The sequence below is a fragment of the Magnetococcales bacterium genome (assembly GCA_015231175.1).
In the GTDB taxonomy this organism is placed as follows: Bacteria; Pseudomonadota; Magnetococcia; order Magnetococcales; family DC0425bin3; genus HA3dbin3.
On the sequence record JADGBZ010000007.1, the window covers coordinates 1 to 57,671 of the forward strand.

At 56.1% G+C, this 57,671-nt stretch carries 48 protein-coding genes; 29 read left to right on the top strand and 19 right to left on the bottom strand.

Going from position 1 to position 57,671, the window contains the following annotated elements; all coding sequences use genetic code 11:
- The 7 genes from HQL63_02520 to HQL63_02550 form a co-directional block, all read left to right on the top strand.
- On the top strand, positions 1 to 198 hold a 198-nt coding region (locus HQL63_02520), incomplete at its 5' end, for a hypothetical protein (protein ID MBF0175713.1).
- Between the two features lie 38 nt (positions 199 to 236).
- Positions 237 to 500 carry a hypothetical protein gene (locus HQL63_02525; GenBank protein MBF0175714.1) on the top strand — a complete coding sequence of 88 codons (264 nt, stop codon included), beginning with the start codon at positions 237 to 239 and terminating at the stop codon, positions 498 to 500.
- 141 nt (positions 501 to 641) lie between these two features.
- Positions 642 to 1,097: a hypothetical protein gene (locus tag HQL63_02530; GenBank protein ID MBF0175715.1), complete on the top strand. Its 456-nt coding sequence runs from the start codon at positions 642 to 644 to the stop codon at positions 1,095 to 1,097.
- 3 nt (positions 1,098 to 1,100) lie between these two features.
- Positions 1,101 to 1,778 (top strand): hypothetical protein, encoded by a 678-nt coding sequence (locus tag HQL63_02535; GenBank protein MBF0175716.1) that lies wholly within the window; start codon positions 1,101 to 1,103, stop codon positions 1,776 to 1,778.
- Positions 1,775 to 3,838: a hypothetical protein gene (locus HQL63_02540; GenBank protein MBF0175717.1), complete on the top strand. Its 2,064-nt coding sequence runs from the start codon at positions 1,775 to 1,777 to the stop codon at positions 3,836 to 3,838. The genes HQL63_02535 and HQL63_02540 overlap by 4 nt, the downstream gene beginning before the upstream one ends.
- Positions 3,835 to 5,430 carry a hypothetical protein gene (locus HQL63_02545; GenBank protein MBF0175718.1) on the top strand — a complete coding sequence of 532 codons (1,596 nt, stop codon included), beginning with the start codon at positions 3,835 to 3,837 and terminating at the stop codon, positions 5,428 to 5,430. The genes HQL63_02540 and HQL63_02545 overlap by 4 nt, the downstream gene beginning before the upstream one ends.
- An 8-nt stretch (positions 5,431 to 5,438) precedes the next feature.
- A complete protein-coding gene (locus HQL63_02550) occupies positions 5,439 to 5,636 on the top strand; it encodes a hypothetical protein (protein ID MBF0175719.1) in 198 nt (65 codons plus the stop codon).
- 226 nt (positions 5,637 to 5,862) lie between these two features.
- Here HQL63_02550 and HQL63_02555 read toward each other — a convergent pair whose 3' ends face one another.
- From HQL63_02555 to HQL63_02565, 3 genes are read right to left on the bottom strand one after another with little or no spacing between them, the layout of a single operon-like run.
- Complete coding sequence (locus HQL63_02555) at positions 5,863 to 6,258, bottom strand: DUF971 domain-containing protein (protein ID MBF0175720.1); 396 nt, start codon at positions 6,256 to 6,258, stop codon at positions 5,863 to 5,865.
- A gap of 25 nt (positions 6,259 to 6,283) precedes the next feature.
- Positions 6,284 to 7,402, bottom strand: a complete 1,119-nt coding sequence (gene nagZ, locus HQL63_02560; protein ID MBF0175721.1) for a beta-N-acetylhexosaminidase — start codon at positions 7,400 to 7,402, stop codon at positions 6,284 to 6,286.
- Positions 7,403 to 7,404: 2 nt separating this feature from the next.
- Positions 7,405 to 9,486 (bottom strand): molybdopterin-dependent oxidoreductase, encoded by a 2,082-nt coding sequence (locus HQL63_02565; protein MBF0175722.1) that lies wholly within the window; start codon positions 9,484 to 9,486, stop codon positions 7,405 to 7,407.
- Positions 9,487 to 9,535: 49 nt separating this feature from the next.
- Between HQL63_02565 and nth the strand changes: the two genes are divergently transcribed.
- The 4 genes from nth (at position 9,536) to HQL63_02585 (ending at position 14,632) form a co-directional block, all read left to right on the top strand.
- On the top strand, positions 9,536 to 10,162 hold the full coding sequence (gene nth, locus HQL63_02570; GenBank protein ID MBF0175723.1) for an endonuclease III: 627 nt from the start codon (positions 9,536 to 9,538) through the stop codon (positions 10,160 to 10,162).
- Positions 10,163 to 10,384: 222 nt separating this feature from the next.
- On the top strand, positions 10,385 to 11,155 hold the full coding sequence (locus HQL63_02575) for a hypothetical protein (protein ID MBF0175724.1): 771 nt from the start codon (positions 10,385 to 10,387) through the stop codon (positions 11,153 to 11,155).
- Between the two features lie 386 nt (positions 11,156 to 11,541).
- Positions 11,542 to 12,948 carry a sel1 repeat family protein gene (locus tag HQL63_02580; GenBank protein MBF0175725.1) on the top strand — a complete coding sequence of 469 codons (1,407 nt, stop codon included), beginning with the start codon at positions 11,542 to 11,544 and terminating at the stop codon, positions 12,946 to 12,948.
- A 301-nt stretch (positions 12,949 to 13,249) separates the two neighbouring features.
- Positions 13,250 to 14,632: a sel1 repeat family protein gene (locus HQL63_02585; GenBank protein MBF0175726.1), complete on the top strand. Its 1,383-nt coding sequence runs from the start codon at positions 13,250 to 13,252 to the stop codon at positions 14,630 to 14,632.
- Positions 14,633 to 14,732: 100 nt separating this feature from the next.
- Here the strand turns inward: HQL63_02585 and HQL63_02590 are convergent, their stop codons facing one another.
- Entirely contained in the window at positions 14,733 to 15,716 is a 984-nt protein-coding gene (locus HQL63_02590; protein MBF0175727.1) for an RluA family pseudouridine synthase, read from the bottom strand.
- A gap of 231 nt (positions 15,717 to 15,947) precedes the next feature.
- Here HQL63_02590 and HQL63_02595 point away from each other — a divergent pair, with 231 nt between their 5' ends.
- The 6 genes from HQL63_02595 (at position 15,948) to HQL63_02620 (ending at position 26,541) form a co-directional block, all read left to right on the top strand.
- Positions 15,948 to 18,320, top strand: coding sequence for a ribonuclease E/G (locus HQL63_02595; GenBank protein MBF0175728.1), 2,373 nt, complete (start codon positions 15,948 to 15,950; stop codon positions 18,318 to 18,320).
- 263 nt (positions 18,321 to 18,583) lie between these two features.
- Positions 18,584 to 19,237: a hypothetical protein gene (locus HQL63_02600; protein MBF0175729.1), complete on the top strand. Its 654-nt coding sequence runs from the start codon at positions 18,584 to 18,586 to the stop codon at positions 19,235 to 19,237.
- 48 nt (positions 19,238 to 19,285) lie between these two features.
- A complete protein-coding gene (locus tag HQL63_02605; protein ID MBF0175730.1) occupies positions 19,286 to 22,147 on the top strand; it encodes a response regulator in 2,862 nt (953 codons plus the stop codon).
- Positions 22,148 to 22,196: 49 nt separating this feature from the next.
- Complete coding sequence (locus HQL63_02610) at positions 22,197 to 23,120, top strand: diguanylate cyclase (protein MBF0175731.1); 924 nt, start codon at positions 22,197 to 22,199, stop codon at positions 23,118 to 23,120.
- Between the two features lie 27 nt (positions 23,121 to 23,147).
- Positions 23,148 to 24,887: a chemotaxis protein CheA gene (locus tag HQL63_02615; GenBank protein ID MBF0175732.1), complete on the top strand. Its 1,740-nt coding sequence runs from the start codon at positions 23,148 to 23,150 to the stop codon at positions 24,885 to 24,887.
- A gap of 70 nt (positions 24,888 to 24,957) precedes the next feature.
- Complete coding sequence (locus HQL63_02620) at positions 24,958 to 26,541, top strand: response regulator (GenBank protein ID MBF0175733.1); 1,584 nt, start codon at positions 24,958 to 24,960, stop codon at positions 26,539 to 26,541.
- On the opposite strand, the gene HQL63_02625 is transcribed toward HQL63_02620, so the two are convergent.
- The gene (locus HQL63_02625) at positions 26,501 to 28,216 is read right to left on the bottom strand and encodes a serine/threonine-protein phosphatase (GenBank protein MBF0175734.1); all 1,716 of its coding nucleotides are present in this window, start codon (positions 28,214 to 28,216) and stop codon (positions 26,501 to 26,503) included. The two genes, HQL63_02620 and HQL63_02625, sit on opposite strands and share 41 nt — an antisense overlap.
- 345 nt (positions 28,217 to 28,561) lie before the next feature.
- On the opposite strand from HQL63_02625, the gene HQL63_02630 reads away from it, so the two are divergent.
- Positions 28,562 to 29,767, top strand: coding sequence for a response regulator (locus HQL63_02630; protein MBF0175735.1), 1,206 nt, complete (start codon positions 28,562 to 28,564; stop codon positions 29,765 to 29,767).
- Positions 29,768 to 30,006: 239 nt separating this feature from the next.
- On the opposite strand, the gene HQL63_02635 is transcribed toward HQL63_02630, so the two are convergent.
- From HQL63_02635 to HQL63_02650, 4 genes are all read right to left on the bottom strand, one after another.
- Positions 30,007 to 32,598: a hypothetical protein gene (locus HQL63_02635; protein ID MBF0175736.1), complete on the bottom strand. Its 2,592-nt coding sequence runs from the start codon at positions 32,596 to 32,598 to the stop codon at positions 30,007 to 30,009.
- Between the two features lie 98 nt (positions 32,599 to 32,696).
- Positions 32,697 to 33,635, bottom strand: coding sequence for an exopolyphosphatase (locus HQL63_02640; GenBank protein MBF0175737.1), 939 nt, complete (start codon positions 33,633 to 33,635; stop codon positions 32,697 to 32,699).
- Positions 33,636 to 33,765: 130 nt separating this feature from the next.
- Positions 33,766 to 34,956, bottom strand: coding sequence for a nickel pincer cofactor biosynthesis protein LarC (gene larC / locus HQL63_02645; protein ID MBF0175738.1), 1,191 nt, complete (start codon positions 34,954 to 34,956; stop codon positions 33,766 to 33,768).
- A gap of 8 nt (positions 34,957 to 34,964) precedes the next feature.
- A complete protein-coding gene (locus tag HQL63_02650) occupies positions 34,965 to 35,363 on the bottom strand; it encodes a hypothetical protein (protein MBF0175739.1) in 399 nt (132 codons plus the stop codon).
- A gap of 449 nt (positions 35,364 to 35,812) precedes the next feature.
- On the opposite strand from HQL63_02650, the gene HQL63_02655 reads away from it, so the two are divergent.
- Together HQL63_02655 and HQL63_02660 are read left to right on the top strand one after the other, a co-directional pair.
- Positions 35,813 to 36,022, top strand: coding sequence for a hypothetical protein (locus tag HQL63_02655; GenBank protein ID MBF0175740.1), 210 nt, complete (start codon positions 35,813 to 35,815; stop codon positions 36,020 to 36,022).
- Positions 36,023 to 36,033: 11 nt separating this feature from the next.
- Entirely contained in the window at positions 36,034 to 36,234 is a 201-nt protein-coding gene (locus HQL63_02660; protein MBF0175741.1) for a hypothetical protein, read from the top strand.
- 96 nt (positions 36,235 to 36,330) lie between these two features.
- Here HQL63_02660 and HQL63_02665 read toward each other — a convergent pair whose 3' ends face one another.
- A complete protein-coding gene (locus HQL63_02665) occupies positions 36,331 to 36,585 on the bottom strand; it encodes a hypothetical protein (GenBank protein ID MBF0175742.1) in 255 nt (84 codons plus the stop codon).
- Here HQL63_02665 and HQL63_02670 point away from each other — a divergent pair.
- The 3 genes from HQL63_02670 to HQL63_02680 all read left to right on the top strand — a co-directional run bounded on the left by HQL63_02670 (position 36,584) and on the right by HQL63_02680 (position 39,387).
- Positions 36,584 to 37,144, top strand: a complete 561-nt coding sequence (locus HQL63_02670; protein MBF0175743.1) for a hypothetical protein — start codon at positions 36,584 to 36,586, stop codon at positions 37,142 to 37,144. The two genes, HQL63_02665 and HQL63_02670, sit on opposite strands and share 2 nt — an antisense overlap.
- 84 nt (positions 37,145 to 37,228) lie before the next feature.
- Positions 37,229 to 37,660 (top strand): dinitrogenase iron-molybdenum cofactor biosynthesis protein, encoded by a 432-nt coding sequence (locus HQL63_02675; protein MBF0175744.1) that lies wholly within the window; start codon positions 37,229 to 37,231, stop codon positions 37,658 to 37,660.
- Positions 37,661 to 37,737: 77 nt separating this feature from the next.
- Complete coding sequence (locus tag HQL63_02680; protein MBF0175745.1) at positions 37,738 to 39,387, top strand: hypothetical protein; 1,650 nt, start codon at positions 37,738 to 37,740, stop codon at positions 39,385 to 39,387.
- On the opposite strand, the gene HQL63_02685 is transcribed toward HQL63_02680, so the two are convergent.
- The 8 genes from HQL63_02685 to HQL63_02720 form a co-directional block, all read right to left on the bottom strand.
- Positions 39,388 to 40,224 carry a TIGR02281 family clan AA aspartic protease gene (locus HQL63_02685; GenBank protein ID MBF0175746.1) on the bottom strand — a complete coding sequence of 279 codons (837 nt, stop codon included), beginning with the start codon at positions 40,222 to 40,224 and terminating at the stop codon, positions 39,388 to 39,390.
- A 42-nt stretch (positions 40,225 to 40,266) separates the two neighbouring features.
- Positions 40,267 to 42,525, bottom strand: coding sequence for an ATP-dependent Clp protease ATP-binding subunit ClpA (gene clpA, locus HQL63_02690; GenBank protein MBF0175747.1), 2,259 nt, complete (start codon positions 42,523 to 42,525; stop codon positions 40,267 to 40,269).
- A 37-nt stretch (positions 42,526 to 42,562) separates the two neighbouring features.
- Positions 42,563 to 42,877: an ATP-dependent Clp protease adapter ClpS gene (gene clpS / locus HQL63_02695; GenBank protein ID MBF0175748.1), complete on the bottom strand. Its 315-nt coding sequence runs from the start codon at positions 42,875 to 42,877 to the stop codon at positions 42,563 to 42,565.
- A gap of 22 nt (positions 42,878 to 42,899) precedes the next feature.
- Positions 42,900 to 44,612 carry a DNA repair protein RecN gene (recN, locus tag HQL63_02700; GenBank protein MBF0175749.1) on the bottom strand — a complete coding sequence of 571 codons (1,713 nt, stop codon included), beginning with the start codon at positions 44,610 to 44,612 and terminating at the stop codon, positions 42,900 to 42,902.
- Between the two features lie 4 nt (positions 44,613 to 44,616).
- A complete protein-coding gene (locus HQL63_02705) occupies positions 44,617 to 45,525 on the bottom strand; it encodes an NAD(+)/NADH kinase (protein ID MBF0175750.1) in 909 nt (302 codons plus the stop codon).
- Entirely contained in the window at positions 45,522 to 46,406 is an 885-nt protein-coding gene (locus HQL63_02710; protein MBF0175751.1) for an ATP-binding protein, read from the bottom strand. The genes HQL63_02705 and HQL63_02710 overlap by 4 nt, the downstream gene beginning before the upstream one ends.
- 5 nt (positions 46,407 to 46,411) lie before the next feature.
- Positions 46,412 to 48,430 (bottom strand): SUMF1/EgtB/PvdO family nonheme iron enzyme, encoded by a 2,019-nt coding sequence (locus HQL63_02715; GenBank protein ID MBF0175752.1) that lies wholly within the window; start codon positions 48,428 to 48,430, stop codon positions 46,412 to 46,414.
- Between the two features lie 120 nt (positions 48,431 to 48,550).
- Positions 48,551 to 49,558 carry a hypothetical protein gene (locus tag HQL63_02720; protein ID MBF0175753.1) on the bottom strand — a complete coding sequence of 336 codons (1,008 nt, stop codon included), beginning with the start codon at positions 49,556 to 49,558 and terminating at the stop codon, positions 48,551 to 48,553.
- Positions 49,559 to 49,853: 295 nt separating this feature from the next.
- Here HQL63_02720 and HQL63_02725 point away from each other — a divergent pair, with 295 nt between their 5' ends.
- The 4 genes from HQL63_02725 (at position 49,854) to HQL63_02740 (ending at position 53,106) form a co-directional block, all read left to right on the top strand.
- Complete coding sequence (locus tag HQL63_02725) at positions 49,854 to 50,294, top strand: hypothetical protein (protein ID MBF0175754.1); 441 nt, start codon at positions 49,854 to 49,856, stop codon at positions 50,292 to 50,294.
- Between the two features lie 69 nt (positions 50,295 to 50,363).
- A complete protein-coding gene (locus HQL63_02730) occupies positions 50,364 to 50,747 on the top strand; it encodes a rhodanese-like domain-containing protein (protein ID MBF0175755.1) in 384 nt (127 codons plus the stop codon).
- Positions 50,747 to 51,487 (top strand): sulfate transporter CysZ, encoded by a 741-nt coding sequence (cysZ, locus tag HQL63_02735; protein MBF0175756.1) that lies wholly within the window; start codon positions 50,747 to 50,749, stop codon positions 51,485 to 51,487. Before HQL63_02730 ends, cysZ begins: the two co-directional genes overlap by 1 nt.
- Before the next feature lie 92 nt (positions 51,488 to 51,579).
- On the top strand, positions 51,580 to 53,106 hold the full coding sequence (locus tag HQL63_02740) for a B12-binding domain-containing radical SAM protein (protein ID MBF0175757.1): 1,527 nt from the start codon (positions 51,580 to 51,582) through the stop codon (positions 53,104 to 53,106).
- A 105-nt stretch (positions 53,107 to 53,211) separates the two neighbouring features.
- On the opposite strand, the gene HQL63_02745 is transcribed toward HQL63_02740, so the two are convergent.
- Positions 53,212 to 54,939 carry a hypothetical protein gene (locus tag HQL63_02745; GenBank protein ID MBF0175758.1) on the bottom strand — a complete coding sequence of 576 codons (1,728 nt, stop codon included), beginning with the start codon at positions 54,937 to 54,939 and terminating at the stop codon, positions 53,212 to 53,214.
- A 234-nt stretch (positions 54,940 to 55,173) separates the two neighbouring features.
- Between HQL63_02745 and HQL63_02750 the strand changes: the two genes are divergently transcribed.
- Both HQL63_02750 and rlmKL read left to right on the top strand, forming a co-directional pair.
- Positions 55,174 to 55,422 carry a DUF2312 domain-containing protein gene (locus HQL63_02750; protein ID MBF0175759.1) on the top strand — a complete coding sequence of 83 codons (249 nt, stop codon included), beginning with the start codon at positions 55,174 to 55,176 and terminating at the stop codon, positions 55,420 to 55,422.
- A gap of 71 nt (positions 55,423 to 55,493) precedes the next feature.
- The gene (gene rlmKL / locus HQL63_02755) at positions 55,494 to 57,635 is read left to right on the top strand and encodes a bifunctional 23S rRNA (guanine(2069)-N(7))-methyltransferase RlmK/23S rRNA (guanine(2445)-N(2))-methyltransferase RlmL (GenBank protein ID MBF0175760.1); all 2,142 of its coding nucleotides are present in this window, start codon (positions 55,494 to 55,496) and stop codon (positions 57,633 to 57,635) included.
- Positions 57,636 to 57,671 lie beyond the last annotated feature (36 nt).

Consider the following 57,671-nt stretch of genomic DNA (forward strand, 5'->3'; position numbering starts at 1 on the left):
AATAACCTGGATTGGCTGGTGGTGGCCATGCAGGGCGCCCTTCCCGGTCCTGACGGCCAAACGATCTGTCCCAGGCCGGCGCCCGACTCCATGTTGTTGTATCTTGCGGATCTGGATGAGCAGGGGGGAAGACCGCAAGATTTGTCCGGACTGCACCGCTATGCCGGGCACCCCCCCTGGGAAGTGGCACCAGCTTGAATGGATCATCGGCAACCTGCGCATGAAAGGAGTCCAACATGAAAAAACCGTCCCTGGCAGCCATCGGGCCGCCGCTGACGACGATCGGAACAGAGGAGTATATGGATCGATTGACCACCTACGATGGAGACAACAATCCAGAATATATCGGTCTGGCACAACCAGGCAGTCTGACCACCGAGTCGGTGTGGCAAATTCGCAAAATCGGTTACACAGGCGGAAATCCGGTTTCGGCTCGCTTTGCCAATGGCAACGCGGAGTTTGACAAAATCTGGGATGATCGAAGCAGCTACAGCTATTGATCCTGTCCGGTCTTGCCCTGCCCGGCAGGATTTCATGCCAGACGGCAAACGACCGAAAATGGTTTTCACCCTCTGACCATGCCATGAGTTTTTTGGTGCAGGGATTCCCTCTGCACCTGTTTCAACAGGGAGAATGTTGTCATGAATATGATAAAAGTTAGTCTTGCGGAGGCCAGTCGGGTGCAGATGCAAGAGTTTGCCCGCGATGTCCTGGGGGTCACCTTGACCAGGAATTTGGGGGCAGATGCGATGCGTGAGCGGATTCGTCAAGCAGGTTATGAGGAGATCGATGTGAAAGAAGAACAAGCGGAAGAAAAAAAAGGCCAAGAATACCAGGAAGATGCAGATACCGTCCGGATTCATCTGCAACGGAGTGACGGCAAGGGAGGAGATCGCCCGGTGCCGGTGGCGGTGAATGGATCGCTGATGCTCATTCCCCGTGGCAAGGCTGTCCGGGTGCCGCGCAAGTTCGTCGAGGCATTGCAGAATGCCAAAACCACCCATTTTGAACAGGATGAACATGGCGAGTTCCATCCCAGGGAGACCCTCTCCTATCCCTTTTCCTTCGCCCCGGTAGCGGCATCGTCCGAGGAGTAAGACATGGCGACTTTTCTGGAAATTTGCCAGAAAGTCCGCCGTGAGGCGGGGGTGTCCGGCAACGGGCCCCCCGCCGTAACCGGGCAGTCTGGCGTTTATGAAAAAATCATTCAGTGGGTCAATGATGCCTGGGTGGAGATCCAGAACGCTCATACCTCCTGGCATTGGATGTGGCAGGAGTTCTCCTTTGACACCGTGGCCGGCGTAGGTTCTTACACCCTGACATCCCTCAACATGGGTGAAATGAGCCGGTTGCGGCTGGACTCTCTGAGCCTGTACCTGAAAGCGACTGGCCCGGTCGGAGAAGGCTCTCTCCCCTATGTCAACCATCGGGTGTGGCGGCGCCAGTTCGGCTCTGGATTGTCGGTTGTCGGAAAACCGGCCCTGTTGTCGTTGACACCGGATCGCCTGATCAAAATCAATCCGATTCCCGACGACATCTATACGGTGCGTGGTGTGTATTACCGTCGGGCACAGCGCATGGCGACCAATGACGATGTGCCCGGTTTGCCAGTGGAATTTCATGACGCGATCGTGCAACTGGCTTTGCTGCTCTACGCGGCCAACGAAGAGGCGCCGGAAATGTATGCCGCCGCCGATATGCGGCTGCGCATCATCATGAGAAATCTGGAACGGCACCAATTGGATACACCAGAACTGGAAGGAGGGTCCATCGCATGACAGTCAAGGTGCATTACTTTCCACTGGGTGGGGGGTTGGATTTGACGACCCCTCCCTTGTCCATCGCACCGGGGCGTTTGTTGACAGGGTGCAATTATGAACCGGGAACAAGCGGGGGATATCGGCGCATCGAAGGGTTTGAACGGTTCGATGGTCGAACAAGTCCCAGTGCCGCGACTTATTGGACTTTGCGTTTTGAACTGGGCAGTGCCGAGGTGATTCAGGGGGAAACGGTCATCGGAGCCACATCGGGCGCAACCGGCAAGGCGCTGGTCGATGGGATCCTGGAACAGGGCCTTTATGCGAACGCCGACGCCAGAGGATTTCTTGTCCTGCTTGATACAAGTGGGACTTTCGCCCCCGGGGAGGCGGTCAAAGTGGGAAATGTAACCCGATGTTTTGCATCCAGTCACCAACTGGAGAGAGGCACAGTCGATGAAGAGGCGGACGCACTCTGGCTCCAACAAGTCAGAAATATTCTCCGGGGGCGAATCCAGGCTCTTCCCGGCTCGGGATGTGTGCGCGGCGTCTGGCTCTACAAAGGAATAGCCTACGCTTTTCGGGATGATGCAGCAGGCGAGCAGTGTGTGATGCATCGCAGCAGCAGCACGGGCTGGCAACCCTGTGACCTGGGCGAGAGACTCGGTTTTCAGGCTGGGGTGTTGCCTTTTGCCGAAAATGAGGCGCTGTTGGGTATGACTTCAGGGGCCAGTGCGACCATCAAACGGATTGTGGTGACAACCGGCCATTGGGAGACCGAAGATGCTGCCGGTCGCTTGATTTTATACAACGTTGTCGGTGATTTTGTGGATGGCGAGGCCATCCATTCCACGCAGGGCGCCGCTACGGCAAGCGGCGTCAATGCGGTGCAAACCCTGTCGGCAGGCGGGCGGTTTGAGTTTGTGAACCACAACTTTTTCGGTCATGTCTCCTCGGTACGCATGTACGGCGTCAACGGGATCGATCCGGGGTTTGAATGGGACGGAGAGGTATTTGTTCCCATCTTGACAGGCATGGCAGAAGATCGCCCAACCCACCTTGCTGCACATACAAAACATCTCTTTTTTTCGTTTTCCGGTGGTTCATTGCAACACTCGGGAACAGGTGAACCCCTGGAGTGGCAAGTAAGCATCGGGGCAGGAGAGATGGCCCTGGGTGACGAAATGACCGGCATGTTACCGGTCGTGGGTGGTGTTTTGACCCTCTTTTGTCGCAATGCGACCTATGCCCTCTATGGGACAAGCTCTGCGGATTGGCGTCTGGATTTGTTGTCTGGAGAGTCCGGCGCCATTCCCTGGACGCTACAGGATATGGGCCGCCCGGTCTACCTCGATGATCGTGGCGTTCGCCAATTGTCGGCAGTTCAAGAGTTTGGCGATTTTCACGCGGGCACGCTCAGTCATGTCATCCAGCCTTGGCTTGCCGCCAAAATGGGACAGGCCCTCTCCTCACTTCGGGTGCGCAGCAAGGATCAATATCGTATTTATTTTTCTGACAACAGCGGGTTGATCTGCACTTTGGTGTCGGGACTCTCACCGACCTTCATGCTTGTCGACTATGGTTTACCCGTGTCATGCACCTGTTCCCAGGAGGAGGTGAGTGGCTCTGAAAAATTGTTATTTGGGTCGGATAACGGCTTCGTCTACCAGTTGGATTCTGGAAAATCCTTTGATGGCCAGGAGGTGGTGGCCTTTTTGCGCTTGCCATTCAACCATCTTGGCCTGCCAGCCCATCGCAAACGCTTTCGCAAAGCTTTCCTGGAAATTGATGCCGGCCCGGAAACAACGATACAAGTTTTGCCTAACTACTCCTATGGCAATCCAGAGATTCCATCGCCCCTGGTGCAGGTGTTTGATGTGCGCGGTGGCGGCGGTGTCTGGGATGAAGCGGAGTGGTCAGAGTTTATCTGGGACAGTCAACAGGTTGGAACAGCCGAAGCCAGAATTGACGGAGTGGGAACCAATATCGGTCTGAGCATTCTTTCGCATGCAACGGAAGAGAGTCCACACCTGATCCATGGCATTACGTACCATTTCAGCCCCAGGGGGATGATTCGATGAGTAATGACTATTTTAATTTCACCAACCGCATGGTGGAACATACGACAGCACGCTGCACGGCATTGAACGAATTGTTCGACCAGATCGAAACTGGACTGGCCAAGTTGCCCGATGTCGATCTCTTGAAAAAAGGTGGTGTCTGTTTTGGCCAGGATACCGGCGAGGCCAACGCCTATGTCGTGACCATTCCGTCGGCGCCTGCCAGCTACGAGGCGGGACAGGAAGTGCAGTTTCAGGCGACCCATGCCAATACCGGAGCCTGCACCATCGATGTCAATGGGTTGGGTGTCAAATCCATTCGGCGCATTGACGGATCGCACCCCCTGGCCCAAGACATTGTGGCCAACAGTCTCATCACCCTGCGCTATGATGCCCTCCAGGGGTGGTTCCAGATCATGAACAATCTGATGGGTGATGTCGTCTCGGCCAACATCTTGATGAATGCGTGCAGCAATTCCGCTGCCGAGGCTGCGGTTTCGGCGAGCCAGGCAGTAAACTCGGCGGTGAACGCTGCCGCATCCGCCTCCGACTCCGCCGATTCAGCCGCCCTGGCCGCCGGTTATGCTTCCCAACTGCATCTACCGCCCTTTCAGGCTGGAGATGCCGGCAAGGCGTTGGTGGTCAATGCTGCCGAAAATGCCTATGTTCACACCTTTCCGGAGTATGGCACCTGGAAAAACAATATCATCAACGGCGGGTTTCGTATCTGGCAAAGAGGAACGTCGTGGAGCGGGTTGATCGCCAGCGGATTTACCGCTGATCGCCACAAGCTCTACATCAGTGGAACATTCAATGCCTCTGCGTCGCAGCAGTCATTTGCCGTTGGCCAAAGTGAAGTGCCGGGGTACCCGATCTACTATCTTCGTATCACCGGCAACTCTGGTTCAGGCACATGTGGCTGGGAGTATAAAATTGAAGATGTACGAACGCTGGCCGAAAAAAGCGTGACGTTTTCCATGTATGTCAAGGGAACGGCAGGTGGAACCTTTACCCTGAGCATGTACCAGGATTTTGGATCGGGGGGTTCCGCCGCTGTCACGGTTGCAACGACGACATCCACGATTTCTTCCAACTGGGTGCGATTGGTTTTGACTGCGGTCTTGCCATCCCTGAGTGGCAAGAGCATCGGAGACGACTCATGTGTTCAATTTCGCTTCGAACAAGCTGGGTGGACGGGAAACCTGGATATCGCCCATACCCAACTTGAGGTCGGCGATGTAGCGACCGAGTTTGCCGCAGGCCCGGTCGATATGGAGCTTGCGCGGTGCAGAAGATATTTCTTCAAATATTTTGGCAACCTGTGGGGTTATGTCAGGGCGACTGGTCCGGGCAATCCGGATTGGGTTCTCAGAAGTTGCTTGAGCATCACCATGCGCGTTCGCAGCCCGGCTGTTTACCTCCCGTCGTCCATCTCATCCTGGGTTCTGGAAAGCGCCGGGGAGGCGTCGGGATATACCATCCGATGGATCGCCCATGATTACACGGATTTGACCATCACCCTCGATGGCGGTCTGGAAGGGCGCACCAGGGGCATGGGAGCATGGCTTGGGGTGACGGAAGATCAACCACTTCTTATCGATGCGGAACTGTGAGGCCATCCATGGACATTGTCTCGATCAAATATGCCGATGCATCGAATGATCGCATCATGATCTCGTGCGCATCCGGCCAGGACTTCTTCACGGCCTGGCCATGCCAGACCTGGCATCGTGCGGCCATCGAGGCTTGGCTTGCCGTGCTGGATGAGCAGGGGCAACCGGTCAACCACATTGCGGCTTATATGCCCGGCAACCCGTGACAGGGTCATTCCCATACCAGATCAAGCGTTTGCTTCGTTGACTGCCTCACTCGCTCCGCAACCATTCACCATCCGGCCACGCATCGGGGTCCAGGGGGCTGTCTCCCTGGCTTTGTCCAGGGCAGCGTCCTGGTGGGGCTCGGGGCGAAGCCCTGACAAAGGCCTCCATATCCGGGCTTTTCTTGCAAGGGTGATGAATCGTTGCCAGCGAGGAAATCCCGTGGCATCACTTGATGGGTTTGATGGCAAACACGCTGGGTTTGCGGCGTTTGTTGGCGCTTTTTAAATCATCCAGATAGGTTTGCCACAGGGCTTCCTTGTTGACTCCGGAATCCCAGAGCATTTCCCAGGAGTAGACGCCAGTATCGTGGTTGTCACTGAAGGCTATTTTGACGGCATAGCGCCCAACAGGGGTGATGGAGGTTATGGTGACATCCTGTTTGCCATCGATGAGCTTCGCCTGGTCCGGGGTATGACCCCGGCAATCCGCGCAAGGACAGACGACGCGCAGATACTCCATGCTCAATTCCATCTGTTCGCCGGTATTCCAGGTGATGCGGACCACGCGATCCTTGGTGATCTGGCGGAGTTCCGTGGGGGTGTGGCGGCTGCCGTAGGTCATGAGAAGGCTCCTGAAGAAAATAAGGTCAGGTCGTTGGCGCGGTGGGGTCGGGTGCGGAGGGGGTCGAGGCCAGATATTCCAGAGTTTGACGCCATTGCCGATACTCTCCGTGAGCCAACAGGGCCGCCATGTCACCCGGCTCGACGCGGCCCGGGGCGAGGATGCGATCGATCCTTTGACTGATCTCCTCCCAGCCGGAAACCGCTTCCCTTTCCTGCAAAACACGTTCGATCCCGGCTGTCACCAGGGTGGCATCTTCCAGACGACCCGTGCAGCACAACACGAGGTCACACCCGGCTCGCAGGGACAACTCCGCACGCCTGTCCAACGATCCCGTCAAAGCGCCCATCTCCAGGGCGTCGGTGACCACCAGACCATGATAGCGCCACTGCCGGCGCAATAAATCCCGCAACAAGGGTGCAGACCAGGTGGCGGGTTGCTCCGGGTCGACTCCCGTGGCCACCAGATGGGCGGTCATGATCAGGGGCAGTTGCGCCAGCAGCGCTTGAAAGGGGCGGAGTTCCCATCGTTCCAGGAGATCTCGCTCCTTGACAACGCAGGGCAGCGACTTGTGAGAATCGGCTCGGGCGGCGCCATGCCCGGGGAAATGTTTGCCCACGGCCAGACCGCCGGCTGCCGTAAAGCCCTTGAGCCAGGCCCCGGCGAGACGTACAACTTGCTGGGGATCCCAGCCAAAGGCGCGTTCGGCAATCACCGGGTTGGCTTGTGCTTCGCGAATATCCAAGACTGGAGCGCAATTGATGCCGATACCCAGGGTGATCATTTCCCGACCGCTCAACCAGCCAGCCTGGCGGGACAACAGCTCCGCCTGAACTGGATCCGATTGTTCCAATTCGGCAAAACGACCAGGGCTCGGATAGGGCGTCAACGGGCGCCTTATCCTCTGGACTCGTCCTCCCTCCTGATCCAACCAAAGGGTTGGTGGTGGTGTAGCCGTTTTGCGGATGGCGCGAATAAGGTTTTGGATCTGGAGAATGTCAACCAGGTTGCGGGCAAATAAAATCACCCCGGACGGGCGGACTGTACGAAGGAACTTTTCCTCTTCCGCATTCAGCTCTGGACCGGAAAGGCTGGTGATGAGAAATTTTCCAGGATGGAGGATGCCGCCTGATGGAAATGTCATGGTCATTGCGTCAAGATGTCAGAGAGTGAGTGCTTTTTGCCTCCCCGATCCAGGGCGCGCACCTCCACACGGTTGTCATGAAAAGCCGCACCGCCATCCGGGGCGACGCGATCACCATGGGTGAGCACATTCAGAGAGATGCCTTCCGGGAATTCCGTTCCATGATAGTTCGATTCGCACAGGCAGAGACCGGGACGGACATCGGTGGTGACTTTGGCGGTCATCGTCAATCCGCCAAGGTCATTGAAGACGGAGATCGGGGCGCCATCCTTGATGGAACGTGGTGTGGCGTCGTCAGGATGAATCCAAAGGAGCGGATGACCGCGCCGCCGTCGCGCTCCTTCGGCTACGGTGAAAGTGGTGTTGAGGACATCGTGTGCCGGTGGTGTCATAAAGTCCAGCGGATAACGTTCGGCCTGATGGGTGCGATCCCGGCTGTTGACGGGCCAGTGGTCCGGGAAGAGGGGCATGGCAGGATCCCGCCACCCTGGGCGAAAATGAAAGCGTTGGTCGGGTTGGGCAAAGCCGTTTCGGAAATGGGCAGCGTCGGGATCCGGGGTAAAATCCAGCCAGGTTTTCACTCCCCAGGTAGCGACGGGCGGAAGTTTCGACTCTTTCAGGAGGGTATCCACGGTTTCGGCAACGGATTGGGTAAAAGGTTGCTCCTGATAGCCGAGACGGATGGCCAGGGCATTGACCAGATCATGGTTGCACCAGGCCTCCTTGAAGGGGGGAAGTATGGGTTTGGCGTGTTGCAGGGTACATTGCCCATAGGATTTATAGAGATCCGCGTGTTCGAGAAAGGTGGTGGCGGGGAGCACGACATCGGCCCAGAGAGCGGTATCGCTCATGACCTGTTCATGGACGACCGTGAAGAGATTTTCCCGGGCCAATCCGGCACGGACACGACGCAAATCCGGGCAGGAGGATGCCGGGTTGGCATTGGCGACGATCAGCACCGCAACGGGCGGGGCCAAAGTGGCGTCGGTGAGAACGGCGCCCAGGCGGCTCATGTCCAGGAGGCGGGCAGGCGTATCACCCATCCAGGCGGTTTGGCGGACGGGTTCGTCATGGATGCGCAGGGATTCGCCGGTGCTGAGCAGAATGCCTCCGCCAGGATGTGCCCAGGCGCCGGTGATGGCGGGCAGACAGGTGATGGCATGGACGTTGACGGCTCCATTGTTGTGGCGGGTCATGCCGTATCCCAGGCGTATGAAGGGGGCTTTGGCGCGACCAAAACGGCGGGCAAAAGAGCGGATCTCTTCGGGAGAGAGGCCGGTTATGGGGGCAGCCCACTTCGGTGTGCGGCTGAGAAAGTGGGCGCGCAGTTCATCATCGAAGTCCGTGAATGTGGCGAGATAGTCCGGGTTGCCGTACCCCTCGTTGAGAAGAACATGGATCATGGCCAGGGCCAGGGCGGCGTCGGTTCCCGGACGTGGGGCGATGTGGAGATCGGCAAGACGTGCGGTGCGGTTGCGGTAGGGGTCGACGACGGCAAGAGTCGCCCCTTTTTGGCGGGCCTCCTTGATGAAGGGCATCAGGTTGATATGGGTAGATACGGCATTGATGCCCCAAAGAATGATGAGATCACTCGCTGCCATTTCATGGGGGTCCGGGCCGATACTTTTGCCGATGCCGGCCATCCATCCTGCCTGTCCAATGGAGGAGCAAATATTTTTTTCCAGCCGGGACCAACCGGCCCGATGGGTCAGCCGATCCCAGGCTGGTCTTTGCACCAGGCCCATGGTGCCGCCATAATAATAGGGAAAGACGCTTTCCGGTCCATATTGGGTCGTTGCCTGCCGCAGTTTTTGCACCACGAGATCCAGGGCCTCATCCCATGTGGCTTTGCGGAACTGGCCAGCTCCTTTGACACCGGTGCGGATCATGGGGTGGCCAATACGGGGGCCCTCCTGGATTTCCCGGTAGCGGCTGACCTTGCCGCAGATCACGCCTCGGGTGAATGGGTGGTCCGGGTTGCCACGAATCGACAGCAGGCGCCCTTTGGCGTCGATTTGGACGCGCAGGGCGCAGGCGCCAGGGCAATCGAGGGGACACGTGCTGGAATGTTTGGTCGAGGGCATGACATTTTCTCTCTCAGGGTCGATGCTTTCCGGGGCAGGCTGACAGCATATGAAAAAATCCGACGTGATGGCAGTTTTTTCCGCATTTCGGGATGCCAATCCTGAACCGCGTGGGGATTTGCTCTTTCGCAACCCCTTTGAACTCCTGGTTGCCGTGGTGCTGTCCGCCCAGGCGACCGATCGGGTGGTAAACCAGGTGACGCCGGCCCTTTTTGCGGCGGCGCCCGATCCGCACGCCATGGTGGTTTTGGGGGAGGAGGGGATTCGGTCTTACATTCACACGGTCGGTTTGTACAACACCAAGGCGAGACATATCCACCTCCTGAGTGGAGAGTTGTTGCGCAGGCATGGGGGAGAGGTTCCGGACCGGCGTGAAGCCTTGGAGGCCTTGCCGGGGGTGGGACGCAAATCGGCCAATGTCGTGCTCAACGTCGTTTTTGGACAGCCGACCCTGGCGGTGGATACGCACGTTTTTCGGGTGGCCAACCGGACAGGTCTGGCGGCAGGCAAGACGCCGTTGCAGGTGGAAGAGTTGTTGCTCGCCAGGGTTCCGCCGCCATTTTTGTTGCATGCGCACCATTGGTTGATTTTGCATGGCCGGCATGTTTGTCAGGCGCGGCGGCCACGTTGTGAGGGGTGTCTGATTCGGCGTTGGTGCGCGCTGGGGAAGGAGTGATCATGGCGGAGCGGGTAGACGATCCATTTCAATAAAAACATCCTTGGATATTTTTTGAAGGGGTGATCGTTGCGGAGCAGGTAGGAGATCTATTTTTATAAAAACATCCTTAGACATTTTTTTGGTTGTTGAAAGCAGCAACCGGAACGGGATCACTCCGTTCCTCATCTGGTACCGGGTCATGTCGACCCGGTCCGAACCATTCAAATGGGAGAAAAAAACATGAAAAGTCGTTATCCTGGTTATGGCGCATCCGGTATGGAGCCGGAACAAACTGTGGACGATCAGACCAAAACCATGGTAGAAGGTGCGTTGGGAAGGATTGCCAATGAGACAACGGATTATCATCGCTACCTCGCGGCGGAGGTGGCGTCCAGGAGATTGCGCCAACAGACCGGGTGGAGGGTCAGCCCGGAATTGCTGGTGGCCCACGCTTTTGGTGAACAACAGCATATTGACCAGCTCCAGGAAGATTTGTACGCTGCCGAACAAAATGGGGAGTGGCGAAGATATGACCGGTTGCAGGACAGAAGGCGGGATGATTCTGTCATCAATCAGAATCTTGGGGGAACCACCCGCGAGGTGTTCGGGGCAGATCCGGATTTTGTTCGGTCTGACCAGCAGTCAGGTGGGGATGCAGCCGAGGGCAACGGTGAGAAGCCCATGGTTATGGCATGGGGTTGGTTGCCAAGAGTTATCGGTGCCGCTGCTGCCGGGGCGGCCTGGTACCTGAGAAAGACCCCGAATCATGCCATTGAAGGGGAAGCGTTGAAAGCCGGGAAAGGTCTTTACGAGGAACTGGAAGATGTCAAGAAAAATCAAGATGATGACGATAGTCTTTTTCTTGGCATGCTGAAAGGACGCCATCCTGGGGATAAGGATGTTCAGAAGGGGGCTGCCGCCCAACAGGAGCTCGTCGACTGTCATAAAAAAAATCATGGTTCTGATGTCGAGGAATGTCTGAGAACAAGTAAGATATGGAACGGAAATTGAGTGTGTGTTTCAGGTTAACAGAGATGTTTCCTGGATACTTGTGATAATCAGAGGTTTATCCTAAAATTACCCAGGAAGGGCGCAACCCTTCCTGGGCATTCCATCCTTGACTTGCGCTTCTTTTGTCCGAGAGGTGGCTGTTGTTCATGTGTCGAACATTGATGAAAATAATCACAGGATTCATGGTTTTATTCATGATGGTGGCGCCTGCCCTGGTTCAGGGACAAGAGCCTGATTCGGTTTATCTGAGAGGAAAGCATGTTCCTTTTGATCAGGCTTTGTTACAGGCGCATAGAGGAGATGCGGAAGCAAAATACAGTGTAGGTTGGTTTTATATAGATAAAAACGATAAAAAAAATGGTATATATTGGATCAGAAGTGCCGCCATGGCTGGTTATGTACCTGCCATGGAGGATCTGCCATTTCAGTTGTTGCATTCGATTTATCCCCGCCACGATACTCTTGTGGAGGTTGAATCTGTTGGATGGGCTCTGAAATCACTTAAGATTAACCCGGATTGCTGGGGTGCCATGGTGGTTATGGCTGGCTATTACCGTTTGGGGTGGGGATTTTCCAGCAACATCAAATTGGCGAAAGAGTGGGAAGATAAAGCGATACGACTGGGGGGTGCGAAAGCTGCCATTCATTTGGCGTTTTTTAATTGGCCAAAAAATGAGGTGGTATATGATCCCCATAGGACATTATATTTTCTGAAAAAAGCGTCGGAAGATAACGATTCGTTAGCTCAGGCGCTTCTTGGCCAGTATTATGCGGGCTCTGATTTATTTAAATTTAATCCCATTCCACTCAATCCTGACCAATCCCGTTATTGGTTGGAAAAGGCGTTTCAAGCGGGTGAAGGAGGGGGAGCGTTTTGGTTGGGTAAGCTCTATTATCATGGGAGCGGGGGGTATCCCCGGGATCTGGTCGAGGCCAAGTCCTGGTTTGAGCGTATACCCCGTCTTTATGCAAGAGCAAAATTTCTCTTGGCAACGCTCTACTGGTCTGGCGTTCCCGGCGCCCCTCCCGATCAGGCAAAAGCCATGGCTTTGTTCCAGCAGGCGGCGGAAGAGAAGAGTGCGCGCGCTCAGTTTGCCATGGGGCAACTGCATCGTGGGGGATATCTGGGCGGCAAGCCTGATATGACCCAGGCTTATCTCTGGTATCGCAAGGCTGCCAGGAACGCATATCCACCAGCAATGACCATGCAGGGTCTCATGAGCCTGAAGGGTGATGGTATTCTGGCCGATCCAAAAGGGGCTGTGTCGCTTTTGCAGGCAGCCGCTGCCGAAGGAGAGGAAAATGCCCTGTATTGGCTTGGCGTCATGTCCCAGGTTGGCTTGGGTGTTGACAAGAGTTTGTCCCGGGCGCGCACCTGGTTTTTGCGTGGCGCCGAGGCTGGGGAGGCGCGATCCATGGTCAAACTATCCCTCGACCTGTTTGCGGGCAAAGGGGGGGCGCAGGAGCTTCCTCTTGCCTACCATTGGGCCAAAAAGGCGGCGCAGAGTGGTTTGCCTCAGGGGCTCTGCTGGGCGGGAACCTTGTTGTATTTTGGTGTTGGCACGCCGCCCGATCCGGAGCAGGCCAGGGTTTGGTTGCGGCAAGGTTCGGCTGCCGGCATGGAGCCGTGTACGCGCGTTTTGACGGCAGCCTCCCCCAAAACGCCAGGAGACACCGGTATTCGGCCACCCCTGGTGGAGGCCGTGGCTGCGGATTTATCTAAGGCCATGGATGGGGAGATGGATCACCCCTATCTCCCCATATCGTCCCATTTGGAGGTGTTGCCAAAATGACCCGAAAGGATGCAAACTTCGAGGTGGGCTGTTGTTTATGTATCGAACATTGATGAAAGTAATCACAGGATTTATGGTTTTGTTTATGATGGTGGCGCCCGCCTTGGTCCAGGGGAGAGAACCTGATTTTGTCATTCTTGGCGAGAAACATGTTCCTTTTGATCAGGCTTTATTGTTGGCGCACGGGGGAGATGTGGAGGCCCAATATCGTATTAGTCTTCTATATTCTACAAATAAAAACAATAACAAAATAAGTTTATATTGGATGAGAAGGGCTGCTATGGCTGGATATGTGCCTGCTATGGAATATCTTGTGTTTTATTTGTTCAGCACGATCTATCCCAATCATGATTTTCTCTTGGAGGTGGAGGTTATAGGTTGGGCACAGAAAACCCTGGCCGTGAAAGCGGATAGTTGGGAGATCATGATGGACATGGCAGTCTTTCATCATCATGGATGGGGTGTGTCAAGAAACGAAAGGTTGGCCAAAATGTGGGAAGAGTCGGCGTTACGGGTTGGCGGTGCTCAAGCTGCGTTCTTTCTGTCAACCTCCCATGCCCGGGATGGTGTCCTGGATCACGATCCTGATAAACTTCTGCATTTACTGACCTATGCGGCAGAAGGTAATTACCTTGTTGCACAGGTGTTTCTCGGAAAATATTTTGCAGGGAAGTTATTCAAGAAGGATCCCATTCCACTCAATCCTGACCAATCCCGTTATTGGTTGGAAAAGGCGTTTCAAGCGGGTGAAGGAGGGGGAGCGTTTTGGTTGGGTAAGCTCTATTATCATGGGAGCGGGGGGTATCCCCGGGATCTGGTCGAGGCCAAGTCCTGGTTTGAGCGTATGCCCCGTCTTTATGCAAGAGCAAAATTTCTCTTGGCAACGCTCTACTGGTCTGGCGTTCCCGGCGCCCCTCCCGATCAGGCAAAAGCCATGGCTTTGTTCCAGCAGGCGGCGGAAGAGAAGAGTGCGCGCGCTCAGTTTGCCATGGGGCAACTGCATCGTGGGGGATATCTGGGCGGCAAGCCTGATATGACCCAGGCTTATCTCTGGTATCGCAAGGCTGCCAGGAACGCATATCCACCAGCAATGACCATGCAGGGTCTCATGAGCCTGAAGGGTGATGGTATTCTGGCCGATCCAAAAGGGGCTGTGTCGCTTTTGCAGGCAGCCGCTGCCGAAGGAGAGGAAAATGCCCTGTATTGGCTTGGCGTCATGTCCCAGGTTGGCTTGGGTGTTGACAAGAGTTTGTCCCGGGCGCGCACCTGGTTTTTGCGTGGCGCCGAGGCTGGGGAGGCGCGATCCATGGTCAAACTATCCCTCGACCTGTTTGCGGGCAAAGGGGGGGCGCAGGAGCTTCCTCTTGCCTACCATTGGGCCAAAAAGGCGGCGCAGAGTGGTTTGCCTCAGGGGCTCTGCTGGGCGGGAACCTTGTTGTATTTTGGTGTTGGCACGCCGCCCGATCCGGAGCAGGCCAGGGTTTGGTTGCGGCAAGGTTCGGCTGCCGGCATGGAGCCGTGTACGCGCGTTTTGACGGCAGCCTCCCCCAAAACGCCAGGAGACACCGGTATTCGGCCACCCCTGGTGGAGGCCGTGGCTGCGGATTTATCCAAGGCCATGGATGGGGAGATGGATCACCCCTATCTCCCCACATCGTCCCATTTGGAGGTGTTGCCAAAATGACCCGAAAGGATGCAAACTTCGGTGATGAATGGTTACATCAAAATGGCCATGCAGGTCAAAGGCGGGCACCACCAGACAACCTGCCTGGCCCGGGAAAACGTCACTTTACCATGCGCAACCGCTCCAACAGGCGTTGCAGGCCCGCATCCAGGGGGGCTTCCACTGTGATGGGTTGGCCGGTGCGAGGATGGGTCAGGGAGATGCGGGAAGAGTGCAAAAACATGCGCTTCAACCCTGTCGAGCGCATGTGCCGGTTGAACTCCCGCTCGCCATACTTGGGATCTCCGGCGATGGGATGGCCCAGCAACTGGAAATGGACACGCAACTGATGAGTCCGTCCGGTATTGGGCTTGGCTTCTACCAGGGAGGCCACACCATAATTGGCCAATGTACGGTACCAGGTATGAGCCGGTTTGCCGTCGGCGCCTCCGGCCACCATCCGCTCTCCCGAACGCACCATGCCCCGTACCAGGGGAATGGCAATTTCTCCCTCGCGGGGTGAGGGGGTTCCCCGTACCAGCAGCAGATAGCGTTTATCCACCTCGCCATCGCGAAAAACCCGGGCCATCTCCCGCACTGTGCAGGCATCCAGGCCAAAGACCAGGCACCCTGATGTGTCCTTGTCGAGACGATGGCAAAGCTCTGGCATGACATCGTGGCGCATCTCCATCATGCGCCGCACCCCATCCACCAGACCATATGGTTGTCCACTTCCCCCATGGACGGGAATTCCCTCCGGCTTGTCCAGCACCAGCAAATGGTCGTCCCGATAACAAATGCGTTCCGCCAGGGTGGCCGACCAGCCATCGCCAGGTTTGCTGCGTTCGCCAACCCCTTCTGGATCATCGACCGCAGCTCGCACCGGCGGAATACGAATTTTTTGCCCCAGGAGCAACCGTTCACCCCCCTTGGCCCGTTTCCCGTCGACACGCACCTGGCCTGTTCGCAACAGGCGCTGCCAGGCCGACATGGGTAACGCCGGAACTTCCCTTTGCAGGAGTCGATCCAACCGCATGCCCACATCGTCCGCCCCCACCACCCGGTGGCGAACCGGGAAACGTATCAGGCCATCGAGATCAGTCAAATTTGCTTCCTTGGCAAAAAGGTCGTAAGATGGGCGCCGTCGTGAGAAGTGACCGGGGGACCGGTGGTCTCTGGGACCGAAGGCGCCGGGCGTTTGAAATTTTGTCGGACATTTTTTTAGTCATGGGAATCAATAACATGCATTTTTGTCTCACCGTCCTGGAGAACCCATGGTATCTCAAGTGGGCGGCGGAGACGCCAAGCAGATTGCACTCGGGAGCAGAATACTTCAATGAACAAGCGCATGCTGGTGGATGCAACCCACCCGGAAGAGATCCGTGTGGGCATCGTCCAGGATCAGCGACTCATCGACCTGGATATCGAAACCTCAACCAAGGAACAAATCAAGGGGAACATCTACCTGGGGCGGGTGACCCGTGTGGAACCCGCCCTCCAGGCCGCCTTTGTCGATTTCAACGGCGGACGTCAGGGATTTCTCTCCGTCAACGACATTCATCCGAAATATTATCCGCCTCCGGAAGGCAAGGAAAAATCGAACAAGGAAAAGGAAATCGATCCGGCGGAGTCCGCCGAAGAGGGTGACGAGCCCGAAAATGGTGAAGAGACCGACGAAGATGTGCCCGTTCGTGTACGACGGGCTGCCAATCGTCGCCGTATCCTGCCTATCCAAAAAATTCTCACCCGAGGTCAATCCCTGTTGCTTCAGGTGGTCAAGGAGGCGCGTGGCAACAAAGGTGCCTCCCTCACGACCAATCTCTCTCTTGCCGGTCGTTACACGGTCCTGTTGCCGGACAACTCCGGGGGAGGTGGGGGCATCTCCCGCAAGATTGTCGACCCGCAGGAGAGGAAACACCTCAAGGAGTTGATGGGCAGCCTGGAAATTCCCTCCGATGTCAGCCTGATCATCCGTACAGCGGGATTGGGTCGCACCAAACGGGAAATCACCCGGGACATGAATTATCTGCTCCGGCTCTGGAAACGCATCCAGGAGAAATCCGCCCAAACCAAACCCCCCTGCGTCATCCACGAGGAGGGGGATCTGATTCTACGCACCATCCGTGATCTCTATACCACCGACATGACCGAAATTTTGATCCACGGTCAGGAGGCCTATCGTCGCGGCAAAGACTTCATGCGTCTGCTCATGCCCCGCTATGTCAAGGTGGTGCAACCCTATCGGGAAAATAAGCCCATTTTTGCCCAATTCCAGGTGGAAAATCAGATCGAGATGATGCACGAGCGCGTCATCCCCCTGAAGGCCGGAGGCTACCTGGTCATCGAATCGACCGAAGCCCTGGTCTCCATCGACATCAACTCTGGGCGGGCCACCCGCGAAAAGGATGTTGAGTCGACCGCCTTCAAAACCAATCTTCAAGCCGCCGATGAAATTGCCCGCCAGCTTCGTCTGCGCGACCTGGGTGGATTGATCGTCATCGATTTCATTGATATGGAGGATAAAAAGCACAACACGGAGGTCGAGAAGCGCATCAAGGATGCCTTCAAACTGGATCGGGCCAAAAGCCAGATCGGGCGGATTTCCCAGTTCGGTTTGCTGGAACTCTCCCGCCAGCGCTTGAAACCGGCCTTCAGTGAATCAAACCGGACTCCGTGTCCACGTTGCCAGGGTTTGGGCACCATCCGTTCCGTCGAATCCATGGCCATCCATGTGATGCGCATGATCGTGGAAGAGGCTGCCACCAACCGCTACGCCAAGCTGACCTATAACGTCCCTCCGGATGTTGCCAACTATCTGTTCAACCACAAACGGGCCCAGATCACCTCCCTGGAAGAGGCCCACCATCTCGCCATTGTCATCCTTTCAGATCAGAATCTGCAAACCCCCAATTTTCGCCGGGAAGTGGTCGAACGCCAAGGGGGAGAACTTGATAACCTGCCACCGTCTGTAAAGGAAAAGGATGTCAAACCGGATGACGAGGACGACATCCTCCAGGATGACGATGACGATGACGATGACGATTTCGACGATGACGACGATGATGATGAAAGGCCTGAAGGTCGCCATACCCAACGTGGTGGTGCCAGCGCCGCTGAAACCGATCCGGGCGAATCACGACCAGAGGAAGCCACACTCTCCGGGTCCAGGCAGGGGGAAAAGAATGGTGACAGAAAAAAACGTCGCCGTCGCAGGCGCCGCAAGACCTCCCCTGTAATGCACGATCCCTCTTCCTCCGCTTCGACCTCCGATGTGGTGGAGGGTTCCTCGCTGGCAAACGCGCCCCCCCCCGAGGGCGCGGAAGAGATGGGTGTTCCAGGTCTCTACCGTTTGACCCAGGAGGGTGCTGCAACAAAGCCCAATGACATCTCCCAGGATTCTCCGACCGACGATGGTGTCTCCTCCGCACCACAGAAACCACGGCGCCGCCGGCGCCGGCGTCGTTCCCCTCCACGCAGTCTCGGAGAGAAACTGTTTCCGCCACGCCACGGGGCGGATGAGACCCCAGACGATGATGTTATCGATGACCGTGACGGCGATCATGATCATCAGAGCCGGATGTCCGAACCGCCTGAGCTGCGCCCGAACAGTATGGATGCAGAGCCAAACCCAGCCTCTGACTCGGCATCTGCGCGTATGAACCAGGAAGATGCGCCCCCCTCGTCCTCTCCCAGTCAGGAGAATAAGTGAACCCAATTCGTCACTATTCAGTACCCTTTTAAGAAAAGCCTGGATATGAAAGTTTTTGTCAGGGCTTTGCCCCGAACCGTGCCAGGACTCCGTCCTGGATCTGTCCGGTCGCCAACCCCCTGGATCCCGATTCGTTACCGGGTGGTGAATGGTGACCCAAATTCTGACAACGGACGGCCATGGTTCGTGGGCAGGGTGTGTCTGTTGTGGCCCGGCCCCATGGGTCGTGCTGGGCCGTCTGCACAGTACGGGGTGTTATGACCATGGAATTGACCGAGTTGGAACAAGATGCCCTGAAAGAGTTTTTGAACATCGGGCTCGGTATGGCAGCCGACTCCCTGAGCCAAATGGTTCATAACGAGATCCTCCTCTCCCTGCCGCAGCTGTCCGTGGTCTCCAAGGAGAGTGCCATCCAGCTGATTGAACATCGCAGGGGGGATCGCCTGGTCGCTATTCGACAAAGTTTTTACGGGGAGTTGTCCGGTACGGCACTGCTGGTCTTTCCGGGAGCAAGAAGTCTGGAGTTGGTTCGTACCCTCCTGGGTGAAAATACTCCGTTGGAGTCCTTGACCGTTTTGGAACAGGAAACGCTCCTCGATATTGGCAATGTGATTCTTAACTCATTTTTGTCCAGCTTTACCCAAATGATCAATCTGGATTTTGAATTTGATCCTGCTGAACTGATCCATGCCGAGTGTGATGCTCTTCTCGATCTTTCGACGCACAAAACGGTTTCTGGTGAGGTGAGAGGGAAGGATATCCAGGATGAACAGGTCTTTTTCTTGATGATGGATTTTAAAACTCATGAGGAGGAGGCAGTTAAAAATTCCCTGCATGGCTATATTGCCATGCTTTTTACACAAAAAGATATGGAGAGATTAAAAAAAGAGTTGGAGAGGATCCTTTCTCAATATTGATCTTCCGTGAATTTTGAACGCATGTGCTGACAACACAAGAACTGTGCCATGGATACTGACCTGGATCTTGATATTTTTCGGCAAATTCTTGAAAAGAGCTCCTATGGTATCATTGTTCTTGATCAGGTCTCCAAAGTTGTATTCTGGAATCGCTGGATGGAAAAAGCGTCACGCATTCCCGCCGCTGGTGTTGTCGGGCAGGTATTTACAGACGTTTTTCCAGATTTGCTCGGTACCCGTATTGCGCGTGGCATTGAAAACGCCCTCTCCCAGGGATTGCCCACCACCCTCTCCCACAAGTTGACCCATCGGCCCTTTCCTCTCTTTCCTCCTGCTGCCGGGCGGGAAGCGGACGAACGCATGAGCCAACACGTTCTGATCAGTGGCATACGCGCCCGGGACCGGACTTTTTATTGTACCATCCAGATCCAGGACATTACCGACACCGTCTCCCGTGAACACATATTGCGTGAACAGACCGGGGAGTTGCGTTTGGCCAAGGAGATGGCACAGAGTGCCAGCCAAGCAAAGGGGGACTTTCTGGCCAATATGAGTCATGAGATTCGCACCCCGATGAACGCCATCATTGGCATGACGCACCTGGCCATGCAAACCGATCTGAATCCCAGGCAACTCGATTACCTGACCAAGATTCAATACTCCTCCCAGTCCCTGCTTGGCATCATCAACGATATTCTCGATTTTTCCAAAATCGAGGCGGGCAAACTGAAGATGGAGTCCGTCGCTTTCCACCTGGATGAGGTTTTGCACAACGTCTCCAACCTGATGACGATCAAAACCGATGAACAGGGGCTGGAATTTTGTTTCCACGTTGCCAAGGATCTTCCTCTGGGTCTGGTGGGCGATCCGCTGCGCCTGGGGCAGGTTTTGGTCAATTTGACCAGCAATGCCGTCAAGTTTACCCGTGCGGGAGAGATCATTCTGTCCGTCGAATTGGAGGCGTTGACCGAGGAGACGGTGACGATTCATTTCAGTGTCAAGGACAGCGGCATTGGCATGACTCCAGAACAGATCGCCGGGTTGTTCCGACCCTTTACCCAGGCTGACAGCTCAACGACCCGAAAATTTGGCGGTACGGGTCTTGGTCTTTCCATCTGCCGGCGCTTGGTTCAGATGATGGGAGGAAACATCTGGGTCGAGAGTCAATCTGGGCTTGGCAGCACCTTCCATTTCAACGCAACGTTTGGACGCGCCAACAAGGATCGCCGCCGGTTTCGTTTGCCCGACGATCGATATGTGGGTTTGCGCGTTTTATTGGCGGATGACAATGCTGCGTCGCGCGAAATTCTGCAACATGCCTTGGAGTCTTTTTCCTTCAAGGTTACCCCTGTGGCTTCTGGTGCCGAGGCCATTGCCGAGTTGGAAAAAGCCCGACATGCCCGGCCCTTTGACATGGTGTTCGTGGATTGGAAAATGCCGGAGATGGATGGCATTCGCACCACGGAGGAGATCTCCAGACTTTTTCCCACCCAACGCATGCCCAAGGTGATCATGGTGACCGCCTACGGTCGGGAGGAGGTGCTGCATGCTGCCAAAAGTGTCCATCTCAATTCAATTTTGATCAAACCCGTCAGCCTCTCCCTGTTGTTCGACACCATTCTGGCCGCTTTGGGGGAAAATGAGCGTGCCATCACCAACCCGCTCCAGACGAGCAGAAATGAGTTGGTACCCCTCCAGTTGTCACCCCTCCAGCAGAAGATGCACCCCTTGCAGGGCGCCAAAATATTGCTGGTTGAGGATAACGAGATCAATCAGCAGGTGGCGGGGGAACTTCTCGACATGGTGGGGTTGCAGGTGCGTATCGCCTCCAACGGGCGGCAAAGCCTCATCGCCCTGGCAGAGGAGTCGTTTGATGCCGTGCTGATGGATATTCAAATGCCGGAGATGGATGGTTATGAAGCCACCCGCAAAATTCGGGAAAATCCAGCCTGGACAACTCTGCCCATCATCGCCATGACGGCCAATGCCCTGGCCGGGGATCGGGAAAAATGCCTGGCCGTGGGTATGAATGAACATATCGCCAAACCCATTGATCCCCGTGTTCTTTACAGTACCCTTACCCGTTGGATCAAGCCTCCGTTGCCAACCGTTGAGCAACCGGTGGTGGCGCAGGCGCCGCGACCTGAACGAACCCAACCGGAACCTGTTGATCACCTGGTATCGCAAGCGACTGAATATAAAGGCATGGAACCGGATGTCACCCTTCAAGCAACTGAATATAAAAATATGGAGCCGGATGTCACTCTTTTGCCGGAATCCATTCCCGGTTTTGATCTTTCTGTTGGGCTGAAATATGTGGGTGGCAACAAGAAACTTTACCGGAAACTATTGCTGGATTTTCGGCGCACCCAATGGGATGCAGCCGAGAAGGTTCATCAGGGCATGACATCGGGAGAGATCCATGAGACGCAGCGCCGGGTCCACACCATCAAAGGTATTGCCGGCACACTGGGGGCTTTGGAGTTGCAGGATGTGGCAAAACATTTGGAAGTTTCCCTGAAGAACCATGACCGCGAACAATCCGCATCCTTGCTCAAGCCTTTCCAAAGTTCCTTGCAAGGTGTCATGCACGCTCTTGCCGTTTTGGACTCTCAGGAAACTCCCGTCGATCCGCCCCATGTTGTGAAAGGATCCAAGGAAGGCCATCATGATGGGCCTCTTGATCGAAATGCTTTGGAGTCTGTCACAACCCTTTGTCAACAATTGGCCGCATGGCTCGATGAGGGTGACGTTCGCGCCAAAAGCACTCTGGAACAACTCAACAAATGCCTTCCCCCGGCCCATAGGCAGGTGGTCGGCCTGGTGGCTGAAAAAATGGGCGATTATGATTTTGACGGTGCCAGGGACGCCTTGGTGCAATGGGCCTCATTCATGAAAATATCCCTCTGAATTGGATGGAATTCATGCATGTTTCTTTTCAGAAGCAGGGGAACTGTCTATGAGTGAAAAACCCGTCATTCTGGTCGTTGACGATGAGAGCTTCAATATTGATGTGTTGTTGAACCTCCTGGGGCAGGAATATACGATAACAATTGCCAAGAATGGCGAACAGGCACTCAAGAGGCTGACAGGCAAAACCATGCCGGACCTGGTTCTTCTTGATATCATGATGCCGGGCATGGATGGTTACGAGGTGTGCCGGTGCATCAAGGAGGGGTTTCGCACCCGGCATGTGCCGGTCATTTTCATCACCGCCTTGAGTGATGTCAGCGAAGAGACCGCAGGGTTCCAGGCCGGGGCTGTGGACTATATTACCAAGCCGTTTTGTCCAGCCGTGGTGACGGCCCGGGTGCGTACACACATCGAGTTGAAACGAAGCCGCGATCTCCTGGAAATCCTGGCCAAGGAAGATGGTTTGACCGGTATTGCCAATCGCAGGCGGTTCAATGAGTTTCTTGAATTTGAATGGAGCCGGGCACAACGTAAACAGACATCCATCTCCCTGACCCTGATGGATGTCGATTTTTTTAAATTGTTCAACGATCATTATGGCCATGCTGTTGGGGATGCCTGCCTGCGGCAGGTGGGGCATGCCCTGCGGCGCTCCATGCATCGGACGGTGGACTTGGTGGCGCGTTATGGCGGAGAAGAGTTTTGCTGTGTTTTGCCCGATACGGAAAGTCCGGGCGCCATGGGCGTGGCCAATCGACTGTTATGTGCCGTTCACGAACTGGCCATCCCGCACCATCACTCCAAGGTCGCTGACCACGTCACCATGAGTCTGGGCGTTGCTTCGCTCGTTCCAGCGGCAGGCCAAGGTTCGGAAATACTCATTCATATGGCCGATCAGGCGCTTTACAAGGCGAAAAATGGGGGAAGAAACCGGGTTGAGCTGGCGCGAACGGAAGATGCAGCTGACTAGAATGGCAAGAAGAGGTGTGTTCTGTCCATGTTTGACGAAGAGACATTAAAAGTCCTGTTGGCGGAATTTCTTGCCGAAAATCGGGAATCCCTGGACCAGATCGAACGCGGCATCCTGGCCCTGGAAATGGATCCGGAAAACATGGAACTCCTGAACACCGTGTTTCGCCATATGCATACAGTCAAAGGCAATTGCCGGATGATGGAGTTTTCCCGGCTGGAAGAGTTGACCCATGCTGCGGAAAATCTTCTTGATCTGTTGCGCGAAAGGAAAATCACTGCGCATCAGGGGAATTGCGGTGTTCTCCTTGGTATCCTCGACACTGTTCGCCATACGTTGGATGGTATTGAAAGGAGCGGCAGTGAGGGCAATCCGGATTTTTCCCGCCCCATTCAAGCCCTGGAACGACTGACCCGGGGAGGTGATTCCGGAAGTACCTCTCTCCTGGTTCCGGATTGTGGGCCGGGCGATTCGAGCGAACCCGCCGACTCTGCCTTGCCTTGTCGGGATGCCGAGCCCGAGCGGGAAAGATCGGGTGGGTCTGGCCTCCAAACCGTTCGGCTCCCCATTGAGAAACTGGATGCCCTGATGAACATGGTGGGGGAGTTGGGGTCTGCATTCAATCAGTTGCGATATGCCCTGCACCACGGGACAACAGCAGGTGACACGGTATTGGAAGGAATGGAAACCAGGATTCACCAGCTTCAGGACGAAGTTCTCAAATACCGTTTGCAACCGATCGATACCATATGGGAACCCTTGCACCGCCTGGTTCGCGACTTGGCCATGGAGACAGGCAAGAAGGCCATCCTCGATATCCAGGGGGGAGAGACGGAAATGGACAGAAATGTCCTTTTGACTCTCAAGGAGTGCATGGGGCATTTGCTGCGCAACGCGATAGACCATGGCATCGAACCTCCCCATGAACGGGAAGTGGCGGGCAAGTCGATTTTGGGACATGTCAGGCTGCATGCGGAACAGAGGCATGGCCAAATTTTTATTGAGGTCTCTGACGATGGCCGGGGTCTTGATGTGGAGAAAATTCGGACCAAAGCCATCGAGTTGGGATTGCTCGATGCAGAGCAGGCCCGACACCACGCCGAGGAAGAGGTGTTCCGCGTCATTTTTGAACCAGGTTTTTCCACGGTCGGGCAGGTGAGCAAAATATCTGGACGTGGCACAGGCATGGATGTCGTCAAAAATGCCATGACCAGGCTGAACGGGACCATTGCCATTTCCAGTCAACTGGGTCGGGGCACGCAGTTTCGTTTCCGGATACCGCAGACCATGGCCATCGTTCCCTCCCTGCTGCTTGGGAGTGGGGATGGACAATATGCTGTTCCTCAAGCCAACATTGTCGAGTTGATCTCCTATTTTGGCGCGGACGTACAACGACACGTCGAGAAGAGATTGCACGGTTTCATGGTCCGGATACGTGATCGTTTGTTTCCCTTGCTTCCTCTTGACCAGATTCTGCATGCTCCTCTCCACGGTAACCACAGCCCACAAACTCCCGCTTTGCAAACCCGGAGCGCATGTCATGTCGTTCTTTTGCGTGCCGAGGGAGGGGAGTTTGCCCTGGCTGTCGAGAAGATTGCCGATCCGATTGCCCTGGTGGTCAAGCCCATGCTGCGCCTGTTTTCCCACCTGACCATTTTATCTGGAACGGCTCTTCTGCCGGATGGTTCGGTGGCGTTTCTGTTGAATGTTGGAGAGTTGTGTCAGCTTCAGTCACACGTCCCACCCCCTGTCACCAGCCGGGGTTGACCCCTTTGCCTGGGTGAAGATCCGGTGGCGTTGAATATCCGAAATATTGTAAGCGGTTTGATGAGCGACGATGCAAAACCAGCCCAACCTCTTGCTGGCAGAGTGTGACCCATCGTTGACACAGTGGTTTGATGAAACCCTGCGCACCGACGGGTATGCGGTGACCCATGCTTGTCATGGTGAGCAGGCTTGGTCACTGTTTTGTACCTCTTCTCCGGATTTACTCCTCCTGGGTGCCGGTATTTCCTTTAAGGAGGGTATGACACTCTGTTCCCGGATCAAGGCGACCGCGCCAAGTCGTTCCATGCCAATCCTTATGATTGTGGATCCCTCTCCGGAGGAGGGGTGGATTGAGCAGGCGATTCAGGCCGGGGTGACGGATTTTATCGCCAAGCCGGTCCATGGGGCCATTTTGCGCCACCGTTTACGCCAGTTGCTTGGCAGATCCCTGGCCATCGAGGAGGCGGTACGGCAGGCCAGGGATATGGCAGACGCAACCATGCGTGCCAAAACCGAATTTTTGGCCACCATGAGCCACGAGATCCGTATCCCCATGAATGGCATTTTGGGTATGACGGAACTCCTCCAGGGGGGAACATTGCACCAGGAGGAGCGGCAACGGGTCGATTTTATAAGACAATCAGCACTGAATCTTCTGACGATCGTCAATGACATGCTGGATTTTACCAGCATGGATGCCGGTAAGTTAACCTTGCAAAACAATCGGTTCGACTTACACAGACTGTTGGGGGATTTGCAGGCGACTTTCCAGGATTCTGCTCGTCAAAAAGGGTTGGAGTTGGGTGCCCGCCTCGGTCCGAACCTTCCTGCCACGCTGGTCCAGGATGCTGACCGGTTGCGACAGATTTTAACCAACCTCCTTTCCAATGCGATCAAATTTACACCGCCGGGAGGAAAAGTTGTTTTGGGAGCAGAACCGACGCGCCGGGAGAAGGAGTCCTTCTGGATCCGGTTCTTGGTGCAGGATACCGGCATTGGTATTCATCCTGACCAATTTTCGAGACTTTTCAAATTGTTCTCTCCGGGAGACGGCCCCACGACAAGCAAATTAGGCGGTGCCGGGCTTGGCTTGATGATTACCAAGCGTCTGATCAAACTGATGGGAGGGTATATTCACGTTGACAGTTCCGTCAACAAGGGCACGCTTTTTACAGTTGATCTGCCCTTCCTGCACCCCGTGTTTTTGGAAGAGCCCGTCGCATGTGCTGCTCAGGGTGAAGGGCACTCCTTTCCACCGCATGTGCGGCTGTTGCTGGTCGACGATGACTCCGTCAATCGTGTCGTTGTGCGTGGCATTTTGAGACGGCACGGTTTTGCGATCGAAGAAGCCGTGAACGGCATGGAGGCCCTGGAAAAGCTGGTTTCCCACACCTATGACCTGGTGCTCATGGATTGTCAAATGCCCCACATGGATGGTTATACGGCCTGTCAGATGTTCAGAGAAAAAGAAAGCGGGCAACAACACAAGCGCCGCACGCCCATCATTGCTCTGACCGCCAACGCCATGCAGGGAGATCGGGAAAAATGCCTGGAAGCCGGCATGGATGACTATCTGGCAAAACCCATCCGGGGTGAGGATTTGAAAAGGCTGCTCAGTCATTGGCTTTTCGGCAATTCTTGCCGAAATTGTTGATTAAAAGCAACGTGTCGGGGTCTGGGGGGCCGGCTCCGTCAAAAACCAATTCAAGCATGGTCAGGTCATCCGTCTGTGGGCCGTTTCTGTGCCGTTTTATTTTTTCCATGACTCCCTGAAAGGGTTGGTCTTCCAGAAGGAGTTCGCCCAGGGCCTGTTGCAGGTTGGCGCTGCCGAACATCTCGCCCTGGGCGTCTTGTGCCTCGCAGAACCCATCAGAAAAAGCATAGACCCTATCCATCGTATTTGTTGTGGTGCTCTGCTCAATCTTGGCCAGTTCATGTTCGGCGAGAATACCCAGAGGAAGATGGTTGGAAGGGTAGGAACGGTAGAACTCTTTCTGGTGGAAATGCAATATCTCGGGAATGCCACAGTTCCAGATCAGGAGGCGCCCTTGATTTGGATCATGGGCCAGGAAAGCGGCAGCCAGGTACAACTGCCTGGGTAGTTTAAGGTGCAACTTGGCGTTGATCTCATTCAGAATGGCAGGTGGAGCGAAATTTTTTCGGGTCATGGTGTAAAAAATATCCGCGACCATGGGCCCTCCCAGGGCTGAGGGGAGGCCATGGCCTGTAAAGTCCCCCAGAAGGTAGTGTCGTGTTCCATCTGGACGGGCGGCATACAGCAAAAAATCCCCGGCAATCCTCTCCAGGGGGACGGACAAAAGCGTTGCACCCGCATGGCTCATTTTGACGGACCGGTTGATTTTTTCCAGCGTATGTTCGACGATTTCCCGTTCATAGGCCAGCTTGTCGCGCTGGTCGCGAACGACTTCCAGAATTTGGACCACTTTTTCCCGACTTTCCGTCAATGCGAGCATGGCCCGGCGGTTGCGCCGATAAAAATCAGTCATGAATCCAAGCATGAACAGGATTGCCACGCCAGAGACGCTCATGGTCAAAAGACGCTGGGAACGGGCCTCTCCTTCTCGGGTCTTGAGGATTGTATGCAGTTTGTCGTGCAGTTGTCTATGACATACAATATTGTTTTCAATTACATAGGTAACTGCCAGAAAAAAATACAGGGGATCTGTCTTGACGGTCTTCTCGGACATCAATGTATTGCTGAAGTCAAGAACAGCCAGTAAGTTGGGCTCCAACTCCCGGTCAAAGCATCCCGACACCGATTGCAGAAAAGGAACCTCTTCCCGGATAAAGCGATGAATCCCTCTTGTTCTTTCCAGATCGCGGTTGACATGCCCCATGACTTCGCCAAACCGAATCTGGTCAGTCGGACCGAACTCCCCGGAAGCAAGTATGATACTCACCACAGCGCGCAGACGGCCCATGGATTCACCCAAATTTGGGTAGTACCTCAGAAAGATTTCCTTTAAATTATAGACCGTCACGTCCACGTCGGTTGACAGCCGAGAACGAAAAGCCAAATTTCTGATGATATCATTGACACGGTTGATCATCTGGGTATGGATATCGAAAAGAAGTTTCGGATCGGATGTGCCATGGTCCGGGCTAAAATCGCGCCGAATGGTCTGTTTCGTATCTTGAAATTCATCTGGAAGAAGAGGGGTGTTGCTGTCCAGTTTATCTTCGAGTTCTTTCCAGTAATGTTTTAAATTATCGCTTGATTCTTTTGTAGATTCCTGTAAATTGATTTGAGAAAGACCACGCACTCTCTGCATAACGACGACAATGTTGTATAACTCATTGATGCTCATGAGCCCGGAAATTTCTTCTGTCGCTAAGATTATTTTCCGACTCTCTTCAGAGATGATGTGGTGAAGCGTGACGATAACCAAAAGTGTTGGTATAAACAAAGCGGTCAAATACCGAACAAGAGATATTTTCTGATTCATTTCTATCTTTATTTTCTGTGCCCGACGTGCTCGAAAAGGTATCCCTGCACCGCCCCCCATTACAGAACCCTGTACACCCACTCCCCCCCCCCCCCGGACTATATTTTTTCCTGAATTCACTGTCAACGAACTGAGTGTCCAGTCAACTCCTGACCCGTAAGATGGATCGGAATCATCATGTTTTTACGATCGAAAGTGATCTTTGGCATGACTGCTTTGCAAGGGGTCGTTCTGGTGGCCTTGTTGTTTGGCCGTGAGGGGTTTCATACATCGGGTGGAGTTTTGAGCATTCTTGTTTTTGCAGGTTTGTTCCCCTTATTCAGTGTGTTCGAGGCATGGCATCTGAGTCAACGCCTGCACCAAAGCCTCCAGAGCATCCATGCGGGATTCCAGGCTTTGGGAGAGGGGCGTCTGGGCTACGAAATATCTTTGCACCAGCATACCCTTTGCAGGGAAACCGTGCAGGCTTTCAATCGGATGAGTCGGCAGTTGCAGGAAAACATCGCCAAGCGGGATGTGGCGGAAGGAGATGCCCTGGCAGGAGAAACCTCTGTCGCCGTCACAACCGTTGATCAGGCCACACCAAAAGGTTCTTCCCTGCCAGCCTCCCTGGAACTGGCGCCCGATCTTTCGTCGGACATGCGGATCCTGTTGGTGGAAGACTCCCCGGAAATGCAGATCTTCACGAGGGAAATATTGACCTCGGCGGGTTTTGTGGTGGGTGTGGCCAACAATGGTCGTGAGGCCTTGGAAGCCTTGGCATGTGCTCCATTTGACCTCGTTCTCATGGATTTGGGCATGCCCGAAATGGATGGCTGGACCGCCGTGCGGCAAATTCGTCAACTCACTTCACGGATGCGGGATGTGCCCATCATCATTTTGACGGGTAACACCTTTCCGGGTGTACGTGAAGCGTGCATGGCCATTGGCGCCCAGGGATATCTCACCAAACCTGTGCAACATGATCTCCTTTTGGGCAGCATCCGGGCCTTATTGGCCAACCCGGGCCGGGTTGTTGGGTCTTACGGCCCGGTTGCTCTTCCTGAGGCAGATTCGGTGATCACCGCTCTGCCTTTGTTGGACGCTGCCGTTCTGCAACAAATGGCACGGGATACGGCGCCAGAGTTGGTGCCGCGCATGGTCAGGATTTTCATCCAGGAGGCGGAAAAACGTCGGGAACGTATCTTGCTCGATGCAACAGGCGGTGACGTGCAGGCTATGCGTTTGGAGATACACGCCTTGAAAAGCAGTGCGGGTACCTTTGGCGCCAAAGCCCTCTACCACGCTTCAACGGAGGCCGACCTCGCCGGCAAGAGTGGCGACATGCCGACACTTTTGCGCTGGGGCCAGGCGTTGCCGAATCTCATCCAACGCACCATCCGTGCCTACCAGATCCATTTTTCGGAGTCGTGATGCCAACGCTGCGTTGCAGATAAAGTCAAGGGTGCTGAATAGTGGCTCAACCGTGTCGATTTGATGTGCAGAAATGTTCCAATGCTCCGGGGACAGCTCAACCATGAAACGGGGTCCAGGGGGCTGGCTCCCTGGCTTTGTCCAGGGCAGCGCCCTGGTGGGGTTCGGGGCGAAGCCCTGATGAAGGCCTTCATCTCCCAGCCTTTCTCAAAAGGGTGCCGAATAGATACGGTCAGCCATCAAACTGAAGAGTCGCTCTGCTCGAAGCGAACGGTGTTGAGCAATTTGGGCTTTGCTGCCACCCTGCTTTCGGAGACCGGATGAAATTTGGGGAAACTGGTGGAATCGTCAACGGAATCCTCTTTTTTGACGCCCATACCCAAATCAGCGGATATGATACGCAGATCCAGGGCATCGTCATCCTCCTTCTCAAGCGAATCTTCATCCGCATTTTGAGGAGAATCCCCTTCCGGGCCGGGTTTATCCATCTGGTAGTGCCCCAGGCCAGCCTCTTCAGACAAGGAACTCAGATCCAGGTCACCATCGTCATCAGACTCTTCGTTCCCTTCACCGTTGGATGCAGGGGTGACTTTGGGTGAGTCAATATCCTCCTTTTCCTGGCCCACCCGAGATTTATTGGATGGTGTGGACCTCAGAGAGCTGAACACGAAAGGGATGCTCTCCAGCGCATTGCCAGAGCCTTCTCCCAATCCCGATTTGAGCACAACCGATTCATCCAGGGATTCGGAGGTCGAAAAGGCGATCGAACCATAGGATGCTGTAACAGAGACGCCAGTTTTATGAGTCCCTAATTCTGTCGTCTCTTGATCAGGGGTCTCTATATCGGAGATCTCTGATTTACCTTTATGTTGAAATTCCGCTGTGGAGACCGTGTCGGCTCCGTCCAGCCTGGGCATGATTGCAAGTATCGTGGCATCTTCACTGTGTCCCGCGACCGACTCATCAATTTGTATGTTCGGCTGATCATCTCCCATGTCCGCTGGTGACACCTCTTGCTGATCCTCTGGCTTGTCGGCCTCTTCCAGATTTCCCATGCGGCGCAGGGCTTCCAGGGCCTGCCGGCCTTCCAGGGTCAAACGGGCAGAGAGAGGGTCAGTCGGCACATCGGGTCCAGAGAGAGATTCCTCGTGCGCTGCGTGGGGAGCAGAGTCCGCGCCATCCGGCTCCATGCGAGGGACGCCCGTGTCCGGGCGGATAGGAGAATCAACATGTTGCGAGGCTGATGTGGCCAAACTCCCGGCAGCCACCGTAGCCACAATCGCTGCGACCGGGGCAGCCGGAACCTCTGAGCCGTCCACGACCGGCTCCTGGCGTTCCTTGTTGCCCCTGGACTCTGCTGACTTACCCTTGGTGTCGTTCTTCCTTTCTGCGGGAACAACAATCTCAAGTATGCTGTCAGGCTCTTCCTGGCTTTTGCGACGTTGGCGAATCCGCCAACCGAGATAGGCCACCATGGCGATGGCCACACCACCCAGACCAGCATCCTTGACCCAATCAGCCAACTCTTCCACGGAGGAGGCTTGTTCCAGAAACCGCTTGGAAAGGGACTGGGACTGATTTTTCAGCACGGCAAGTTGGGTTTCCAAAACTTTGCGTTGCTTTTCGCTCTCCTTGACGCGCTGGTTTGCCTTGGCAAGCTCTGCCTGGATGTTCTCCAGGGCGACGCTCTTTGGCGCACCGCCTGCTGGAGGTGAGCCACCGGTTGACGGCTCCGCAGCAACATCTCCCCGGTTGGCTGATGCGTTGCTGTCCTGTGAAGATCCAGCGGTTTGCAGCTGTTCCATACTTTTCGGTTGGGTGGATGAAACCTTCTTGGGAAGCGAAGCCTTCCTCTGGCTCTCGCGCAACCCGGTCCTCTCTCCGACTGAATGGGGTTGGCCACCTGCCAGATCAGCCTGCTGACTGCTGTGGGATCTGCCCCTGTCACCCCAGGAACCCTTCGTGGCATCCTTTCCTGAAACTAAGTCGGAAGGTCCATCCCGGCCCATCGCTCCAGAGTTGGTGACACCCTCAGGGGTGGATTTCCAGCTGTTCCGGTGGGACTGGACGATCCGCCAGGCCTCGGATGGAGAGACGCGGCTCATGTCGCCCACGGAGGGGAGAGAGAGGGTGACGCCAGTGACCAGGCCGAGGATGTTGTCCTTGTAAAATTTGTCGCGATTGGAGTGCCACAACCCGACCATCACCTGACTTGGGGTCAGGCCACTCCCCTCCCCAACGATCTTGGCGACATCGGCCAAACTTTTTCCTTTGGGTACGGGCCCAAAGGTGGTTTCGCGCGGCAGGGTATGATGCTGGAAAGCGGCCTGGGTCGTGGATGCCGGACCATGCGCAGCCGGGGGCAACTTGACAAAGCGATGGCTGTCGAACTCCCGGGCGCCCTGCTGGAAATCTTTCTGGGTGGGAGATTCGTGTGAAGAGGAGAGCAAAATCGGGTAGTTGCGAACCAAGGCTCCCGTGCCTCGCGAGGCCTTGATCAGGACATTGAAAAAAGGCTCCTGAACGGGGCCATCGCTCTCCAGTAACACAGCGGAATCCGTTGCATCTTTTTGCACCTTGATCCGCAAATTTCCCACCATGCTGGAGCGGAAGAGGTGGACGCGACGATAATCGTTGATCCCCCCCAGGGTGATGTCGCCATCGTCAAAGGTTTCCAGTGGATGCAAAGTCAGTGGGATGCGAGCCAGGAAGGGTTCCCCGATATGGCTCTTGACTTGGATCTCACCCAGGGAGAAAGCGTTGGCTGTCTGTGGCATCCCGAGCAGCAAAGCCAACCCAAGCCACGACTTTCCGAGTAACCGGTACTTCATGATCACCATCCCGCATGCGATTCCCCCGCTCTCACAACGAGAGACAAGGCAGAAATCAGGATAAGCAATTTTTGTACCAATAAAATTTCGTGACTCCGTCAACCATCCTGAGTGATCCGCTCGACCAACTCCCGGAGGGCCTTTTCAGCGTGACTGTTCTCCACCTGGCAGGTACCGGCGTTGCGATGGCCGCCGCCGCCATATTGGAGAGCCAACTCACCGACGTTGGTGTTGGACGTCCGGTTCAGAATGGACTTGCCTATGGCAAAAACCGTATTTTGCTTCTTGACACCCCACAGCACATGGATGGAGATGTTGGTTTCGGGGTACAGGGCATAAATCATGAACCGGTTGCCGGCATAAATGGGATCCTGGTCACGCAGATCCAGGACCACCAGATTTTTATGGACGGTCGAACAGGCCCTCAACTGGGCCTTGAATGTCTCTTCCTGTTGAAAATAGAGATCCACCCGTTCCTTGATGTCGGGCAACTCCATGATCTCGGAGATATCCATGGTACGGCAGTTGTCGATCAACTGCATCATGAGCTGGTAGTTGGAGATGCGGAATTCCCGAAACCGGCCCAGACCCGTCCGGGCGTCCATGAGAAAGTTCATCAAAACCCACCCGGTGGGGTGAAGTATCTCTTCTTTGCTGAACAGGGCAGCGTCGCCTTTGTCCACAGCGGCCATCATTTCTGGAGAGACATTGGGCAGAGCATCCGGGCCTCCATAATACTTGTAGACCACCCGGGCGGCTGAAGGGGCGTGTGGATCGATGACATGATTCTCCGGTTTTTTGTCACCTCGGCGAATGGTCTCGCTGGCGTGGTGATCGAAGGCGATATGCACCCCCTCCACGTAGGGAAGGTTGGTGGTGATATCGTTGCCTGTGATTTCGATCTTGCCGTCTTGCATGTCTTTTGGATGGACAAATTTGATCTCTTCGATCATGTCCAACTCTTTAAGGATGACGGCACACACCAGGCCATCGAAATCGCTACGGGTTACCAGTCGAAATTTTCTTTTCTCGGCCACAGCGGAATCTCCCAGTCGAAAAAACAGGCGCGTTTTCGGTCTTGCCAAGCGATGCCATTCGGGTCAAGAACCCCCAAACACCCCATCCGCCACGCAGGATATCTGGAAAGTCTCCGTGGGAAAAGGGAATTCATTGAACGCCCCCTCCCAGAAAGGGCAGGAGTTTGTCATAGGCCTCGGCCACGGACCACTCCTGGAGGCGGGCAATGTTGGCCAGATCGTCGTACTCAACCCGGCGCACTCCTCCTGCCTCGACCAGACCCAAGGGCCCCCAAGGGGTGGAGACCAGGCGTTTGTTGCGACGCCAAACCCACCTTTGCATGGTTTGTATCCGAACACCAAGGGTGGTGGATTGCTGCAACATCAAGTGCGCCAACGCATCGGCAGCCGCAGGCTGCACCACAACTTCAATGCGTACCGCTGGCCGCCCCTTCTTCATGGTCATGGGAATGAGTCCCACATCCAAGGCGCCGGCTTCAAACAATTTTTCCCACAACATGCCGTACCACTCCGGATTCATGTCATCCACATGGGCCGACAAAACCGCCACCTGTTCCTGAAAGGGATCCATATCCGTTTTGCCGGGTATGGCAGCCGCTGCCGGTACTTCGGCCAAAATGCGCAGGGCATTGGCCCGTTCGGGGAGTTCGCGTTGTCCCAACCCGGTGCCTGTTCGGTCGATTCGGGTCAATCCACCCGCTGCTGCAAGGCTGTGAACCAGGTGGGCCAGAATGGCTGTTCCCGTTGGCGTGGCCGTTTCACCGGTGACATGCTCCGGCTGGAGGGGGATCCGATATTTTTGCACGATCGCCACCACCGCCGGGGCAGGCACCGGCATTACGCCGTGTTGGCAGCGGACACTGCCCGAACCACACTGCAATGGACCGGTGCTCACCCCGGTCACGCCCAGATGTTCAATGGCCCAGGCTGCGCCGCAGATATCCAGAAGGGCATCCATGCCTCCGACTTCGTGAAAATGCACCTCTTCCGGGGGGAGACCGTGAACCGCTCCCTCCGCTTCGGCCAGGATGGTAAAGATGGCCTCGGCCCGTTGCGCTACGGCTGTCGTGAAACCTGCCCCCCGGATCAATGTCAGAATTTCCGCCAAGTGGCGGTGATGATGTTCATCCGGCACCTGAACATCGACCCGTATCCCACGCATTCCCCCGCGTCGCGCCACTTCCGCCGCGAGGGTCCAGGCCGGCAACGCAAGCCCCCGGAGCGCGTGGATCATCGCTTCCCGGTCCACCCCCAGATCCAAACAGGCGCCCAAAAACATGTCGCCGGAGATTCCGGCATCCAATTGCACATGCCATTTCATGGTTTGACTCACTCTTTTTGTTCTTCCCCGATGTGGCGAATGGTCACATCCGGCCAGACCGGGTGGATGGCGGCCAGAATCTCTCGCACGGCGCGGGAAATGTCGTTGTGTTCGGAGAACTCGGCCAAGGCGAGTTCGGCGCGTATGCCGAAGAGGGGCCATTCACCTACATCGTCGAGATAAGCTTTGGCCAGGGCGTAAGCCCAATGGGGGAGATCCTGGGGGTCGTTCAGGTAGGCCGCATAGGGGCGCCGGTCGTTATCTGGACCATCTTCCAGGCTGACCACCCAGCGTGCAGCAGGAGATTCAACGTAGGCGGCGAGCCATTCGGGAGGGTGATCGCGCCCGATGGCCAGCCAGCGCTGATGGCGTTCCTCCCAGGGGGGGAATGTGTGTTCGGTCTCCATGGGGATGGACCTCTTGTCTGTACCGTTCGGTGAGGTGTTTCATCATCATTGTTTTTTGCCGCCCGATGCAGCCCATGTTAACAAAGATCAATTTGTGCTCAAAAGGTATTTCTGACAGCGCTTCCGTCATTGTTGTCCAGCCAAAAATGGCAACATAGGCCATATATGTCCAGATATCCGTAGGGAAGGGTTGGGATCCGTCGGGTTGTATTTTTACTTAAGATATTGAAATTTTTAATTTTTATGTTGCATGTTAACTTTGGCACAATTTGTGGGATAGGGGTGGTACCGGGATGCGCCATGACTGAGGAGACGGGAACAGGCCATGGCGCGACATTCGGGCGGATCAAATGAGTCGAAAAGGGTGACAGAGGAGACTGCCTTGCCAGAGTGGTTGGCCGTCTTGGGGATGCCTGTTTGTGACTGTGCGGTACATTGGAGCATTTGACATGAACTTTCCAGCGATCAATTCGGCTGCGTCATCCGGCGCCGCCAAAGCGGCGACAGGATCCTCCAGTCTGTTGAAGTTTGCCGTACAATCCCATTTGATCAAGGGATTGGGCATGGGAGCCGGGATGAGCCTTGGCGTGGGTGTGTGGGTACTCGGGATTGCCGGGATGGGATACTGGCTCTACCGGAAATATGTACGTCTTTACTGAGGGTGACATTCATGATCGCGCAAAATTCAATGATGGCGGCGAGCAAAGGGGCTGCCGCAAATTCGTCGCTCTCCTTGTCAACCGTTGCGACGGCCCAGTTTATCAAGGAGGCAGGCCTTGGCCTGGGCATGGGGTTGGGGATCGGAGCTTTTCTGGCGGTTGGTTCCGCCATCGTGGGATGGATGATTTGGCGAAAATACTTGCGGGAGTGAAACTTGACAGGTGGGGGCCATCGACTGTCGAGCATCATCGATCATTGCGGAAATGGCCATACGCCGTTTTGGAGAGGTCCAATGAATTCTAGAACTTTAGTTATCGCATATGATGAAGCAGGCTTGTTTGGCGCACTCGGGCGGGGTGTAACATCTCGGCAAGGAGCGGTTGCAGTCGATGCCGCACGAAGAGCCGAAAAAGGAAGAATGACCTTGGCCGGGTTCCATCAGGGGAGAGCTGTCATCATGGTCATGGCCCTCCTCCTGGCGCCATTGGTTATCCTCGGGATCGCAGGTATCCTGGTCTGCGGCGGATGCAGAGCGATTGGCAAGATGGGTGCGTGTCGTCATGAAAACGTCCGTAAACGGTGATGTTAAAAGTTCTTTGGGTACATGCCGATCGGTCACGGTCACATCCATTTCGGAGATCGGTTGGCACGATACGGATATCATTCTGCCGGACATCGAGGCCGCAGGCGGACCGGGGGCCGATCAGTGGGAGGCGTCGTGGCATGCCGACAATGCCGCCGGAAGTGCCAGTCTGATCGAGGTCGGGTCGTTGGATGGTCGGAAGCATAGATTCCTCCTCGATTGTGGCTGGCATGAGGGATACATGCGTTCCCGCTTTGCGGCAGCCGGCGTCGATGGCATGCTGGAACTCTCTATCTATGGCCTGTACGGCGGTCTGCATATCGCCCCCTTTGGCCCGTTGACCCCGCAGCAGGAGGAGGCGATCGTGGATCTGCAACGCTTTGGTTTCCTCAGGATTGTCCCCAACCACTGCACCGGCCTGCCGGCAGTCCGCAAAATGATCGAACTGGGGTATCCTGTCCTGAGGGGCTCGGGCCAGGTCGGTTCTGTTCCCCCTTTGATGGCAGGCCATGGAGACCGGGTAGTTTTTGGGTCATGATCCTGCCAGGAAAAAGTCCAGTACCCTTATGTTTCAATATCTTCTTTACACATGTCATTCATTGCATACAGCAGAGGTGTGTTCATGCGTATCGCCGTTACCAGTCAAAACAAATACTCCATCACCGAACATGCTGGGCAGTGTCGCCGCTTTTGGCTGTTTGATGTGGAAAACAACGTTGTGTCCGGAGAACGCCTGGTGGAGCTGGCCCCCGAGGAGAGTTTTCATAACAATGGAATCATGGGGCCGGACCATCCGCTCTTTGGCATGCACGTCCTGATCACCAGAAGCATGGGGCAAGGTTTGAAGAATCGGTTGGCAGGAATGGGTGTGCAAGGTGTCGTCACGTCCCTGGAAGATCCAAAGTGCGCTGCCATCCTGTTTCTGGAGGGAAAGTTGCCTTCAATATCCGCACCGGACACCCGGTGCAACGGCCATGGTCACGGCCATGGTAACGGGTGTGGACCCGGACCCGGTCTCATGAACAAGCATATTGTTATCGAGCCAAAATCCTGATATGTCCGTTTTTCGGTACCCCCACCGCGCAAGAGCGTGCATGGCCTTCGGTGTGGTGGGGGTCCGGAAAATCGCCCATGGTCCAGATTTTGATGGGTTCGTTGTCGGAAGAGGGTTGGTTGGAGAGAGGCCGCATGATTGATCTCCGGTTAAAGGCTACCTGGGGCCATTGGATGGGTTCGTCACGAGGAGATGGTATTGTTCAAACATTAAAAGTCATCGTCATTGTTGCGTGTATTATCTCTCTCTTTTTTTCATGGCAATATGATCAGGGACTCAACCTGGCGGATGAAGGATTTCTTTGGTACGGCGCCCAACGTGTCCTGCTGGGGGAGGTGCCGCTGCGTGATTTCATGGCCTATGATCCCGGACGCTACTACGGATTGTCCATCCTGATGGGATGGTGGGGGGACAATGGCATCGTGGCCATGCGGGGTGGCGTGGAAATGTTTCGTGCCATGGGGTTGCTGATAGGTTTGCAGGTGCTGGTTGGCACCATCAGGGTACGGAGCACCCGTTTCCTCATCCTCTCCGCCATGACGTTGCTGACGTGGATGTCCATCCACAACTTCAAGGCATTTGATACGACGACATCCCTGGCGCTGGTCGCTGCGTTGACGTTTTTGGTGCGGAAACCGGTGGCGCAACGTTACTTTGTGACCGGCTTGTGTGTGGGCGTGGCGGCTATTTTTGGCCGCAATCACGGTGTGTACGGCGTGGTTGGCGCCATGGTCGCCATGGTCTGGTTGCACCACGGGAAGGAAAATATAGGTTGTTTTGGCAAAGGGGTTATGTATTTTATAACGGGTGTGGTTGTTGGGTGCCTGCCCATGCTGTTCATGGTGTTCTGGGTTCCCGGCTTTGCCAAGGCGCTTTGGGACAGTATATTGTTCATGTTGTCATTCGGGGCCACCAACATTCCTCTTCCCGTTCCATGGCCATGGCTGGTCGATTTTGCCTCGATCTCCACGCTGCAATCCATTCATGGGGTCTTGGTGGGGTTGTTCTTTGTTGGCATGATTCTTTTTAGCATGTTCTCCATCATGTGGGTGTTTTGGCAGAAGAGGAGGGGAGAACGTGTCTCTCCTCTGGTGGCTGCTGCGGCATTTTTGTCACTGCCCTATGCCCACTATGCGTTTTCTCGTGCCGATGTGGTTCATCTCTCCATGGGCATCTTTCCCATGTTGATCGGGTGTCTCGCTTTTTTGGCCCGGAGGCCGGGCCGGGCCAGGTGGCCTCTGATGCTGGTGTTGTGTGTCACCAGCATCGGGACGACCCTTCCCTACTACCAGGGTTGGGGGTGCCTTCTCAACAGCAAGTGCGTGGTTGTGGAGGTTTCCGGCTCCAGACTCAAGGTCTCTGCCCATACGGCATCCACGATTCAGCGGCTTCGCCATCTCGTGGTGCAACAGGCCACGGGGAATCGTTCCTTCGTTGTCGCCCCCTATTGGCCCGGCGCCTACGCCTTGTTCGATCGCCAATCTCCCATGTGGGAGATCTACGCCCTGTTCAAGCGTGATCGGGCGTTCGAGGAGGCCGAAATCAAGCGAATCATGGCAGCCCAACCGGCCTTTATCCTGCTGTCCGAGATGGCCATCGATGGCCAGGAGGCGCTGCGCTTCATGTATACCCACCCTCTGACCTACCAATACATTCAGGAGAATTATGTCTTGGGCGCTTCGTATGGGCAGCTCAGGGTGTATGACCCGAAGGTTGATGGGGGGTAATCAGGATTTATCCACAATCAAAACCCGTCGCTTGTTGTCAATATGCCAGGTTCCCAACTTTTCCAGCACAGCCATACCCAGAAGGGCAGGGGAGTTGGGAGCGGAGATGATGGCGTTGATCTCCCTGACCACCACCAGGCCGATTTGCACCGAATCAAGTTTAAGGGACTTCTCCTGTACCTTGTTGCCATTGGCATGCATGACGGTTACAGTTGGAAGTTTGGCGATGGCTTCGGCATCCATCAGGGTGAGGGCAACCCCTTCAGGGATGGAGAGAGAGGTGGCGCCCGTATCCAGCAAAAATTCGACGGTCTGTTTCCCATTCAGGGTGGCGGAGATGTAATAGGCTTGTCCCCGCTTGGAAAGGGCGATCTCACGCGCCTCGGCGCTGTCAGGCGAACACTTGCTGGAGAGAATGAGGCTGCGCCGTCCATCGGTGGTTTGGTTCCCAAAGCAGGTGTGACGTTTGAGGGTTCGTATTTCGCCCTGCAACGCCACGATCACCGAGTCATCCGTGATTTTTTCGACGCGGGGACCGGAATCCAAAATATCCCCCTCCTGAAAACGGCGACCATTGATCACCGCCACCTTGCGCCCATCCGAAGTCAAAAGAAGCTCCAGGTTCAGACGTTTCCAATCAACGGCGCGTACCGGTGCCACTTGTTCTTCGGTGTTTTCGGTCGCAGGAGGTGCCTCCAGGGGGGGGGGAGAAACGGCAAACGTATCAGGGCGCGTCGGATCAATCAGGCCGACATCGTCAGCCATGCCACTTGGGATGACAAGAAAACCGGACAACAAAAGGGCCATCCAGATTGCGGGAAAAGTCCGGTCGCTCACAGAATCACCAGATTGCCTCAACAAAGGGTACAGGTCAAAAGTTCAGGCACTGAAGTCAAACTCAAGTTTGTTGTCCCCTGCCGTGATTTGTACAGTTCCCCCTTGCCGCAAATGGCCAAAAAGCAGTTCATCGGAGAGGGGCTTGCGGATATGATTTTTGATCAGACGCTCCATGGGACGGGCGCCATGGCTGCGATCAAAACCGTTCTTGGCAAGCCATTGGCGGGCAGCATCGTCCACATGCAAAGTGACGGTACGCTCGGCCAACTGTGCCTCCAATACCAGGAGAAATTTGTCCACCACGCGGAGAATGGCAACCGGTTCCAAATGGGAAAACGGGATGATGGCGTCCAGGCGATTGCGAAACTCCGGTGAAAACATCCTTTTGATCTCCTTGAGATCGTCTCCCTGAGGGCTCTGGGACACAAAGCCCAGGGAAGGCCGGTCGAAGGCCTGGGCGCCGGCATTGGTGGTCATGATCAGGATCACGTTGCGAAAATCGGTCCGACGGCCATTGTTGTCGGTCAGTTTGCCATGATCCATCACCTGCAACAGCAGGTTGAACACGTCGGGATGGGCCTTTTCAATCTCGTCCAGAAGCAGAATGGCGTGCGGATTCTTGTGAACGGCATCGGTCAACAATCCCCCTTGATCGAATCCTACATAGCCGGGAGGAGCGCCGATCAGACGCGAAACGGTGTGCCGCTCCATGTATTCGCTCATGTCGAAGCGGATCAGTTCAACGCCCAACTCCCGTCCCAGGAGACGGGCCAGCTCGGTCTTGCCCACCCCGGTGGGACCGGAAAAGAGGTAGGAGCCGACCGGTTTTTCCGGGTTGCCAAGCCCGGAACGCGCCAGTTTGATGGCTGAACTGACCTGCTCGATCGCCTTCTCCTGGCCAAACAGGGCCAGACCCAGACTCTTCTCCAGGTTGCGCAACACTTCCCGATCATCCCGGCTGACCGAACGTGGCGGAATACGCGCCATGCGCGCAACCACCCCCTCGACCTCCCTGACTCCGACGCTGCGTTTGCGGCGTGCCGCAGGCAGCAATCGGCAGGCTGCACCAGCCTCATCCAGAACATCGATGGCCGAGTCGGGGTGCTTGCGGTCCGTGATGTGTCTTGCCGCAAGTTCGGCAGCCATCTGCAACGCCGGGGTTGTGTAACGAATATTGTGGTGCTCCTCGTAACGAGCCTTCAAACCTTGCAGGATCTGGACTGTTTCGTCCAGGGAGGGCTCGGGTATATCGACCTTTTGAAACCGGCGCGCCAATGCCCGATCCTTTTCAAAGATGGCGCGAAACTCCTCATGGGTGGTCGACCCGATGCAACGCAACTCCCCCGCAGCCAACAGGGGCTTCAACAGGCTGGAGGCATCGACATGGCTGCCGCTTGTGGACCCGGCCCCAATGACGGTATGGATTTCGTCTATGAACAAAATGGAACCGGGGCGCTTTTTCAGACTGTTGATCACCCCTTTCATGCGGCCTTCAAAGTCACCACGAAATTTGGTTCCGGCCAGAAGGGCGCCCATGTCCAGGGAGTAAATGACGCTCTCTTTCAGCATATCCGGTACGCAGCCCTCGACAAGGCGGCTGGCCAACCCTTCGGCCAGATGGGTCTTGCCTACCCCGGCATCGCCGACAAAAAGGGGGTTGTTCTTGCGGCGGCGGCAGAGAATCTGCAACGTGCGGGTGATTTCGGCATCACGACCTATGAGAGGATCCGTCTCACCCCGGCGGGATTTTTCATTGAGGTCGACCGTATAAAGCTCCAGAGGATCGGGCCGGCTGAAGCCACCACGCTGGGGCTCTTGAGGAGAAGGCTCCTCGCCGGCTTCGCCATCACCTGATTGGGGATGGGACTCTTCCGGGGGGATACTCGACATGGCCGTCTGGATATCAAGGCGTGAAATGTTCTGTTTTTTGAGAAAATAAACGGCGTGAGACTCTTTTTCCGCATACATCGCCACCAGGACGTAGGATCCCGTGACCATACTCTTGCCCGCCGATTGCACCTGGTGCAGGGCGCGTTGCAAAACCCGCTGCAAACCGAGGGTAGGCTGGATATCGCCGACGCTCTTTTCATCGGAAAACACAGGGACATGTTTGGACAGATGCTCCTCGGTCTCCTGGGTCAGCCGGTGCAGATCGCAGCCGCAGGCGTTCAGGATGGGAAGGACTTCCGGATTCTCCAGCAACGCCAGCAACAGGTGCTCCAGGGTGGCATAGGCGTGCCGGCGCTTGTGAGCCATGACCAGCGCCATGTTCAGGGAATTTTCGAGATGTTTGCTGATCATCGCAACTCTCTGGCGAAATGTGGAAGAGGGGTCAGGTTCACTCTTTCTCCAGGGTACACTTCAGGGGGTGGCCCTGCTCGCGGGCATATTGGTTGACGATGGCCACCTTCGTTTCCGCGATTTCGTAGGGAAAGAGACCACAAACACCCCGTCCATGTTCATGGACGTTGAGCATGATGCGTGTCGCCTCCGACATGGATTTCTGGAAAAAGACCATGAGGAGTTTTACCACGAAATCCATCGGGGTAAAATCGTCGTTCAACAGGATCACTTTGTAGAGGTGGGGCTCACGGACATCGACATCGCTGTCCGTGAGCAGGTCAGATTCCGGTATTTGTGCATGACCACTCATGATGCGGATATCCTGTGCTGCTTCAGATGTTTTCTGCGTTTGGTTCGGGATGTGGCGATGGTCGCCGGGCCGTCTCCAGCAACTCCCGGGCGTTATGGCGGGCCGGGGCGGTGACCAGGTCGCCGGCAAGCATGCGGGCGAGTTCCTCCACCCGGCCAGCTTCATCCAGGGTGTGGATATGGACCTGGGTACGCTCGTCGAGCGTGGATTTCTCCACTTTCAGGTGATTGTCTCCCCAAGCCGCCACCTGAGGCAAGTGGGTGATGGCAAGAAGCTGGCGGCTACTTTTTGAGACTTCGGCCAATTTGCTCCCGATACGGGCAGCAACCCGTCCACCGACGCCGACATCCACCTCATCGAAGATCAGGGTTTGTACAGTGACGGCATCGGCAAGAACTGTCTTCAGGGCCAACATGATGCGGGAGAGTTCGCCACCTGAGGCGACCTGCCTGAGAGGCTTGAGGGGCTCCCCTGCATTCGCGCTCACTTCGAATTCCGCCTCCTCATGGCCCTTGGGTCGTGGATCCCCGTTGGACGGGCGCAACGATATGGCCACACGGGTGCGGCCCATGTACAAATCCTTGAGTTGGCGTTCCACCTCCCGGGTCAGGCGCCCCGCAGCCTGTTGCCGACGTTGAGTCAAGATGGATGCCTTCTCCCGGTAGGCCTGGAGCGCCTGTTGGAGTTGTCGGGTCAGAGTCTCCTCCGAGCTCTCCACGTTGTCCAGGGTGGATAACTCTTCGCGCCAGGCGCGGGCCAGTTCGGGAAGATGATCGGCCTCCCGGCGATGCTTGCGGCATATGTCCTGGATCAGGTTGATGCGTTCGTCCAACATGGCCAACTGCTCCGGATCCGCTGCCAAACCATTTTGATAATGGCGGATGGTGTCGACGGCGGCGTCGATTTCATACTGGATGGAGCGCACGGATGCGGCCATGGTGTTCAGGGCTGCGTCCAGCTCCTGCACATGCTCCAGCTCCGTCGCGGCCATGGAGGTGAGATCGCTGGCGGCATTGCTGCCTTCGGAGAGGAGTTCAAGGGCCTTGCGGGCGGCTTGTTGGAGGCGGGCGGCATGCGCCATGCGGGTCCGTTGATTCTTCAACTCCTCCATTTCTCCCACCACAACCCCGGCGCGTTCCAACTCCTCAAGCTGAAACGCCAAAAAATGGCGCCGGTCCCCCGATTCCCTGGCCTTGCGGCGGAGAGTCTCCAACTGTTCACGGGTGTCTTGCCAGACCTTGTGTTGGGCGCTGGTGGCTGCCACCAACTCTCCGTGCCCCCCGAAAGCGTCCAGGAGTTCAAGGTGGGTTTCGGTACGCAGGAGCGACTGATGATCATGCTGGCCGTGCAGATCCACCAGGAGAGAAGCCAGTGAAGCCAGAGCGGTTACGGAGACAGGGTGATCGTTGATGTAGGCGCGGCTGCGACCTCCGGTTCCCAGGGTGCGGCGCAGAAAAAGATCCTCGCCGGGGAGGTCGAGTTCCTGATCGGCCAGCCATTGACGGGCAGGGTGGGGTGGAGGAGGAAGCAAAAAATGGGCGGTCACCCGCCCCTGATCCGAGCCGGTACGCAGCAGAGAGGCATCGGCGCGCTCTCCCAGCGTCAGGCCAAGCGCATCGATCAGGATGGATTTTCCGGCTCCGGTCTCACCTGTGATGATGGTCAGACCGGGCTCCAGGGTGATCTCCAGATGGTCGATCAGGGCAATGTTGTCGATGCGCAACTGGCGCAGCATGGGTTTAACTCCCCAGTTTCCCCCCCCAAAGCAGCTTGGAACGCAAAATTTCGTAATAGCTGCGATTAGGAGTGTGCATCAACTTGAGACGGTGTCGGGCGCGACGAATCAGCACCCGGTCCCCGTTTTCCAGGGGGCAGACTGTTTGTCCATCCAGGGTGGCCATGCGGTCGGAGTCGTTGGGAGCCAGAGTCACGGCCACGACGCCCTCCGCCGGCAGAACGATAGGGCGATTGGTCAATGTGTGCGGGGAGATGGGCACCAGAAGAATCGCTTCCAGGGCCGGGTGGATGATCGGTCCTCCGGCAGCCAGGGCATAACCCGTGGAACCCGTGGGGGTGGAGACGATCAAGCCATCGGCGCGGCTCGTACAGACGAACTGGTCATCCACCTCCACCGCAAATTCGATCATGCGGGCAATCTCCCCCTTGTGAATCACCACATCATTCAGGGTGAAGGCGGAAAAAACCTGCTCGCCGGCCCGCACGACCGTGGTTTCAAGGAGCATGCGCTCTTCAATGCTGTGGTGACCTGCCAGGACGTTCTCCAGGGTTTCGGCCATCTCGGCGTGGGGAATTTCGGTGAGAAAGCCCAACCGCCCCATGTTGATGCCCAACAGGGGCACATCGGCACCACCCATATGCCGCGATGCTGCGATAAAAGTTCCGTCCCCGCCCAGAACCACCATAAGATCCTGATTTTCGTGCAGGTGACTTTGTTTCTGGCGCTTTGCCCAGGTTTTGGGAATATCGATGGCCACGGCGGCATCTTCCGTGACAGTCACCTGGTATCCTCGGTCGAACAACCAACCGGCAAGCCATTTGGTCGATTCCAGGGCGCGCTGATCGGAACGTTTGGTGACAAGGGCAATATGAACGATCGGGGCGGAGGCTGAATGGGGCAGGGAGGTCATGGGGCGGCGAGCCTTCCAGTAAGGTCAATGATGAATTGATGAGCCACGCGGCCACTGCGCGCACCACGGGTTTGCGCCCATGCCAGGGCCTCGGCGCATAACTGCTCCTGTGGTATGGCCAGGGCCAGATGGCGGGCGCTGTTTTCCACAATTCGCAGATAGGTCTCCTGGTCAAAGGGGTGAAACCCAAGCCAGAGCCCAAACCGATCAGAGAGGCTGATCTGTTCTTCGGCGCTCTCCATGGGGTGATACTCTTCGCTTTCCGCAGCTGCGTCGCGTGCCATGAGGTGCCGCCGGTTGGAGGTGGCGTACAATAAAATATTGCCGGGCCGCCCGGCCACACCCCCCTCCAGAATCGATTTCAGGGCCTTGTAGGAACCATCCCGACGATCAAAAGAGAGGTCGTCGCAAAAAAGCAGAAAGGGCATGGTCAATATTTGCAAATGCTGGACAATCTCCGGCAGGGCAGACAGATCATCCTTGTGAACTTCCACAAGCTTGAGACGGGGAAAAAAGGGGGCGGCTACCGCTTTGACCAGCGAGGATTTGCCCGTGCCACGGCTACCCCACAACAGGGCATTGTTGGCGGGCAGGCCAGCGGCAAATTGGCGGGTATTGCGGAGAAGAATCTCCTTGGCCCGGTCGATGCCCAGCAAGGCGTCCAAAGGGAGGGGGTGAAAGGTCTCGACCGGAACCAACCCGCCACCACCCCAGGAGTTGGGGCGCCAACGAAAGACATGCCATCGCTGTAACATGGCGGGAGACGGTGGTGTGATGCTTCTTTCCCAATGCTCCAAAAGACGTTGCAGGCGTCCCAAAAGCGTTCGCGCACGACGCGGCGTCAACAGGGATTGGAGAAGGGAGGAACCTCCCCCTTCCATGAACATCAGGCGGATATCTCCTCTTCGATGGTGCGAATCAGGCGCACACCCATGGCGTCGCTCAGTGTCGTGACGGACACCCGGTTGCGGTGCGCCACACGGCAAGCTCCAACCTGGCTGCGCCAGCTACCCCCACGGCGTACCCGGCCATCGCCAAATGGGGCGCCATGGGGATTTTTTTTTGGGCTGCGGGCATAAAAATCTTCGCTGTACCAGTCGGCTGTCCACTCCCAAACGTTGCCGATCATGTCATACAGGCCCCAGGCATTGGGCAGCTTTTTGCCGACCGGCTGGGTGCCGCCACGGGAGTTTTTGGCAAACCAGCTGTACTGATCCAGCAGGTTCGGGTCATCGCCGAAGGGAAAAATGGCATCGGATCCAGCGCGGGCAGCGTACTCCCACTCCGCTTCGGTGGGAATGCGGACATGAACCCCGCCCTGACATAACCTGGAGAAACTTCGCACCAGTTCCTGAATGTCGTCCCATAGGATTCTTTCCACCGGACAATCCTTTTTTTCCGGTACATACAGACTTTTCGGGTCACCCATGATCTGTTTCCACTCTCCCCAGGTGACCGGATGCTGGCCCATCCAAAATCCATCCAGCTCGACCAGGTGTTGGGGGACTTCATCGGAGCGGCGACCGGGCGCACCCTTGGCGCTTCCCATCAGGAAAGATCCGCCCGGAATCCAGACAAACTTCATGCCTGTTACCTGCTCTTTCCAGAGATCACCTGGTTTGCGCTCTTCGATGGGTTTGGGGGGCAGATTGTTGGCTGGGGAGACGGAAGGGGATGGGGGCGCAGGGGCCAAACCGGCAGAGACCTTGGCAACCGGCGCCGAATGGGCCGCAGCAGGCTTGGTTGCAGCCCGATTATTGAGCGATGTCGCGGGGGAAAGACGCTTGGTGTCCGTTCTCTTGGTGTTGGTGCCAAAATCGTTCATGGAAGCGATAAAGCTGCGCCATGAGTTTTTCTTGATGTTGGATCCGAAGATGGTCCTGGGTGAGTCCCCTGTTGGGGGCGGCGATTTTCCGGCAGGTGCGGAAACGGTCGAGGGAGAGGAAACGCCGGCCTTGGCAACCGGTGCTGGAGTGGCCCGAACGGAATCTTTGGTGGCGCTGAAACAACCCAACAAAAGCGGACGCCAATCCGCGATGGATTGTGGACGTTCGGTCTCAATGACCATGAGCGCTTTGTCAATGGCGGCAAGGAATGCAGGGTGGTATTGGCCCTCTCCTGCTTCCGAGGCGGATTTCATGGGGTCGGGTTCGTTGCGCAGCCGTGCGTTGATGCGAATGGCAGCATCGGGCGGTTTGGCGCCGGTGATGGCCCGGTACAACACACCACCCATGGCGTAGATGTCAGACCATGGCCCTTGGCGATTGCCGGTGGAGTCGTATTGCTCAAAGGGTGAGTAGCCCATGCTCAACAGGCTGGTCATCTGTTCGCCGCCATGGCCGGCAATGGCTTGTCGGGCGGAGCCGAAATCCAGAATGACCGGAGAGCCATTGGCGCGAACCAGAATGTTGGCTGGTTTGATATCGCGATGGATGAAATCCTTGTTATGGAGCACTTCCAGACCATCCAGGAGCGGGGAAATCAGACGGACGATCTCACCTTCGGACAGAACCTTTTTGGCCTTCAGGACAGCGTCCAGACTCTCCCCCTCCTCGTACTCCATCACCATGTAGGCGGTGTTGCTGTCGCGGAAGAAACTCATCACCCGGACAATGTTCGGGTGTTTGAAGCGGGCCAGAATCTGGGCTTCCTTCAGAAAGCGATCCAAACCCCACTCGAAGGTTTTGGTGTCCGTAGGGGAGTTCGGCAGGACATTGCGCCCCTTTTCGCGAACGGCGAAACCTTTGGGGAGATACTCTTTGATGGCCACCTTCTGATCCAGGTTGGTATCCTTGGCCAGGTAGGTGATGCCGAAGCCACCTTTCCCGAGAACCTTGACGATCTCGTACCACAACAGCGTGGAACCGGGGGGGAGGGAATCGACGAATTTTGTTGAACTCATCATGTAGACCGACAGCTGCCTCCGTGATCAACCGTCTCGGGGACATCCCTTTCCCTGAATCGGCCAAAACCGCCTTGCCTCCCCACCCGCTTCCGTACCATTGTGGAGAATGATCGAAAAAGATCAAGGGTGATACGGATCCGTCGAAAGCCGCATCCGCAAAGCGCCGGCCTGATCTTCGAGCGCCTCTTGGGGAATGGCGCGCTCTTCGCTGTCCAACGAGTCCATCTTGGCGAACTCGAAATGGGCGCCCTCCCACTCTTTTTTTCCCTTGACGAGGAGGGGCTGATCCAGATCCAGCTCGGGCTCAACCCGGACTTCGCCCAGGAGACCCTGAGGGTTTGCGTCTGTATCTTCGACGTACTCGACCCCTTCTTCCTGGTCAGGTTCGGATGTCGAAAAGGTGACGGCGCCGCGTATCCAGTCGGAGAGGGTCCAGACGATTTGTTGTACAATGTCCGCCAGAAAAAAGAAACCCTGTTGGATCACATCCGTTACAAACCAGGCGATCTGTTTGGTGGCCTCCATCAGATGCCAGACCCCCTTTTTCAGCAGGGTCATCAGCTCGGAGAGGAGATACAGCCCCCATTCCGTGAGAAAATGCAGCCACTCCAGAAAAATGCCGACACCCTGTCGCAGCAGCAACGCTGCGCTGACCAGGGCAAAAGTGGTCCATTGCCAGGAAAAACGCAGGAAGTGAAAGGTCCACTCCAACGTGCGCCGTGTGGCAAAAAAACTCCATTGCAGAGTGCATCCGGTAGCGAAAATCAACCACTGGATAGTGCGAAAGAGGGTGATGAAACTCCACTGGATGGAGCGGGCGACCATGAAAAACAGGGTCGCCAGGATGCCGCCCGACGCCGACATGACAGTTGTGGCGCCACGCAGTGAAGTGCCCCCGACGCGGCGGATGGTCGCGGAAACCGGTGCGGACATGGACCTGGACGGGCCTCGCTCCGGAGCCCGGCGCAAACTGGGAAGCTTGGGCAGTCGAATGAAAATCCTCTCCGAGGTGGATTTCATGACAGGCCGTGAGCGGTTGCGTTTTTCCACACGTTGATTGGACAACAAAGAAGGTTTGGCGGGCACCCGGCTCCTTTTGTTACCCAATGTTCTCTTCGCGGTGATCATTTGGTTCCCTCTCTCGTGGCAGTGATCCCGACACCCTGACAGGATGCCCAGACCGACTGGGGCGTATCCTTATCCCCCGCAGCGACCAACGCAATTTCCAAGCCAAATAGACAAAAATCGTACCCGACACACCAGATTCCCCTCGCGACCATGGCCGGGGATGATACAAGATCCCTCGTTGTCGCGCCATCCCAATTGGTGAAATATTCCCCCTTGATTTTCTGCTCCAGGGGAATGAAGAAACGGTTGACCTGGACCCGGGTGAAGCACCAGAATCCCCGCGATGGAGGCTTTTTTGTCGACTCATCCCCTTGACCTGGTTGCAGGGATCTCTTTCCGTCAGGCGCCAGGAGAGGAGGGGTTCAGGGGGGCGTGGGGTCCGCAACAGCGGCCTGCGGCGCACTCCTTTTCCGGAAACTGGGTTCTTTGTTCCCGGTGTGCGCACCGGATCACCCGGTTTGACATGGGGTCGCGGGAGCAAGGGCGCCATGAACACGTTTTTTTCAACCCCCAGGGGATGCTCTTCCTGATCCGCTGTTATGTGGCGGCCCCGGGGTGTTTGGTCATGGGTCATCCGACCAGGGAGTTTTCCTGGTTCAAGGCCTGCGCGTGGCAGTACGCCTTGTGTGGTGGTTGCCATCACCATCTGGGGTGGCATTACATGAATGGCTCCGATGTTGCATTTTTTGGCCTGATCGTCAACAGGTTGACGTATCCACCCTCCAATCCACCCTGAAATTTGCCCCGGTCAAGGATCATACACGCCATGATGCCATCAGCCCCCCACAGCCCCAGTCATCCACGTTTGGGACACCTGACCCCCCACGAAGCCCATGCCATGGTGCAAAATAAAGATGTTGTCTTCGTGGATATTCGTTCGGAGATCGAACACTTTTTCGTTGGTAATCCCCCTGGAATCATCAACATTCCCTGGCAAGACGCCCCGGATTTTGAACTCAATCCCAACTTTGTCGCCGAGGTTGGCCAGGTGGCCCGCAAAGATCAGACCCTGGTTCTCATCTGCCGCTCGGGGCATCGCTCCATCGATGCGGGCAACACCCTGCTCGAAAATGGTTTCACCTCGGTCTACAACGTTCTGGAGGGGTTTGAAGGGGACCGGGACGAACATCACCATCGCTCCAGCGTCAACGGTTGGCGGTTTCGGGGCCTGCCCTGGGTGCAGTGCTGATGCGCGATCATCCTGTCACAGGTTTCCTCTACGCCCAACGGGGTATCAGGATTTTGACCAAACCGGGTTTGCGACGTTTTGTGGCGGTGCCGCTGCTGGTCAATTGTGTGGTTTTTGGCCTGGGAACATGGTACATCTATCAGACGTATCGCAGCACCATCGGCTGGCTGCTGGACTGGATCCCTTCCTGGCTCCATTGGCTGGAGTGGGTCATCGCCCCCATGTTTGTGGTGTCGCTGGTGCTGGTTCTCTTTTTTGCCTTCACTCTGGTGGCCAATCTCCTGGGGGCTCCCTTCAACGGTCTCTTGGCGGATCGTGTGGAACAACTGCTCTCCGAACAGGCAACAACAGTTCCGCAACATGGGGATGTGAAACGGATTTTGAAGGAGATGCTGCCGGCCATCCTGGATGAGTTGGGCAAGGTGCTGCATGTGGTCAAATGGATGATCCCCATCTTTTTCATCACCGCCATTCCCGGGATCAACCTGTTGGCACCCCTCATCTGGACCCTGTTTACCGCCTGGTTTTTGGCTGTGGGTTACCTTGACTTTCCCATGTCGAACAATCGGCTGAAGGGAAGGGAAATCCGGGAGAGGATCCGGGAAAAACGTTTGACAGTCATGGGTTTTGGCGTGGGGGTTCTGTTCATGAGCAGCATTCCCGTGTTGAACCTCCTCGCCATGCCGGCTGCGGTGGCCGGGGCGACGGCGCTGTGGGTGGAGCATTTCAAGGAGGCCTGAGTGGAGTCGCCCCTGGGAGATTGCCCCAGGAGCTTGCTCGCCCGGGTCGGTTTGTCTGGACGTGTTTCGAGCCTGAATAACTGGAAAACGATATGGTGACTCTGATCAATCCACCCGGAATCAAATCCCTTTCCAGTATTCAAATGCAGACCCCAAATCTCCCCGTGGGGCTGGCCTATATTGCCGGAATTCTCAGGGAGAACAATGTTCCTTGCACGGTCATCGATGCGGTGGGGCTGGCGCTGGACAGCATCTCTCCATATCCGGATCGCAGCGATTTTCTTATCCAGGGATTGACCGAGGAGGAGATTGTCCGGCGGATCCCTATCGCGACGGACATTGTCGGTTTTGGATGCATGTTCAGTACCTTATGGCCTGTCACACGCAGGCTTGTCGCCCGTGTCAGGCGGGCGTTTCCCCATGCCCTTCTGGTGTTGGGTGGAGAGCACGGCACCGCAGTGCCGGAGCACTCTCTGACGCACTCCGCGCTGGATGTCGTCGTTCTCGGCGAAGGCGAAAGAACGTTTCTGGCGTTGCTCAGGGCGCGTCGTCTGGGAACTCCCTTTCACGATACCAAGGGTATTGCCTTCAAAGAGGGTGACCGGATCGTGTACACCGGTTTGTCTGAACGTCTGATCGAAATCGATGCCATCCCCTGGCCGGATTGGGAGTCCTTCCCGGTTGAGGCGTATATCGGGAAGAGTCAAAGCAGCGGCATGAACCTGGGGCGATTCATGCCGATCTTGGCCACCAGAGGTTGTCCTTATCGCTGTACATTCTGTTCCAGTCCAACCATGTGGACCACGCGCTACCTCACCCGGGATCCCGTGCGGGTCGTGGACGAAATGGTTCATTACCAGAAAAGATATGGCGCGGCCAATTTTGACTTCCAGGATTTGACAGCGATCGTCAAGCGTAGCTGGGTGATTGCCTTCTGCCAGGAGATCATCCGTCGCAGACTTGAGATCACCTGGCAGCTTCCCATAGGCACACGCTCCGAGATCTTTGATGCGGAGGTCGTTGAGCTGATCTACCGCTCCGGGTGCCGATCCCTGAGTTTTGCACCGGAGAGCGGGGCGGAAGAGATTCGGCGATCTGTTGGCAAAAAGCTTGATCTGGATCGATTTCTCAAGGCGGTCGACATTGTCGTGGCGCGGGGAATCGCCTTGTCCTGCTTTATTGTCATCGGGTTTCCCAACGACAACAAGGAAACCCTGCGGGCCTCCCTGCGTCTGATACGCAAGCTTGCCATCATGGGGGTCCACGACGTTGCCGTTACCAAATTCGTTCCCTACCCCGGTTCGGCATTGTTTCTTGAACTCCAGCAATCAGGCGTTCTCAAACTTGACGACGAATTTTTTGTATCCCCCATGGATTTTTATACCAAAAAGGGGGCATCCTTCTGTCGGGAAGTCCCGCAAAGAGATTTGTATGCATGGATGATTTGGATGTTCCTTAATTTCTACATCATCTCCTTCACACGCCGTCCATGGCGGGTCATATCCATTTTGTGGGAGGCGGTCACCACTGGCCGGGAAAGAGCCCGTTTTGCCAAATGGTTTGTCGACATGTTTTTGCGCAGGCGCGGATGGCGGCGGCAATTGCGCAAGGCTTCCTGAATTGTACCCATTCACCATCCGCTAACGCATCGGGAGCCAGGAAGCCGGCTTCCTGGCAGGGCCTAAGACAACGTCCCGGAAGCAAACCCTCCCCAGACCCCTGACTTAAAAGAGTTCGATATCATCCCCACCGTCGTCAGTCGTGGTGGCCTGACCGTCGAGTTCCGATTCGTGAATTTTTCTCTCTGAATTCATGGTGTAAAGCTTGGAGAGATCTGCAAATTCACCGGAGAGGTCGTGCAGATCTCCGTCCAGGTATTTTGTCTGATCGCCTGCCACATCCCGCATCAGCTTGCGCAGGCCGGCCAGGACGTTTGTTATGATGTCATTGATTTCACGATGGAAATCCATCTCGGCCATCAGCAGTGTGACCTGGGTGGAGGTGGCGCGTGCATCGACCAGGGATTCGTGAAACAGGCGGATCAGGTCGTTGTTGGAGGTGTCCATCTGTTGTGTGGTCAGAGGGATCCGCCGCAACAGGGTGTTGGTGCGCATGAGCCTGGGCGTGGTGTTTTCGGAGTAACTGAGGCTGATCTTTTGGATCCGGTCCACGGCCTTGTTCAACTCTTCGCTGAGGAGAGGGTTCTCCTCGATGATGGATTTGACCAGGGAGCGGATGCTGGCGACCAGGGAGTCCAGCCGGTTGTTGCCGCCTGTTTTCATGGAAGCAGAAATGCTTTCGAGGCGCTGTGAAGTCATGATCAGCATGTCCATGGCTCGTCTGGCCTGGAAGACGCCACTGTCAGCCTTGGAAAGGGTTTTGAGAACCTCATTGGAGAGGGTGTCGTCAAAGATTCCCAAGCGCTGCGAACCGGCCATCAGATAGGTGATATCGGTGGCGTGCTGGTGAAATCGCCGCGTGATGGAGCGGGCCTGGGCAAGTTGAGTCACCTGCTCTTCGGCGATGGTGCCGATGCTGGCCAGGTGCTCCTGCATGGTCTTGATGGCCCCGACCAGATCGTTGCAGGTGTCCTCCAATTGCCGGATGGTGATGCGGATGGCGATCAGGGACCACTGCACGGCTTTCTCGTTGGTTGCGGGGTCGTCTGCCGTGGCGGCAAGTTGCAGCTTTTCCTTGGCCTGACGCAACCCCTCCAAGGCGTGATGAACCCTCTGCGAAGCGATGTCGTCGAACTGCATGGCCTGAACCATTTCAAAGACCACGCTGCCGACCTGGTCAGACCGTTTTTCCATGCCGGTACAAATGCCCTGGACCTTGGCAACCTCCTTGAACATGCTCTGAATGGTCTCTTCGGCGCTTTTCTGGAGACCATCCAGGGAACTTTTGGAGATTTCCATATCGGTTCCCAAACGTTTCATCAGGTGTTCGAGAACGTCACGGGTTTCCTGGCTGGATGAGACAATTTCATTGATCAAAGGGCTGGTCTGTTCCATCAGGTTGTCGATCATGGAGCCCAGGGTATGGCGTTCCATGCGTTCGCTGTTCTGGGATTTGATCTGGTCGACCACACGGGGGAGAAAGGCCCTCTGCTCGATCTGCAAACCCCAGTCGGTGATCTTTTCCAGACGCTTGACCAGGGGGGATTTTTGGACGATCAGTTTGTCGAGGACAACGAAGAGTTTCTCCACCTCATCGTGGATCTGCTCCATGTCCTTGCGCAGCGGGTGCAACCCCATGTCGCCGCTGGAGTCGATGCGCTCTTTGATCAAGACGGCACGGCTGGCGCTGGCGGCAAAACTGCCGGAAAAATGACCCATATGATCAGCGATATTGGAAAAGCCGCCCTTGCTGGTCTCCGGGACTTTCTCCAGTATGGACATCAAACGATCCATCTTGGTGGCTATGCTCGTTCCCCCTGCTGAATCTTCCACTTGGATCCCCCTTCATCGATTGTTTTTTTCCAAGCCGTTGCTGCTGCAATCCGGCCTTCCCAGAACGACAAACCGCATGTTAGAGTACCATGTATGTCGGGCTGGTGGGTAGTTCGGAATGTCCGGCAGGCGATTTTCCGGTGGGACAAGGGTTTTTGGATGGATTCCGCCGGTGTCCCGGGCAAGGGAAAGCCTACGGGATTGGAGAAACGATCAGGGAGGAGGTTGGGGACCATGACAGGGGATATCGGCGGCGTATCCAGCGAGCATCTTCAGCAGACTGTCGAAAAGTTGGAGCGCCTGGAAGAAGAGAAGGGGGCTATCGCCGAACAGATTCGCGAGGCCTATGCTGAAGCCAAGGGTGTCGGTTTTGATACCAAGGTGCTGCGGATGATCATCCGCATGCGCAAAATGGATCAGCGCGAGATTGACGAGCAGGAGGCCTTGCTCGACCTCTACAAGCAAGCCCTGGGCATGCGCTGATTTTCGCTTGCGGGTTAAACTGACTATGATGATTGGATGCGGATCTGCCTGACACCTCTTCACCGTCACACCTGGTTTTTTTTGTCAGCGTTCCCTCGGGTTTGGAATCCCTGTTGGCGGGGGAGCTGCGCCAATTAGGACTCGCCCGTCTGCGACCGGGCCAAAGCGGCGTCTCCTTTTCAGGAACCCTGGAGGATGCGCTGCGGGTCGTTCTCTGGTCGCGGGTGGGCAGCCGGGTTACCCTTCCCCTGCAAAAGGTGCCGGCTGCCACTCCAGAAGCCTTGTACGCCGGTGTGCATGCCATCCCCTGGGAAGAGCACATCCCGCCACAAGGAACGTTGGATATTGAGTTCAAAGGGGTCAACGACACCATCCGACACACCCGTTTCGGTGCGCAAAAGGTCAAGGATGCGGTGGTGGACCGGTTGCGGGAGAAGCGGGGAAGCCGTCCAACGGTCACCCATGCCCACCCGGATGTCCACATCCATGTTCGGTTGCGGGAGGAGAGCGCCCAGGTCGCCCTGGATCTTGCCGGGGGTTCACTGCACCGGCGCGGCTATCGCGTGGACTCGACGGTGGCCCCGTTGCGGGAGAATCTTGCCGCAGCCATCCTGATGCTCTGCAATTGGCCCGAGCTGGCCCAACAGGGGGCGGGCTTGTTCGACCCCTTGTGTGGCTCCGGGACGTTTCTCATCGAGGGGGCCTGGATGGCCGGGGATGTGGCTCCCGGTCTTCTGCGGCCCGCTTCTGGTGGGCGAGGGTGGCTCGGCTGGGATGCACCACTCTGGCGCCGTCTGCTCTCGGAGGCCGAGGCGCGGCGGGAAGTGGGCATGCAGCGGTTGCCCCCCTTGTTGGGTGGCGACCTCTCCGCCACGGCCCTGCAGGCTACGCGGCGCAATGCCATGCAGGCTGGCGTGGTCGAGTCGATCCTTTTGCAGCAAAAGTCCGTTGCGCAACTGCGCCCTGGCTTCGGCTCCGGTTTGTTGGTGACCAACCCGCCCTACGGGCAACGACTGGGGCACGGCGGGGAGTGGACCACCCTCTACCGGGATCTGGGACATCTGTTGCAATCCGGTTGCCGCAACTGGCCAGCCGGAGTGTTGGCCATGGATAACCTTCTGCCCCAAGCGCTTGGCCTGAAACCAGAACGGTCGCATCCGCTGCGCAATGGCCCGCTCCATTGCAACCTCCTGATTTTTTCCCCATCCCGGTCGGCGCCCAAGGAGGCTCCCACCCCTGATCCGGCAGCGACACCAGACAGCCCCATCTCTCCCGGGCAGGAGATGTTTGCCAACCGGTTGCGCAAAAACATGCGCGAAATGGGAAAATGGGCGCGCCGGGAGGGGGTCCACTGCTACCGGGTCTATGATGCGGATATGCCCGAATACGCCTTGGCCATCGACCTCTATGATGGCTATGTCCACGCCCAGGAGTATCATGCCCCGGTTTCCGTCGAACCGGAGAAAGCCCGAATGCGGTTGCAGGAAGCGTTGGCAGCCTTGCCCGGCGTTTTTGGTCTCCAGCCGGAAAAAATTTTTTTCAAGGTTCGGCGGCGGCAAAAAGGGGACGAACAGTACCAAAAATTGGAGAGCAAGGGGATCCGTTTTCCGGTGCGGGAGGGTCCATTCCGCTTTCTGGTCAATTTGAGCGATTACCTGGATGTTGGTCTCTTCCTGGACCACCGGCGTATCCGGGCCATGCTGGGGGAGATGGCTTCGGGACGCAGGTTTCTGAATCTGTTCGGCTATACAGGAACGGCAACGGTGTACGCAGCAGCCGGAGGCGCTGTTTCCACCACGACTGTAGACATGTCGGCCACCTATCTCCATTGGGCCCGGGCCAACCTGGATCTGAACGGCCTGATGTCGGCCCGACACCAGTTTGTCGAAGGGGATTGCCTGGCGTGGATCGATCAACACCCGAGACGTTACGACCTGATCTTTCTGGATCCCCCAACCTTTTCCAACTCGAAACGGATGTCTGGCGTGTTTGATGTCCAGCGGGATCACGTGGATCTGGTGATCCGGACCGCCCGTTTGCTCGCTGCGGGGGGTGTGATGATTTTCTCAAACAATTTCAAGAAATTTCGTCCACAATGGACCGATCTTCCCCCTTATCTTGAGGTGGTGGATCTGACGACTAAAACCATTCCGGAAGATTTTCGCCGGCATGCAAACGTTCACCATTGTTGGCGCATGCAGATGCGGGCTTGACGGCGCGGGTGTTTTGCCGATCCCATGGAAATGATT

Bases quoted from the DNA above. Each gene is read 5' to 3' on its own strand.
- clpS (MBF0175748.1), bottom strand. From the start codon at position 42,877: ATGAGTGGTCATGCACAAATACCGGAATCTGACCTGCTCACGGACAGC.
- HQL63_02615 (MBF0175732.1), top strand. From the start codon at position 23,148: ATGTTTGACGAAGAGACATTAAAAGTCCTGTTGGCGGAATTTCTTGCC.
- HQL63_02580 (MBF0175725.1), top strand. From the start codon at position 11,542: ATGGCTGGTTATGTACCTGCCATGGAGGATCTGCCATTTCAGTTGTTG.
- HQL63_02635 (MBF0175736.1), bottom strand. From the start codon at position 32,598: ATGAAGTACCGGTTACTCGGAAAGTCGTGGCTTGGGTTGGCTTTGCTG.
- HQL63_02575 (MBF0175724.1), top strand. From the start codon at position 10,385: ATGAAAAGTCGTTATCCTGGTTATGGCGCATCCGGTATGGAGCCGGAA.
- HQL63_02530 (MBF0175715.1), top strand. From the start codon at position 642: ATGAATATGATAAAAGTTAGTCTTGCGGAGGCCAGTCGGGTGCAGATG.
- HQL63_02715 (MBF0175752.1), bottom strand. From the start codon at position 48,430: ATGATGAGTTCAACAAAATTCGTCGATTCCCTCCCCCCCGGTTCCACG.
- HQL63_02595 (MBF0175728.1), top strand. From the start codon at position 15,948: ATGAACAAGCGCATGCTGGTGGATGCAACCCACCCGGAAGAGATCCGT.
- HQL63_02535 (MBF0175716.1), top strand. From the start codon at position 1,101: ATGGCGACTTTTCTGGAAATTTGCCAGAAAGTCCGCCGTGAGGCGGGG.
- nth (MBF0175723.1), top strand. From the start codon at position 9,536: ATGAAAAAATCCGACGTGATGGCAGTTTTTTCCGCATTTCGGGATGCC.
- HQL63_02585 (MBF0175726.1), top strand. From the start codon at position 13,250: ATGGAATATCTTGTGTTTTATTTGTTCAGCACGATCTATCCCAATCAT.
- HQL63_02600 (MBF0175729.1), top strand. From the start codon at position 18,584: ATGGAATTGACCGAGTTGGAACAAGATGCCCTGAAAGAGTTTTTGAAC.
- HQL63_02750 (MBF0175759.1), top strand. From the start codon at position 55,174: ATGACAGGGGATATCGGCGGCGTATCCAGCGAGCATCTTCAGCAGACT.
- HQL63_02680 (MBF0175745.1), top strand. From the start codon at position 37,738: ATGGTCCAGATTTTGATGGGTTCGTTGTCGGAAGAGGGTTGGTTGGAG.
- HQL63_02565 (MBF0175722.1), bottom strand. From the start codon at position 9,486: ATGCCCTCGACCAAACATTCCAGCACGTGTCCCCTCGATTGCCCTGGC.
- HQL63_02525 (MBF0175714.1), top strand. From the start codon at position 237: ATGAAAAAACCGTCCCTGGCAGCCATCGGGCCGCCGCTGACGACGATC.
- HQL63_02620 (MBF0175733.1), top strand. From the start codon at position 24,958: ATGCAAAACCAGCCCAACCTCTTGCTGGCAGAGTGTGACCCATCGTTG.
- HQL63_02545 (MBF0175718.1), top strand. From the start codon at position 3,835: ATGAGTAATGACTATTTTAATTTCACCAACCGCATGGTGGAACATACG.
- HQL63_02555 (MBF0175720.1), bottom strand. From the start codon at position 6,258: ATGACCTACGGCAGCCGCCACACCCCCACGGAACTCCGCCAGATCACC.
- HQL63_02720 (MBF0175753.1), bottom strand. From the start codon at position 49,558: ATGATCACCGCGAAGAGAACATTGGGTAACAAAAGGAGCCGGGTGCCC.
- HQL63_02670 (MBF0175743.1), top strand. From the start codon at position 36,584: ATGAAAACGTCCGTAAACGGTGATGTTAAAAGTTCTTTGGGTACATGC.
- HQL63_02550 (MBF0175719.1), top strand. From the start codon at position 5,439: ATGGACATTGTCTCGATCAAATATGCCGATGCATCGAATGATCGCATC.
- HQL63_02675 (MBF0175744.1), top strand. From the start codon at position 37,229: ATGCGTATCGCCGTTACCAGTCAAAACAAATACTCCATCACCGAACAT.
- clpA (MBF0175747.1), bottom strand. From the start codon at position 42,525: ATGATCAGCAAACATCTCGAAAATTCCCTGAACATGGCGCTGGTCATG.
- HQL63_02740 (MBF0175757.1), top strand. From the start codon at position 51,580: ATGGTGACTCTGATCAATCCACCCGGAATCAAATCCCTTTCCAGTATT.
- HQL63_02630 (MBF0175735.1), top strand. From the start codon at position 28,562: ATGACTGCTTTGCAAGGGGTCGTTCTGGTGGCCTTGTTGTTTGGCCGT.
- cysZ (MBF0175756.1), top strand. From the start codon at position 50,747: ATGCGCGATCATCCTGTCACAGGTTTCCTCTACGCCCAACGGGGTATC.
- HQL63_02605 (MBF0175730.1), top strand. From the start codon at position 19,286: ATGGATACTGACCTGGATCTTGATATTTTTCGGCAAATTCTTGAAAAG.
- HQL63_02705 (MBF0175750.1), bottom strand. From the start codon at position 45,525: ATGACCTCCCTGCCCCATTCAGCCTCCGCCCCGATCGTTCATATTGCC.
- HQL63_02710 (MBF0175751.1), bottom strand. From the start codon at position 46,406: ATGGAAGGGGGAGGTTCCTCCCTTCTCCAATCCCTGTTGACGCCGCGT.
- HQL63_02540 (MBF0175717.1), top strand. From the start codon at position 1,775: ATGACAGTCAAGGTGCATTACTTTCCACTGGGTGGGGGGTTGGATTTG.
- HQL63_02660 (MBF0175741.1), top strand. From the start codon at position 36,034: ATGATCGCGCAAAATTCAATGATGGCGGCGAGCAAAGGGGCTGCCGCA.
- HQL63_02665 (MBF0175742.1), bottom strand. From the start codon at position 36,585: ATGACGACACGCACCCATCTTGCCAATCGCTCTGCATCCGCCGCAGAC.
- HQL63_02655 (MBF0175740.1), top strand. From the start codon at position 35,813: ATGAACTTTCCAGCGATCAATTCGGCTGCGTCATCCGGCGCCGCCAAA.
- recN (MBF0175749.1), bottom strand. From the start codon at position 44,612: ATGCTGCGCCAGTTGCGCATCGACAACATTGCCCTGATCGACCATCTG.
- nagZ (MBF0175721.1), bottom strand. From the start codon at position 7,402: ATGACATTTCCATCAGGCGGCATCCTCCATCCTGGAAAATTTCTCATC.
- HQL63_02650 (MBF0175739.1), bottom strand. From the start codon at position 35,363: ATGGAGACCGAACACACATTCCCCCCCTGGGAGGAACGCCATCAGCGC.
- HQL63_02610 (MBF0175731.1), top strand. From the start codon at position 22,197: ATGAGTGAAAAACCCGTCATTCTGGTCGTTGACGATGAGAGCTTCAAT.
- HQL63_02625 (MBF0175734.1), bottom strand. From the start codon at position 28,216: ATGAGCATCAATGAGTTATACAACATTGTCGTCGTTATGCAGAGAGTG.
- larC (MBF0175738.1), bottom strand. From the start codon at position 34,956: ATGAAATGGCATGTGCAATTGGATGCCGGAATCTCCGGCGACATGTTT.